Source organism: Sphingomonas pollutisoli, assembly GCF_029167165.1.
Classification (GTDB): Bacteria; Pseudomonadota; Alphaproteobacteria; order Sphingomonadales; family Sphingomonadaceae; genus Sphingomonas; species Sphingomonas pollutisoli.
Genome location: NZ_JARFNJ010000011.1, coordinates 57,672 through 110,950, shown reverse-complemented (window position 1 = coordinate 110,950; position 53,279 = coordinate 57,672). Strand labels below are relative to the sequence as shown.

General features: G+C 62.7%; 64 protein-coding genes and 4 riboswitches (2 of these 68 cut by a window edge). Of the genes, 28 read left to right on the top strand and 36 right to left on the bottom strand.

What is annotated here, in order from left to right; translation table 11 throughout:
• The 5 genes from PX554_RS20975 to PX554_RS20955 all read left to right on the top strand — a co-directional run.
• A protein-coding gene (locus PX554_RS20975; protein ID WP_275504430.1) for a DUF7673 family protein crosses the window boundary here: on the top strand, positions 1–25 show its final stretch. 296 nt of this gene lie to the left of the window's left edge; only the last 25 of its 321 coding nucleotides appear in the window; the start codon falls outside the window, past its left edge; it ends in the stop codon at positions 23–25.
• Positions 26–192: 167 nt separating this feature from the next.
• Positions 193–714, top strand: a complete 522-nt coding sequence (locus tag PX554_RS20970) for a DUF736 domain-containing protein (protein ID WP_275504429.1) — start codon at positions 193–195, stop codon at positions 712–714.
• Between the two features lie 194 nt (positions 715–908).
• Positions 909–1,169 (top strand): type II toxin-antitoxin system prevent-host-death family antitoxin, encoded by a 261-nt coding sequence (locus PX554_RS20965; protein WP_275504428.1) that lies wholly within the window; start codon positions 909–911, stop codon positions 1,167–1,169.
• Between the two features lie 3 nt (positions 1,170–1,172).
• A complete protein-coding gene (locus PX554_RS20960) occupies positions 1,173–1,376 on the top strand; it encodes a hypothetical protein (protein ID WP_275504427.1) in 204 nt (67 codons plus the stop codon).
• A gap of 317 nt (positions 1,377–1,693) precedes the next feature.
• Positions 1,694–2,014, top strand: coding sequence for a single-stranded DNA-binding protein (locus tag PX554_RS20955; RefSeq protein ID WP_275504426.1), 321 nt, complete (start codon positions 1,694–1,696; stop codon positions 2,012–2,014).
• 40 nt (positions 2,015–2,054) lie between these two features.
• On the opposite strand, the gene PX554_RS20950 is transcribed toward PX554_RS20955, so the two are convergent.
• A complete protein-coding gene (locus tag PX554_RS20950) occupies positions 2,055–2,219 on the bottom strand; it encodes a hypothetical protein (RefSeq protein WP_275504425.1) in 165 nt (54 codons plus the stop codon).
• 457 nt (positions 2,220–2,676) lie between these two features.
• Between PX554_RS20950 and PX554_RS20945 the strand changes: the two genes are divergently transcribed.
• The gene (locus PX554_RS20945) at positions 2,677–3,651 is read left to right on the top strand and encodes a DUF2493 domain-containing protein (RefSeq protein WP_275504424.1); all 975 of its coding nucleotides are present in this window, start codon (positions 2,677–2,679) and stop codon (positions 3,649–3,651) included.
• A 206-nt stretch (positions 3,652–3,857) separates the two neighbouring features.
• Entirely contained in the window at positions 3,858–4,424 is a 567-nt protein-coding gene (locus tag PX554_RS20940) for a hypothetical protein (protein WP_275504423.1), read from the top strand.
• A 73-nt stretch (positions 4,425–4,497) separates the two neighbouring features.
• On the opposite strand, the gene PX554_RS20935 is transcribed toward PX554_RS20940, so the two are convergent.
• On the bottom strand, positions 4,498–4,635 hold the full coding sequence (locus tag PX554_RS20935) for a hypothetical protein (RefSeq protein WP_275504422.1): 138 nt from the start codon (positions 4,633–4,635) through the stop codon (positions 4,498–4,500).
• A gap of 726 nt (positions 4,636–5,361) precedes the next feature.
• Between PX554_RS20935 and PX554_RS20930 the strand changes: the two genes are divergently transcribed.
• Positions 5,362–5,850, top strand: a complete 489-nt coding sequence (locus PX554_RS20930) for a hypothetical protein (protein ID WP_275504421.1) — start codon at positions 5,362–5,364, stop codon at positions 5,848–5,850.
• 421 nt (positions 5,851–6,271) lie between these two features.
• Complete coding sequence (locus PX554_RS20925; protein ID WP_275504420.1) at positions 6,272–6,496, top strand: hypothetical protein; 225 nt, start codon at positions 6,272–6,274, stop codon at positions 6,494–6,496.
• 121 nt (positions 6,497–6,617) lie between these two features.
• Here PX554_RS20925 and PX554_RS20920 read toward each other — a convergent pair whose 3' ends face one another.
• Positions 6,618–6,836 carry a hypothetical protein gene (locus PX554_RS20920; protein WP_275504419.1) on the bottom strand — a complete coding sequence of 73 codons (219 nt, stop codon included), beginning with the start codon at positions 6,834–6,836 and terminating at the stop codon, positions 6,618–6,620.
• 706 nt (positions 6,837–7,542) lie between these two features.
• Between PX554_RS20920 and PX554_RS20915 the strand changes: the two genes are divergently transcribed.
• The 6 genes from PX554_RS20915 to PX554_RS20890 are packed head-to-tail and all read left to right on the top strand — an operon-like array spanning position 7,543 to position 14,695.
• On the top strand, positions 7,543–7,833 hold the full coding sequence (locus tag PX554_RS20915; protein ID WP_275504418.1) for a hypothetical protein: 291 nt from the start codon (positions 7,543–7,545) through the stop codon (positions 7,831–7,833).
• On the top strand, positions 7,823–10,123 hold the full coding sequence (locus PX554_RS20910; protein WP_275504417.1) for a type IV secretion system DNA-binding domain-containing protein: 2,301 nt from the start codon (positions 7,823–7,825) through the stop codon (positions 10,121–10,123). Before PX554_RS20915 ends, PX554_RS20910 begins: the two co-directional genes overlap by 11 nt.
• A gap of 3 nt (positions 10,124–10,126) precedes the next feature.
• Positions 10,127–13,201, top strand: coding sequence for a MobF family relaxase (gene mobF, locus PX554_RS20905; RefSeq protein ID WP_275504416.1), 3,075 nt, complete (start codon positions 10,127–10,129; stop codon positions 13,199–13,201).
• A 45-nt stretch (positions 13,202–13,246) separates the two neighbouring features.
• On the top strand, positions 13,247–13,447 hold the full coding sequence (locus tag PX554_RS20900) for a hypothetical protein (RefSeq protein ID WP_275504415.1): 201 nt from the start codon (positions 13,247–13,249) through the stop codon (positions 13,445–13,447).
• A 56-nt stretch (positions 13,448–13,503) separates the two neighbouring features.
• Entirely contained in the window at positions 13,504–14,109 is a 606-nt protein-coding gene (locus tag PX554_RS20895) for a DUF2726 domain-containing protein (RefSeq protein ID WP_275504414.1), read from the top strand.
• On the top strand, positions 14,096–14,695 hold the full coding sequence (locus tag PX554_RS20890; RefSeq protein WP_275504413.1) for a hypothetical protein: 600 nt from the start codon (positions 14,096–14,098) through the stop codon (positions 14,693–14,695). The genes PX554_RS20895 and PX554_RS20890 overlap by 14 nt, the downstream gene beginning before the upstream one ends.
• 63 nt (positions 14,696–14,758) lie before the next feature.
• Here the strand turns inward: PX554_RS20890 and PX554_RS20885 are convergent, their stop codons facing one another.
• On the bottom strand, positions 14,759–15,229 hold the full coding sequence (locus PX554_RS20885; protein WP_275504412.1) for a GIY-YIG nuclease family protein: 471 nt from the start codon (positions 15,227–15,229) through the stop codon (positions 14,759–14,761).
• 124 nt (positions 15,230–15,353) lie between these two features.
• Complete coding sequence (locus PX554_RS20880; protein ID WP_275504411.1) at positions 15,354–16,013, bottom strand: hypothetical protein; 660 nt, start codon at positions 16,011–16,013, stop codon at positions 15,354–15,356.
• A gap of 272 nt (positions 16,014–16,285) precedes the next feature.
• On the opposite strand from PX554_RS20880, the gene PX554_RS20875 reads away from it, so the two are divergent.
• Complete coding sequence (locus PX554_RS20875) at positions 16,286–16,819, top strand: hypothetical protein (protein WP_275504410.1); 534 nt, start codon at positions 16,286–16,288, stop codon at positions 16,817–16,819.
• 116 nt (positions 16,820–16,935) lie between these two features.
• Here PX554_RS20875 and PX554_RS20870 read toward each other — a convergent pair whose 3' ends face one another.
• From PX554_RS20870 to PX554_RS20855, 4 genes are read right to left on the bottom strand one after another with little or no spacing between them, the layout of a single operon-like run.
• On the bottom strand, positions 16,936–17,691 hold the full coding sequence (locus PX554_RS20870) for a hypothetical protein (RefSeq protein ID WP_275504409.1): 756 nt from the start codon (positions 17,689–17,691) through the stop codon (positions 16,936–16,938).
• Positions 17,685–18,713 carry a hypothetical protein gene (locus PX554_RS20865; RefSeq protein ID WP_275504408.1) on the bottom strand — a complete coding sequence of 343 codons (1,029 nt, stop codon included), beginning with the start codon at positions 18,711–18,713 and terminating at the stop codon, positions 17,685–17,687. Before PX554_RS20865 ends, PX554_RS20870 begins: the two co-directional genes overlap by 7 nt.
• A gap of 23 nt (positions 18,714–18,736) precedes the next feature.
• Positions 18,737–18,895, bottom strand: a complete 159-nt coding sequence (locus tag PX554_RS20860; protein ID WP_275504407.1) for a hypothetical protein — start codon at positions 18,893–18,895, stop codon at positions 18,737–18,739.
• A 9-nt stretch (positions 18,896–18,904) separates the two neighbouring features.
• Positions 18,905–19,405: a Ros/MucR family transcriptional regulator gene (locus PX554_RS20855; protein WP_275504406.1), complete on the bottom strand. Its 501-nt coding sequence runs from the start codon at positions 19,403–19,405 to the stop codon at positions 18,905–18,907.
• 441 nt (positions 19,406–19,846) lie between these two features.
• Between PX554_RS20855 and PX554_RS20850 the strand changes: the two genes are divergently transcribed.
• A complete protein-coding gene (locus tag PX554_RS20850) occupies positions 19,847–20,848 on the top strand; it encodes a site-specific integrase (RefSeq protein ID WP_275504405.1) in 1,002 nt (333 codons plus the stop codon).
• A gap of 41 nt (positions 20,849–20,889) precedes the next feature.
• Positions 20,890–21,531 (top strand): Fic family protein, encoded by a 642-nt coding sequence (locus tag PX554_RS20845; protein ID WP_275504404.1) that lies wholly within the window; start codon positions 20,890–20,892, stop codon positions 21,529–21,531.
• A 15-nt stretch (positions 21,532–21,546) separates the two neighbouring features.
• Here the strand turns inward: PX554_RS20845 and PX554_RS20840 are convergent, their stop codons facing one another.
• Positions 21,547–22,116 (bottom strand): RES family NAD+ phosphorylase, encoded by a 570-nt coding sequence (locus PX554_RS20840; protein WP_275504441.1) that lies wholly within the window; start codon positions 22,114–22,116, stop codon positions 21,547–21,549.
• 23 nt (positions 22,117–22,139) lie between these two features.
• Positions 22,140–22,721: a hypothetical protein gene (locus PX554_RS20835; protein WP_275504403.1), complete on the bottom strand. Its 582-nt coding sequence runs from the start codon at positions 22,719–22,721 to the stop codon at positions 22,140–22,142.
• 303 nt (positions 22,722–23,024) lie between these two features.
• Here PX554_RS20835 and PX554_RS20830 point away from each other — a divergent pair, with 303 nt between their 5' ends.
• Positions 23,025–23,237, top strand: coding sequence for a hypothetical protein (locus PX554_RS20830; RefSeq protein WP_275504402.1), 213 nt, complete (start codon positions 23,025–23,027; stop codon positions 23,235–23,237).
• A 9-nt stretch (positions 23,238–23,246) separates the two neighbouring features.
• Here the strand turns inward: PX554_RS20830 and PX554_RS20825 are convergent, their stop codons facing one another.
• The 20 genes from PX554_RS20825 to PX554_RS20730 form a co-directional block, all read right to left on the bottom strand.
• Positions 23,247–26,060 carry a conjugal transfer protein TraG N-terminal domain-containing protein gene (locus PX554_RS20825; protein WP_275504401.1) on the bottom strand — a complete coding sequence of 938 codons (2,814 nt, stop codon included), beginning with the start codon at positions 26,058–26,060 and terminating at the stop codon, positions 23,247–23,249.
• 18 nt (positions 26,061–26,078) lie between these two features.
• A complete protein-coding gene (locus PX554_RS20820; protein ID WP_275504440.1) occupies positions 26,079–27,479 on the bottom strand; it encodes a conjugal transfer protein TraH in 1,401 nt (466 codons plus the stop codon).
• Between the two features lie 65 nt (positions 27,480–27,544).
• Positions 27,545–28,372 (bottom strand): conjugal transfer protein TraF, encoded by an 828-nt coding sequence (locus tag PX554_RS20815; protein ID WP_275504400.1) that lies wholly within the window; start codon positions 28,370–28,372, stop codon positions 27,545–27,547.
• A 197-nt stretch (positions 28,373–28,569) separates the two neighbouring features.
• Positions 28,570–28,908, bottom strand: coding sequence for a hypothetical protein (locus PX554_RS20810; RefSeq protein WP_275504399.1), 339 nt, complete (start codon positions 28,906–28,908; stop codon positions 28,570–28,572).
• A gap of 40 nt (positions 28,909–28,948) precedes the next feature.
• Positions 28,949–30,784, bottom strand: coding sequence for a conjugal transfer protein TraN (locus PX554_RS20805; protein ID WP_275504398.1), 1,836 nt, complete (start codon positions 30,782–30,784; stop codon positions 28,949–28,951).
• Positions 30,781–31,524 carry a type-F conjugative transfer system pilin assembly protein TrbC gene (gene trbC / locus PX554_RS20800; RefSeq protein WP_275504397.1) on the bottom strand — a complete coding sequence of 248 codons (744 nt, stop codon included), beginning with the start codon at positions 31,522–31,524 and terminating at the stop codon, positions 30,781–30,783. Before trbC ends, PX554_RS20805 begins: the two co-directional genes overlap by 4 nt.
• A gap of 10 nt (positions 31,525–31,534) precedes the next feature.
• On the bottom strand, positions 31,535–32,557 hold the full coding sequence (gene traU, locus PX554_RS20795; RefSeq protein WP_275504396.1) for a conjugal transfer pilus assembly protein TraU: 1,023 nt from the start codon (positions 32,555–32,557) through the stop codon (positions 31,535–31,537).
• Positions 32,554–32,823 carry a hypothetical protein gene (locus PX554_RS20790; RefSeq protein WP_275504395.1) on the bottom strand — a complete coding sequence of 90 codons (270 nt, stop codon included), beginning with the start codon at positions 32,821–32,823 and terminating at the stop codon, positions 32,554–32,556. The genes traU and PX554_RS20790 overlap by 4 nt, the downstream gene beginning before the upstream one ends.
• Positions 32,823–33,479, bottom strand: coding sequence for a type-F conjugative transfer system protein TraW (traW, locus tag PX554_RS20785; RefSeq protein WP_275504394.1), 657 nt, complete (start codon positions 33,477–33,479; stop codon positions 32,823–32,825). The genes PX554_RS20790 and traW overlap by 1 nt, the downstream gene beginning before the upstream one ends.
• Positions 33,476–34,012, bottom strand: a complete 537-nt coding sequence (locus PX554_RS20780) for a S26 family signal peptidase (RefSeq protein ID WP_275504393.1) — start codon at positions 34,010–34,012, stop codon at positions 33,476–33,478. Before PX554_RS20780 ends, traW begins: the two co-directional genes overlap by 4 nt.
• On the bottom strand, positions 33,993–34,682 hold the full coding sequence (locus PX554_RS20775) for a TrbI F-type domain-containing protein (RefSeq protein WP_275504392.1): 690 nt from the start codon (positions 34,680–34,682) through the stop codon (positions 33,993–33,995). Before PX554_RS20775 ends, PX554_RS20780 begins: the two co-directional genes overlap by 20 nt.
• Complete coding sequence (locus PX554_RS20770; protein ID WP_275504391.1) at positions 34,675–35,040, bottom strand: hypothetical protein; 366 nt, start codon at positions 35,038–35,040, stop codon at positions 34,675–34,677. The genes PX554_RS20775 and PX554_RS20770 overlap by 8 nt, the downstream gene beginning before the upstream one ends.
• 4 nt (positions 35,041–35,044) lie before the next feature.
• Complete coding sequence (gene traC, locus PX554_RS20765) at positions 35,045–37,636, bottom strand: type IV secretion system protein TraC (RefSeq protein ID WP_275504390.1); 2,592 nt, start codon at positions 37,634–37,636, stop codon at positions 35,045–35,047.
• A 1-nt stretch (position 37,637) separates the two neighbouring features.
• On the bottom strand, positions 37,638–38,534 hold the full coding sequence (locus tag PX554_RS20760) for a TraV family lipoprotein (RefSeq protein ID WP_275504389.1): 897 nt from the start codon (positions 38,532–38,534) through the stop codon (positions 37,638–37,640).
• Positions 38,531–39,415: a DsbC family protein gene (locus tag PX554_RS20755; RefSeq protein ID WP_275504439.1), complete on the bottom strand. Its 885-nt coding sequence runs from the start codon at positions 39,413–39,415 to the stop codon at positions 38,531–38,533. Before PX554_RS20755 ends, PX554_RS20760 begins: the two co-directional genes overlap by 4 nt.
• Positions 39,402–40,730, bottom strand: a complete 1,329-nt coding sequence (locus PX554_RS20750) for a TraB/VirB10 family protein (protein WP_275504388.1) — start codon at positions 40,728–40,730, stop codon at positions 39,402–39,404. The genes PX554_RS20755 and PX554_RS20750 overlap by 14 nt, the downstream gene beginning before the upstream one ends.
• 1 nt (position 40,731) lies before the next feature.
• Positions 40,732–41,535 carry a type-F conjugative transfer system secretin TraK gene (locus PX554_RS20745; RefSeq protein ID WP_420833475.1) on the bottom strand — a complete coding sequence of 268 codons (804 nt, stop codon included), beginning with the start codon at positions 41,533–41,535 and terminating at the stop codon, positions 40,732–40,734.
• Positions 41,535–42,101 carry a type IV conjugative transfer system protein TraE gene (locus PX554_RS20740; RefSeq protein ID WP_275504386.1) on the bottom strand — a complete coding sequence of 189 codons (567 nt, stop codon included), beginning with the start codon at positions 42,099–42,101 and terminating at the stop codon, positions 41,535–41,537. The genes PX554_RS20745 and PX554_RS20740 overlap by 1 nt, the downstream gene beginning before the upstream one ends.
• A 1-nt stretch (position 42,102) precedes the next feature.
• Positions 42,103–42,393 carry a type IV conjugative transfer system protein TraL gene (gene traL, locus PX554_RS20735; protein WP_137788430.1) on the bottom strand — a complete coding sequence of 97 codons (291 nt, stop codon included), beginning with the start codon at positions 42,391–42,393 and terminating at the stop codon, positions 42,103–42,105.
• A 58-nt stretch (positions 42,394–42,451) separates the two neighbouring features.
• Positions 42,452–42,772 (bottom strand): TrbC/VirB2 family protein, encoded by a 321-nt coding sequence (locus PX554_RS20730; protein WP_100284635.1) that lies wholly within the window; start codon positions 42,770–42,772, stop codon positions 42,452–42,454.
• Positions 42,773–43,151: 379 nt separating this feature from the next.
• On the opposite strand from PX554_RS20730, the gene PX554_RS20725 reads away from it, so the two are divergent.
• Together PX554_RS20725 and PX554_RS20720 are read left to right on the top strand one after the other, a co-directional pair.
• Positions 43,152–43,616, top strand: a complete 465-nt coding sequence (locus tag PX554_RS20725; RefSeq protein ID WP_275504385.1) for a hypothetical protein — start codon at positions 43,152–43,154, stop codon at positions 43,614–43,616.
• A 102-nt stretch (positions 43,617–43,718) separates the two neighbouring features.
• Positions 43,719–44,297, top strand: coding sequence for an XRE family transcriptional regulator (locus tag PX554_RS20720; protein ID WP_275504384.1), 579 nt, complete (start codon positions 43,719–43,721; stop codon positions 44,295–44,297).
• Here the strand turns inward: PX554_RS20720 and PX554_RS20715 are convergent.
• The gene (locus PX554_RS20715; RefSeq protein ID WP_275504383.1) at positions 44,294–45,280 is read right to left on the bottom strand and encodes a lytic transglycosylase domain-containing protein; all 987 of its coding nucleotides are present in this window, start codon (positions 45,278–45,280) and stop codon (positions 44,294–44,296) included. The two genes, PX554_RS20720 and PX554_RS20715, sit on opposite strands and share 4 nt — an antisense overlap.
• A gap of 110 nt (positions 45,281–45,390) precedes the next feature.
• Between PX554_RS20715 and PX554_RS20710 the strand changes: the two genes are divergently transcribed.
• Positions 45,391–46,689: a hypothetical protein gene (locus tag PX554_RS20710; protein ID WP_275504382.1), complete on the top strand. Its 1,299-nt coding sequence runs from the start codon at positions 45,391–45,393 to the stop codon at positions 46,687–46,689.
• 18 nt (positions 46,690–46,707) lie between these two features.
• Here PX554_RS20710 and PX554_RS20705 read toward each other — a convergent pair whose 3' ends face one another.
• Entirely contained in the window at positions 46,708–46,977 is a 270-nt protein-coding gene (locus PX554_RS20705) for a hypothetical protein (protein WP_275504381.1), read from the bottom strand.
• A gap of 267 nt (positions 46,978–47,244) precedes the next feature.
• Here PX554_RS20705 and PX554_RS20700 point away from each other — a divergent pair, with 267 nt between their 5' ends.
• Together PX554_RS20700 and PX554_RS20695 are read left to right on the top strand one after the other, a co-directional pair.
• Complete coding sequence (locus PX554_RS20700) at positions 47,245–47,508, top strand: hypothetical protein (protein ID WP_275504380.1); 264 nt, start codon at positions 47,245–47,247, stop codon at positions 47,506–47,508.
• Between the two features lie 102 nt (positions 47,509–47,610).
• Complete coding sequence (locus tag PX554_RS20695; protein WP_275504379.1) at positions 47,611–48,021, top strand: hypothetical protein; 411 nt, start codon at positions 47,611–47,613, stop codon at positions 48,019–48,021.
• Between the two features lie 86 nt (positions 48,022–48,107).
• Here the strand turns inward: PX554_RS20695 and PX554_RS20690 are convergent, their stop codons facing one another.
• The 3 genes from PX554_RS20690 to PX554_RS20680 all read right to left on the bottom strand — a co-directional run bounded on the left by PX554_RS20690 (position 48,108) and on the right by PX554_RS20680 (position 49,626).
• Positions 48,108–48,443 (bottom strand): winged helix-turn-helix transcriptional regulator, encoded by a 336-nt coding sequence (locus PX554_RS20690; RefSeq protein ID WP_275504378.1) that lies wholly within the window; start codon positions 48,441–48,443, stop codon positions 48,108–48,110.
• A 53-nt stretch (positions 48,444–48,496) separates the two neighbouring features.
• Positions 48,497–48,682, bottom strand: coding sequence for a hypothetical protein (locus tag PX554_RS20685; RefSeq protein ID WP_275504377.1), 186 nt, complete (start codon positions 48,680–48,682; stop codon positions 48,497–48,499).
• Positions 48,654–48,730, bottom strand: a riboswitch (Fluoride riboswitch). It overlaps the preceding gene by 29 nt.
• 236 nt (positions 48,731–48,966) lie before the next feature.
• Positions 48,967–49,626, bottom strand: coding sequence for an RNA pyrophosphohydrolase (locus PX554_RS20680; RefSeq protein WP_338061617.1), 660 nt, complete (start codon positions 49,624–49,626; stop codon positions 48,967–48,969).
• 21 nt (positions 49,627–49,647) lie between these two features.
• A riboswitch (Fluoride riboswitch) is annotated at positions 49,648–49,711 on the bottom strand.
• Positions 49,712–49,840: 129 nt separating this feature from the next.
• Positions 49,841–49,902: riboswitch (Fluoride riboswitch) on the top strand.
• A 54-nt stretch (positions 49,903–49,956) separates the two neighbouring features.
• On the opposite strand from PX554_RS20680, the gene PX554_RS20675 reads away from it, so the two are divergent.
• The 4 genes from PX554_RS20675 to PX554_RS20660 all read left to right on the top strand — a co-directional run.
• On the top strand, positions 49,957–50,784 hold the full coding sequence (locus tag PX554_RS20675; RefSeq protein WP_275504376.1) for a universal stress protein: 828 nt from the start codon (positions 49,957–49,959) through the stop codon (positions 50,782–50,784).
• A gap of 140 nt (positions 50,785–50,924) precedes the next feature.
• Positions 50,925–50,984, top strand: a riboswitch (Fluoride riboswitch).
• A 158-nt stretch (positions 50,985–51,142) separates the two neighbouring features.
• Complete coding sequence (locus PX554_RS20670) at positions 51,143–52,084, top strand: respiratory chain complex I subunit 1 family protein (RefSeq protein ID WP_275504375.1); 942 nt, start codon at positions 51,143–51,145, stop codon at positions 52,082–52,084.
• 3 nt (positions 52,085–52,087) lie between these two features.
• Positions 52,088–52,768 (top strand): hypothetical protein, encoded by a 681-nt coding sequence (locus PX554_RS20665; RefSeq protein ID WP_275504374.1) that lies wholly within the window; start codon positions 52,088–52,090, stop codon positions 52,766–52,768.
• A protein-coding gene (locus PX554_RS20660) for a proton-conducting transporter transmembrane domain-containing protein (RefSeq protein WP_275504373.1) crosses the window boundary here: on the top strand, positions 52,768–53,279 show its 5' portion. The gene runs 964 nt beyond the window's last position; 512 of the gene's 1,476 nt are visible here — the first part of the coding sequence; its start codon is at positions 52,768–52,770; its stop codon lies beyond the right edge, outside the window. Before PX554_RS20665 ends, PX554_RS20660 begins: the two co-directional genes overlap by 1 nt.

The window sequence follows — 53,279 nt, the reverse complement described above, 5'->3', positions numbered from 1 at the left end:
GTCGGCAACGCCGCCCCCCGCCTGACGCCCATTACAACCCCGGGACGATCTTGAACGACCCCGACGCCGCCGAAGTGGCGCTCGTCGGAGCGGCGCTGGCGCGCCTTACTCGGCCGAACGGCCGAGGAGCTGAGTGGGTGAGAGAGAGTGTTCGGACAAGGGGTTCGAGCAGCACAACTCAGGAGACTTCCCATGAACATCGGCACCATCCAGCAGAACGCCAGCGGCACCTACACCGGCAAGATTTCGACGCTCACCGTCGCGATCGTCATCGCGCTGCGGACCGTCCAGTCGACGAACCCGCGCGCACCCAAGTTCGAAATCCTCGCGCTCTCGGCCGCCCGCCAGTGGGTCCAGGTCGGCGCGCTGTTCGAACTTTCGTCCAACTCGACCGGCGAGACGTTCCTCAACGGCAAGATCGAGGATCCTAGCCTCGACAAGCCGCTCTACCTCTCGGCGTTCCGCCAGGAGGACGGCTCGTACAACATCGTCTGGTCGCGCCCGACCCGCCGTCGTGATGCGCCCACCGACACGGTTGCGTCCGATGACGGCCTGCCGCCGCTGCCGGGTGCGGACGAACCTGCCAAGCCCGCTGGCGGCGACGGTCTGGGCGAATCCTCGGCCGATGGCGCATTCGGGGGCGAGCCCGGCCAGACCGGCGGCGAGCCTGCGCAGGCCGGCCGGCGGCGCCGCACTCCCGAGATGGCCGACTGACGGCTTCGATCCCCCCGGCCGCGCGCTCCCCCCGGTGCGCGGCTAACTCGCAGGGCTCGCTTCGCCACCATGGCAAGCGGGCCCTGTTCCTGTTCTCCCACGCGCTCGTGCTACATCCGCTTCAGGGAAGTGCTCTGGGATCGGTCTTGTAATTTCTCCCGGAAACTCCGTATTTTCCGGATAGGAGAATCGCCATGCGCCAGTCCGTCAGTTCCGTCGAAGCCTCGAAAGCCTTTGGCCGTATCAGCCGTCAGGCACTGGTCGCGCCTCTTACCATCACCCATCACGGCCGTGACAGCCTGGTGCTCATGTCTGCTGCGGAATACGAACGACTCAAGAGCCGCAACCGTCAGGTCTATACTCTGGATGATGTCCCCGACGAGATCGTGAACGCGGTCCGGACAGCGCGAGCGCCCGTCGAAGCCGCTGCTTTCGACCATGAGGTCGAGTCCTGATTCGTGCAAATTCCCGAGCCGGTTCCTGGCCTCGTCATCCGCTACGCCTATCTCTGGAGCCATGAGGCAAAGGTCGGCCACGAAGAGGGGAGCGAGGATCGCCCATGCGCCGTCCTGCTCCCGGCGAGCCTGTACGAGACGATCCGGCAACGCTGGCTAGCTGCTTACGACGCCGGCAGGATCGCCCAGGTCAAGCGCGCCTCCTGATCGTGCACACGGCGGCAGCGAAAGACTGAATCCTCCTCGCTCGACCGGATCGCTCCGACCTACCGGCGATCGATCTCGTTGAAGCAGCACCAGACCTCGCGGCCCCAGCGCCGTTCCTTCGCCTGTTCCTGACACCTGCGGCGAGATGCGCTCTGCCCGCAACCCCTTCCAGTCGCCCGTGTTGCCGCTCACGCGGCTGCCCGCGCCAGCTCCCTGCAGGAGTTCCCCTCCGCTTCGCTCCGGTGCGGACCGATCCCACGCGCCACTCTTCGGTGTCACCGGCGGGAAGGCCGCTGGACCCAACAAGGAGCACTGCCATGAACAACGTCAATCTCGCCGGCCGGGTCGCCAAGGATCCTGAGAACCGCGGCCAGGTCACCACGCTCATCGTCGCCACCGACCGCGTGAAGCTCAAGGACGGCAAGACCTATATCGACGAGGCTACCGGCTACACCGCCAAGGAGACCGAGTTCCACAAGGTCACCTGCTTCAACGGCCTCGGCAAGTCAGCCGCATCGCGCAAGAAGGGCGACGTCGTCGCCATCACCGGACGCCTCCACTATTCGAGCTGGGAGGACCGCGATGGCGTCACCCGCTATGGCTGCGAGATCATCGCCGACAAGATCGATTTCTTCTGAGCTGCCCGGAGGGACGGCGCCGCGGCGTCGTCCCTTCTCGCTACTCGCTTTCCTCGGGAAGCGCCTGCGCCAGCGGCTCAAGCGCCGTCTGATAGACCCACGCTCGGGCCAGCTGGTTCGACAGCGGATCACGGAACACCACAAGGCGCCAGCGACCCTGCGCTTTCACAATAGCGACGACCTCGCCCTCGCTTGCTTTCAGCACGGCCTCTCCGGCGCGCTCCGGCTTACGCCGTAAAATCACGTCGCGGCTCCCGGAGCCCCGCGAGCGGGTCTCCGCCCGCTGGGTTACGATCACCTTGCGAGGGATTGGCGCGGCTCTTCTAGCTTGGGAAGGCTAGAGCGATTTGCTGTTAACCCGACCGCTGGCGCGGCCGGGGCAAATCATTCTCTCTCTAACATCTCGGTATCAGACAAGCTTCATCGCCATAGTGTGATGGCCCTCTAGGCCTTTCTCAAGGATGCGCGGTGCCCCCAATTTTCCCGGGCCCGACACTCTCGCTTCGCTCCGCTTACGGACCCAAGAAAATCGGCTCCCCCACGCCCCGCTTCGCGGCGCGGGGACAAGCCCCGCGTCCCTGACAAAGTCCCGCCGGCCCATCCGATGAGATTTCATCTTTCATCCAATCCCGGATGAGAGATCGACTTGTTCGGAGGCTTTTATGACTTCTTTCAACAACTTCGCCGATCTTGCCAGCTTCATCGCCGCATCGCGCGAGAACGAGGATCTGACCCAGACCTACGAGGGTGCGTTCATCGAGCATAGCGAGATGGCGAAGCTCAGCGTCGTCGAGGCGCCCGAAGCACTCGACATGCCCGATCCCGAGCAGGTGCGGGCCGCCGTCGAGATGATGTTGCAGACGATGTTCGACGTCCTGCGCGACACCCGCATGGAGCCCTTCGCGAACGATCTCGCATGGGGTTTCGCCAACAGCTTCCACGTCGTGGCGAAGCGGATCGAAGGCCGCGAGGACGACGCCGCCAAGAAGCTCGGCGATCTCGCACGCAGCTACGACCCCTCGGAGATCTACGCGACCGAACTGGAGGACACCCAGCTTCTCTGCCAGACGCTACAGGGGTGCCGCGAGGCGATGGAATGCATGCGCGACCACGCCGCCGAGGTCTATCGCGTCGAGACGGGGAAGCCCTTCTCGCCGGTCCGGGGAAGCCGGGTGTCGAGCGCCCTCAACGCATCGATGATCGACGCCCGCGACTATCTCGCATCGAAAGCCCGCGAGCGCCGCGAGCAGTTCGCTCCCGAGGGTCCGGTGGTTGCCTTCTCGGGCGGTCAGGTCTGGGAGGACGCAGACCTTCTCTGGAACGGTCTCGACCGCATCAAGGCCCGCATTCCGGAGATGATCCTCGCGACCACGGCGCAGGCGAAGGGCTGTGATGCCGTCGCACATGCTTGGGCGGCATCGCGCGGCGTCAAGGTCATCCAGTTCCGCCTCGATCGGAGCCAAGGGAACCGCGCCGCCTTCGTCCGCAACGACCGCATCCTCAACCTCAAGCCCGTCGAAGCCGTCATCTGCGAGGGCTCGGGCATCCAGCAGAATCTCGCGCAGAAGCTCCGGCAGGCAGGCGTTCCGCTCCATATCGTGCGGCTCGCCCATCAGCGCGCGCAGCGCAGCGCGTGAGCGCTCCGGAAGAGGCTCCGGCTCCGGGCCGGAGCCTCTTCCCTTTTCTTGCGTCGGAGGGCGGCGCTCAGGGGCATCGAGCCCCTTCGCGCCGCGGGGACTGAGCGCCTGCGCGCTCGCTTCCAATTCCTCAAGCCTCTGCTTCAACCCGCTCTGCGGCCAAAGGGGAGGGGGAGAGGAATAGCGGTTCAACAGGGGAGGACAAGATGTCCATCACGTTCCGCATCGCTACCGCCGCCGACGATCAGCCCCGTCCCACGGCCGCCATCAACGCGCGCCAGCTCGCCGCTTTCCGAACGCTTCTGCGCGAGCAGGGCGAACGGCTCGGGACGGCTCTACTCGATCCCGACGACTTCCTCTCCTATCGCTTCGAGGCGCGCGTCTGCCCGCTGGCGCTCGCCGCGGTCGCACGCGTCTTCGATTTCCAGACCGACGTTATCGCCGTCCTTGAAGAGGCGCAGTTCCGATGCCGCCGGGTCAGCATCTACCGCCGCGACGAGCCGGGCTCGATCGCGATGGCCGTGGCGTTCACATCGGATCTCGGCCTCGAACTCAACCTTGCGAACGGCAATGCCTATGCGCTGCTCGAAGGACTTGGGTTGCGACCCGACAGCGTGGGCGAAATTCCGATCGATACCGCTCGTGCCCGGATCGCCAATCCGGCCGTCCGCCGACAAGCGGCCGAGCACGGCGTATCGCATTATCTCGATCGTCTCGACCGCCTCCTGGCGACTGCCGATACCGATGACACTTCCCGACTGGAATGGGCATAGCCTCCGCCTGTTCCGGTTCGCGAAGGAGGGCGCGTCGCCTCGAGCGGCGCGCCCTTTTTTTGACTGCTTGGGCTCATGCCGGTGGCACGGTTCTGGGCTTCAGGAGCACATCGACGGCGCGCTGAAGATGTCTCGAAGCGTCCTCCTCTTTGATCGCCGCAAGATATTCGAGAGCCTGACGCGTCAGCGCCAAGGCCAGTGCCTGCGTCACCGCAGGCTCCTTCTCGTAAAGGTCCATATCGCCACCCGGAGCGCGGCCATTCAGGGAGCATGCTGGAGCGCTCTTCGCCAATCAGCTCCCGCGCCAGGGCGCGGGAGCCGGGGCTGGTAACACGTCGAGACATGCGCCTACGCTTTTAGTGCCGAGGCACCTGGACATATGCGCAGGCACCCCGGCGTGAAACCACACCGAGTTGCCTTCTCGACGGGATTACCAGTCCCGGCGCCACGGCATTCGCGGCGCAATCCGCCGCCTATCACAGACGTGCCGCGACACCAAGGCGCAGTCGTCGGACAGACCTATTGGATGCTTCTGCCGTCTCGAAAACGGCAATTCATTTCGCATGGTTGCGTCGGCTCTTTCGGCGCTGTGGAAGCGTCTCGTAACCTTCGCTCGAGGCGGCAAAAAGCGCTTTGCCGTTAACCCCGAACGCCCTTCCGGGGTTCGGCGGCAAAGCCCCCGGCGCTCTCACATCTCGGCATCAGACGAGGCTTCATCGCCAAAGCATGACGCTGGGTGTTCCTCGGCCGTCAAGGATCAGCGGCCCCCCCAATTTTGCCGCCGTTCCGCTGCGCTCCACGACCACAAAATCGGCTCCCCCGCTTCCCGCTATGCGGCGGCTCCGCCGTCCCTGACTGCCTCAACACCGCGTCCCGATGCGACCATCCTCATCGGAACGAGATGGGGATCGCAAACCAACGATCGATGGAGGCTCAAATGCACGATTTCAGCGAATCTCTCCGCAGGCTGTTCGACGGACCCATCTGCCCGCACTGCGCGACTGCCTACGATCCCAAACACTATGACTTCGTCGAGGATCGCGCGGTCTGCTCGAACTGCGGAACCCTCTTTCAGGTCCGTGCCGATCATGTGCCGAACATTCCGGATGAAGATCTCGACATCGATCAAGGCGACGAAGACGAGCCCGCCGCACTCAGGCAGTTCCGGGCCGACGCCGAACGGCTCGCCGGCGACACGGCCAGAGCGACTGGCGGAGCATCCTACGAACTCTATGCCCGTCGGTTCTCCGAAGCCTGCGATGCTCTCCTCGACGCCCTCGATCCGGCCACCCGCGATCAGGCCATCACCATCGCAAAATACCATGGCTACTTCGAGGACCATGAGACGGAGGCGGGCTTCGGGCCGGGCTACTGTTTCCTGACCGGCATCGAAGAACATTGCTGCCACTGCGGCAAACATCCCTGACCGCCAGAAGGGACCGGGCCTCGCGCTCGGTCCCAATGGGCGACGCACTGATCTGGCGGCCGTTCCGCGAGACTGGTCCGCAGGTCGCGCTTTCTCTCCACATGACATTGACCGGCTCGCTCGCGTGCCGCGCAGACCCTTCGGTCCGCACGCCGCTACGCCTTGCCGCAGGTCTCCCGACGAGAGGGAAAATCTCTCACAGTCTTCCTATTCTGTCAGCCGGTCGAGGCCGCCTCAAGGACGGCGGGGCCCCACCATTTTCTTCGGCGGGTCGAGCATCGCGCTTCATCCTCGACGTCCGGCGGCCGCCGAAGAAAATCGTGACCCCCACCGCCGCTTCGCGGTCGCTTCGCGATCCTTGACCCGGCCTCGCCCGCCCGACGCGCCTTCCCCTGTCATTCAAGACAGACAGGAGCACATCATGCAGATCATCACGAACGCCATCACGGCCGACAATGCCGCCTACTTTGCAGCGGTCACAAACGCCGAACGCCGGGCGCTTCAAAGCTACTTCGACCAGCACGTCATCGAGGACCCCGAGCTTGGCTATCTGACCATCGACGAAGGGGATTATGGCGCGCTGAACCCGCCGATGATCGACCGGATCGTCTACACGGCACCGGGCGGGATACTCGACGAGTTCTGAGGACAATGCCGGGGGGAGGGGCGCGCGCCGCCTCTCCCTTTTTTTTGCTGGGAGGAATACGGGCATAGGGGGCATCGAACCCCCTATGCCCGTGCCGCGGCGGTGCCGCGGCAGGATGGGTTCAGGCCCTCAGCCGCTTCTCGACTTCATCGATTCCGAGCGATTTGACCCGCTCGGCGAGCCCTGCCAGCCGCTTGATCCCAAGCCTCAGCAGGCCTGCTTTTTCCAGCGCGGATATGGCCTGCTCACGCTCGCGCTCTTCGAGCTTTCTGCGCCGTTCTTCCAACCGCTTTGCATCCTCTTCGAACGCCGCTCGCTCCTGTTCCAGTGTCTTTGCCATAGGTGCCTCTTTTGAAGGCTAATCGGGCTATGAACGCGGTGAGTATAGCCACCTGGCTGATTAGCCGGAAGAAGAAGTTTTCGCGGTTTGGGCGCATCGGGCTCCCGCCCGATGACGGCTCTATTCGCTAGAGATCCCGCCGCCCTGGACGGACGCCGGGATCAAAGCTCACGGAGCCAAGGCATGCGCCTTGTCTCCGCCCGTTCGGGTCACGATCCTCGCCTGGCCAATGGGGCCGGAGGCCCCAATTGAAGCTCGCTTCGGGACCATGTCCCGGCGCGCAGGGGGAGGGCATCGCTTCGCTTGCCTATCCCCGATCGCGTGGCGTGGCCGCTTCGCAGCTCACGCTTGCCGCTTTTCCGCCTGTCGGCGGAGCGGTGCCCAGCCGGACCCCGTAACGGGACCTCAGAAGACATCACCAGACAGCCCCGGGACCTGGAATCGGTCTCTTAGGATATGCACACCCTACGCACCGAGTGGTGCAGGGTTTCCGTTGTTGCACAACGGTTTAGCGCGGAAGGGAAGGCGACTACATTGTAGTACGGCTTTTGCGGAGAGCGGAAAGCGCAGAAATCCGGCGTTTTGGCGTAGTACGAGAGACTACGGCACTCAGGCGCTCGACGATCAACTTGCCCGGCCTTGTGCTCTACGCTATAAGTGGAGCCATTCTTCAGTCCCCACCAGCCTCCCTGCTAGGAGGTTGGTTTTGGCTACCAGTTACCGGCACTATAATGTGCGCCTGGAGCGGTCCCAATGGGATCGCCTGAGTGTGATCGCGAGCGAGCGGAAACTCAGCGTCGCCGACATCATCCGGTCGGCCCTCGACGTCTTCCTGTCCTCGTCCGATCTCCTGACCGCCAGCCACCGCCGCATCGCCCGGATCAGCGAGTTCCAGCAGCTCGCCCTGGATGTCATCATCCGCGAGCAATATCCCGAACTCCGCGATCGGCTCGTCGCCGAAACCGACAAGCGCCTGGTCCAATATCATGGCGCGTGAGGACATCCGCTCGAACGGGAAAAACATCCCGCTGACCCATCATTCGGCACGCGGCCGGGTCCAACGAAACTCAGGCAATTTCACGCGCGGCAGCCAGCTTCTCACCCATGAGATGCTGATGTGGTTCTCGGGCGCGAAACTGCCCATCATCGCCTGGTTCTTCGCCTTCCTCGCCGCCTGGTTCATCATCCTCTCGCTGCGCCTCGACGAGCATGGATTCCAGCTTGTCTGCATGAAACTCTATTCGGCGCTCTGGAACTGGGTCGACCTCAACCCGAACAAGCGTGTCAACGTCACCCTGCCGAACGGCGAGATCCTCAAAACCATCATGCCGGCGGTCCCCTATATCCCGGCCGTGCAGAAGGCGTGGGACACGACAATCCATGCGCTCATCGGCTCGCTTCTCGTCTCGCTATTCGTCATCGCGCCCATCGCGATCTGGTTCGTCGATATCTCCCGCAGGCGCGGCAAGACCATCCTCCAGGAGCGCCACGAACGCGGCGCGATGCTCGTCGACCGTGATGTCCTCTTCGCCGAAATCGCCCAGCATAATGCCGCCAAATTCGAGGAGGACGCGCGGCAGTTCTTTCCCCGGCTGAGCCCCTCGGCGGTGCTCAGATTGCCTTTCGCGGAGCGGAAGGCAGGCGGCATTCACCATCCCTACTCGCTCGCCGGCGTGCCCTATCCGCACCGCATGGAGCAGTCGCACACCATGCTCATCGGCACGACCGGATCGGGCAAGACGACCGAGCTTCGCAGCCTCGTCGCGCAGATGCGCGAGCGCCAGGACAATGCGGTCATCTTCGACCTGACCGGCGCCTATGTCGAAGCCTTCTACGATCTCGATCGTGACACGATCCTGAATCCAATGGACCAGCGCTGCCCGGCCTGGTCGATCTTCAACGACTGCCGCACGCATAGCGAGTTCACCGCCGCCGCGGCCGCCCTGATCCCATCGGACGGCGGATCTTCCGAACCCTTCTGGGCGCTCGCGGCGCGCACGCTCTTCATCGAGATGTGCATCCGCCTTCAGGAACGCGGCCAGACCACCAATCTCGCGCTGTCCGAGAACCTGATGACGGCGGATCTGAAGCGGGTCCACCGCTTCCTCGCCAACACCATCGCCGACCCGCTAACCGCGCCGGAAGCCGCGCGCATGGCGGAATCGATCCGCGCCGTCTTCAACACCAACGCGCAGGTCCTGCGCTTCCTTCCCGACGAGGGCGAGCAGTTCTCGATCCGCGACTGGATCACCGGCGAGAAGAAGCCCGGCGCGATCCTCTTCATCACTTCCAACTATGTCGATCTGCCGATGAACCGGGCGCTCCTCACGCTCTGGATGGACCTGTGCATCAACCGCCTCATGACCATGCCGCGCACGCGATCCTTGCGCACCTGGTTCATGTTCGACGAGCTCGGGGCACTCCACAAATTGCCGGCGATCGAGAACGGCCTTCAGACCGCGCGTGCATTCGGCGGCGCGATGATCCTTGGCATCCACAGCTTTGAAAAACTGGTCGAGGTTTATGGTGAGCAGGGAGCCCGTAATCTTGCTTCGCTCGCCCGCTCCAAGCTTATCCTGGCGACCGCGGACCTCGACACCGCCGAGCAATGCGCGCGGTATATCGGCAACCGTGAAGTGCGCCAGATGGATGAGGCGTACAGCTACGGCTACAACAACACGCGCGACGCCTCGACCCTCACACCGCGTAAGCAGGTCGAGCCGCTCGTCATCGCCGATGACATCACCAATCTACCCTCGATGCACGGTTTCGTGAAGTTCCCCGATGGCTTCCCGGCGGCCCGCATTCTGCTCGAATGGAAAGACTATCCCCAGGTCGCCCAGGGCTTCATCGCGCGGCCCACGATGCAGCCCGTACGGTCTAGGCGCGGAGAAGAAGTCTTTGCGGAGGAAGGCGGGGAAGCAGGCGGGCGGGATGGTGCGGTCCAGATCGTTGAGGAGGTCGTCGAGGCCACCAACCTCGCCAAGGATATGGCGGCGCGGATCCTCTCCGCTCCGACCGAAGAAGAGAATGCCGAAACCGTGCGCTCCACCCAGCGGAGCGATGATCGCAGCGAGCAAACGACACCCGCGACCCATGCTGCCGACAAGGCCCAGGCGGGGCGCGAGAAGACCGAGGAACAGGTTGCCGGCACCCGCGCCGCCGACGAGCGCCGCGACGGCCGAGACGCCCAGCCACGCGGCGCCCAAGTGGAGGATCAGACTCTCATTGAACTGAGGGATGGGTTCGCGGCCGGCAGGGACGACAGCATGGACATGGGGATTTAGCCGATGCTCTCGGTCGCCTCGGTCCGCTCCGCCTCGGGTGCCGCGAACTATTTCGCGAAGGACGATTTCAAGGACAATTATTACACCGCCGACGGCTCCTCCGAGGTCAGCGCCTGGGCCGGGGAGGGGGCCGAAGCGCTCGGTCTCGAAGGCGAGGTCGAAAGGGACGCTTTCGAGAAGACCTTAAGCGGAATCCTGCCGAGTGGGGAGGGGGTCGCCCAGGTCGAGAACCGCCGCAACGGCGTCGATCTCACCTTTTCGGTACCTAAGTCCGTATCGGTCATGGCCTATGTCGCCGGCGACAAGCGCGTGCTCGCGGCCAACATGGCGGCCGTCCAGAAAACCATGGCCTGGGTCGAGAAGAATCTCGCCGAAGGCCGCAAGGATATCGAAGGCCGCAAGGTGCCGGTGCGGACCGGCAATCTCGTCTATGCGCTATTCCAGCACGACACGAGCCGGGCGCTCGATCCGCAGGCCCATATCCACGCAGTCGTCGCCAATCTGACCCGTATGGCCGACGGGAAATGGCAGGCACTTCACGCCGACAAGATCTGGTCAAACAACGCCACGATCGGCGCCATCTACCATGCCTATCTGCGCGCCGGCCTCGAGAAGCTCGGCTATCAGGTGGAACTCAAAGGTAAGCACGGCACGTTCGAGATATCCGGCGTTCCCAAGGCAATCATCGAGGCGTTCAGTCAGCGCCGCGAAGCCATCCTCGAAAAGGCCGCCGAGCTCGGCATCGTCTCCGCAAAGGGCCGCGACGGGATCACCACCAACACGCGCGACCCCAAGCTCAATGTCGATGATCGCGACGGCCTGCTGAAAGGCTGGATCGATAAGGCGGCCGCACTCGGCTTCGACGGCAAAGGCCTGCTTGCGTCGGCCGAGGCTCGCTCGGGTCAGAGCGCTGCGGACAGTCGGCTCGAGCGCGGTTTTCGTGCGGTCAGCGAAGCGATTGCGGGCGCACGCGACCTGGTCGGCGGGTTCCTCCGGCCCAGCGATCCGCTGGTCGATTCAGGGCTCGCGCGTGTCACCCAGTCTCCCGTCACGGCGCGCTCGCAGCTCGCGGTCGCCTCGGCCGTTCGGATCCTCTCCGAACGCGAGGCGGCGTTCAACGTCCATCTGCTGGCGAAGACCGCGCTCGACCTGGGTCTCAAGGGCGTGACGATCGACACGGTCGAGCGCCGCATCGGTCAACTGATCGAGAATCGCCAGCTCATCCCCGGCGTCGCGCGCATCGGTGACAAGGGCGTGAGCATGGTCACCACACAGGAAGCGCTGCGCACTGAAGAAACCATCCTGAAGGCGGTTGAGGCGGGCGCGGGGAGGGCGGTGCCGGTCATTCCCGCTAGCGATGCTCCGGCGCGCCTTCAGTCGGCCGCCGATCGCCCCCTCAATGCCGGTCAGCTTGCCGCCGCCACGCTGATCCTTTCCTCGGAAGATCGCACCGTCACGGTCCAGGGCGTCGCCGGCGCCGGCAAGTCGACGATGCTTCAGGCGGTCGCGCGCGTCGCGACTAGTGAAGGTCGCGAGATTCTCGGCCTCGCCTTCCAGAATAAGATGGTGGCGGACCTCGCGACAAGCGCCGGCATCAAGAGCCAGACGATCGCGTCCTTCGTCCTCGCCAATGAGCGGTTCGTGACCGAGCGCGACACGCCCAGGTTCGAGGCTGCGCAGGCGAAACTTTCAGACGCCATGCTGGTGGTCGACGAGACCTCGATGGTCTCGAGCGACGATATGCTGACGCTTCACCGCATCACGGAGGCGCTCGGTATCGATAAGCTCGTGCTGGTCGGCGATCGCCAGCAGCTCTCCTCGATCGACGCCGGCAAGTCGTTCGCGATGATCCAGGCGGGCGGCGGAACCATGGCGCGGATGGACGAGAATATTCGCCAGCGCACGGACACGCTGCGAACGGTCGCTGCGCTCGCCAATGTGGGCCGCGCGGGCGAAGCGATGAAAGTCCTGGGCGATAACGTCCATGAAAGCGATAGCCCCCCTGAAACCGCCGCGGAAATGTGGCTCGCGCTCTCGGCGGGGGATCGCGAGGCGACTGCGGTGTTCGCCTCAGGTCGCGAGTCTCGCGCGATCATCAATCAGCGTATCCAGGATGGGCTCGCCGCCGAAGGCGCGGTGCGAGGGGAGGGCATCCACCTCACCGTCTACGAGCGGGTCAATCTCACCCGCGAGGAGCTGCGCTATGCTTCCTCGTACAGGCAAGGCATGACGCTCGACGTCGGCCGCGGCGGCGCGCAGGATGTAGGGCTCGGCCGGGGCCGCTATGATGTCACGAAGGTCCTGCCGAACGGCAAGATCGAGCTCAGCGACGGGCGCCGGAAGAGCCGGTTCGATCCGCAGAAGCTATCGCCTACCGAGAAGCGCGACCGGCTTGAGCTCACCCAGAAAAAGGATCTCCACGTCCGCGAGGGCGACCGCATCCGCTGGACCTCCAACGATAAGCCGCGCGATCTCCACAATGCGGCGCTGGCGCACGTGCTGGCGGTCGATGCCAGCGGCGTGACCGTCGAGACCGCGAACCAGCAGCGGCTGACCCTCGATCTCGGCGATCCGATGCTGTCGCGGCTCGACCTTGCCTACGCGCTCAACATGCACATGGCGCAGGGCATCACCACAGACAGGGCGATCACGGTCATGGACAGCCATGAGCGCAACCTGTCCAACCAGCGCCTTTTCAATGTCGGCGTGACGCGCGTCCGCGACGAGCTCGTCATGGTGGTCGACAATCGGGAAAAGCTGGAGCGCCAGCTCGATCTCAACCCCGGGAACAAGACTTCAGCGCTGGAGACGGTCGGTCGTCTCGACATCGACGGCAAGAAGGGATCGGCGCAGCCGGTGAAGTTCGATCCGGGTCCGATCGACGGAATCAACCTGGCTGATCGCCCCGACATTCTCGCCGACCTGCCGCCGCTCCCGGACGGACCTGTCGCTCCGGCCGCTGCCGCGGCCAAGGCCGGCGACCTCGCGGCCCCGCCCGACCTCAAACCAGACCCGAGTTTGAAGGGCGGCGACCTGCTGCCGCCGCTGCCTGAGCGCAGCCTCGGGCTCGATTTGTGAGTGCAAAACGCCGGCGCAGTGCCGGCCCAACCAAGGAGACCAAGCATGGCATGGGATTTTGACGAGGGCGGCAAGTTCGGCAGCGAAAAAGCGGCTGCGGATTATGCGCGCCGCAATGGCCTCAAAGACGCCGATTTCCGCACGCGTCGCAAGGGCGACCAGGTCGAGCAGGAGATCCGCCGGTCGGCGATCGACGGCCGCAACCTGCGCGACAGCAACGAGCGTCGTCGCGACGGCTGGAACTGAAAGGCGCGGTGCCGGCATGGGGCGTGAGCCTCATGCCCAATATCGGGAGAGGCTCAATGTCACATTATTTCGACCAACTTGGCCGGCTGCCGATTGGCAGCCTGCTGCTCGCCACGGGCGCGCTCATGGTGATCGGTTTGGCGATATGGATCGCACCGCGCATCCGCCAAGGGATCAAGGATCGTGCCGCACCTGTGCCGGCGGCGAAGCCCTTCCTTACCAATCGGAAGCACGCGATGCTCGCCGCGCTCGAGCGCGTCCTGCCGATGTACCGAATCCATGCCCAAGTCTCGATGGGCGCGCTCCTCATGCCGGGTGTTAGCTCGGGTCGCCGGCCACGAGCGTCCGACAGCGACGCGTTCGGTCAGAGGATCGTCGACTTCGTTATCGTCGATCCTACCTCGAGTTCAGTCGTGGCCCTGATCGAAATGGACGAGCGCTTTAGCGATCCCAGCGAGGAACGCGGACGCGACGCTATTGCGGCGCGGGCGGGGTATCAGACGATCCGCATTTCGGCGTCGGACCGGGCGACGGTTGCCACGGCCCAGGCTGCGGTCGGGCACCTGCGGGATGCCGCGCTTGCTGCAGCGCCCACGGTGGCAAGACTGCCGGTCCAGGCGCACGTCTGGCCGCTCGAAGGCCGCTTCAATGGGGCTCGCTGACCGCGACTATATGCGTGAGCGCCGGCGCGCCGAAAGCAAGGCTGCTCGGGCTGCCGGCGGGGGCTGGTATCGCCCCTCTCCGCGCATTGTGTCGCATCCGTGGCAGAAGTGGGTTTTCCTGCTCTCGGCTGTGTCGATTCTGATCCCGATGTACGGGGAGGCTCAGCGCAAGGGCTGGCTGCCCGATTTTACTGTATCTCTGCCCTTTCCAGAGACCGGATCGGTGACCGTAGCGCGGACAATAGAGCGCTCGAGCATCAAGAGCACGCTGACGGTGGATGCCAGTGCGGCAAACGCAGTCGTGCAGCTGTTCGACCCAGCGACCAACCGGCATATCTTCTCGGTCTACGTGGCCGGCAACAATCGGATCACCGTCCCGGCACCGACGGGCACATTTCGGATGCGGCTGATCGAAGGAAAGAAGTGGCATGGCACCACGCGCTATTTCGGCCCAAACACCTCCTACGAAACTGTCGCGGAATTGATGACCTTCGAGCCGCGCAGCGGCCATATCATCGACCTGCATCGAAAGCCCGACGGCAACCTCAAGACACGGCTCATGTTGAGCCAGCCCGAAAAGCTTTAGCCTCTCGCCCGGCCTGGCGCGGGCGAACGTGGCATCTGACTCTCGCCCAGGGGGTTGGCGTCGTCAGTGGGTGTCGAAATCGTTGTAAGGCGTTTCGAGCGCGATCGCGCAATATGCCTCGAGGAGCGCTTGGCGCGTCTGGTCCGTCTCCTCGACATGGCGATAGGCCATCTGCTGGATACGAATTTTTGCGGCCGTGAATGCCTCGACAAACGAGCTGGTCGCTGCGAGCCCGGTCCGGGTTTGCGGGCCTGCCACATAGGATCCGCCCTTTATGCCCAGACCCTCGCGCGCGAGCTTGTAGGCGAACGACGCCTGGTTCTGACGCGAGCCGGGCCGGCAGTGTAGAAAGTAGCGGTCCCTCAACCGATTCGAACGTCCGATGTAAAGGTGTCTCTCATTTTCGGTGAAAAGGTAGACCCCGGCACGCGGCATGGTGGTCGGCAGTTGTCCGAATGCGAGCGGCTTGGACGCCAGGAGCTCGTTCAATTTGTCGTCCAGTGATGAGGTGATGGCCAGGAACCTCGGGTGCATGTCATTTTCTCTCGTGTTGCGTCACGTCAGTGACTGCTCGGCAAACCGCATATCCCCTGATGCGTTGGCGGGTCGCCAACACAGCATCAACAGCTTGATACAGTTGCCTGCCACCAATGACACTTTACCTGGAAACGCTCGGTAAAGTGTCATTGATGACAATTACTTGGGCCTGCGCTTCCTCAATATGACCGCGATAGGCGAACTCGATGAGGTCGCGGACCAGCTCGATAAGGCCGCTGGTCGGAAGCCCGTCAAAAGGATCACCATGCGCCAGCGCATTGCGCCGATCCGCCAGCGTAGGCTTCGTCGTTCCGATCAGCTGGCCTACGGCCGTCCCACCGCATCGCACGATCATCGGTATCTCCGTGTCGGTGAGACCGTCGCCGTCGACCATATGCTTGAGCAGTGCTGCGAATGATCGCTGTGGCGGTGCATCGCCGAGCCCGGGGGCTTGCCCGGGCTTGAGCTTCTTCCTTGGCCTGCCTGGTACCTGCCTCCCGTACCGGTCGTTGAGTGCCAGTTCGAGCGCAGTGAGCGCTACCAGTTCGCCCGCCTTGATCAAATCGCCGTCGATCCACGCCAGATAGTAGAGCTTGAGCGCGCGTTGGAATTTGAGCCGCACCACGTCCGGCACCAGCGGATTGAGCGACATCGCATCGACGAAGCTGTGCCAGTTCTCGATCGTGTCGAATTGGAGCTGCGCCAGCGGGGTGTTCTTCGCAGGCCAGAAGAGGACCAGCGGCTCGGATCGGACTGCGAACTTGAGATCGGGGAATTCCATGGTCACCCCGTTACCATGGCGTCACGGTCTCACGCTCGTCGAAAGACGTGACTTCGTCGGAGAGCTGCTCACGCCACAACGCGAAGGAGAATTGGCCCATGGCAGTTGAGAGACTTGGTGGGGAATGTTTCGTTCCCGATTTGTTGCTTCGACGCAGGAAGAGTCAAGCTGGCCCTGTCGAAGCGGGTCGTTACCTGTAGAATGCACCAAAAAAATGCATGCGAGCCACGCAGGGGATTCACATTCGTCCCGAAGCCACGTAGATTCATGCTATGTTCCATCAGGCAGACCTCTTCGAACCTGGGGCAAGTCCCAGCAAAAGCATGGGTACACCAGCGCTCCTGGCGGTTATCGCGGCCGCATCGCCGCGCCCGAAGTTCAGCTACATGCTGCTCCAGCTGATCGCAGAGATTGCGGATGAGCGGGGAAGTGCGGGCCCGAACGTCACCATCGATGGCAGCGCCGTGCCAGTCAGAGACTGGCTGTGCGATGCGCTCGTCCCGATGGCGCAACGCGCCGCGCGCCGCCGCTCGACGGTGGAGGCGGTTCGCGCAGAGCTCGACGAAGCCAGGGCGCTTCCTGCCGATCGCGACGAGGCGGATCGTGTCATCGAGGACAAGGTTCGTGAGCGCGTGCGTCGCTCCGGGCGCTGCAATGTCAGCCGGGCAGTCTCGGATCTGTGCAAGATCGGACTGCTGCGGCGACATTATCAGGGTTTTCGCGTCGATCATCAAAACCGCGGGGCACAGCGCGAGGCGGTCTATACTGTCATGCCCGAAGCTTTGGCGGTGTTGCGGCGGGGGTGAACAAAGGGCCCCGACGGCCGCGCAGGTCCGTCGCGCGGCCGATCTTCATCGCCCGTCGGCGTCGGTTTCCTCAAGGATGAAGTAGACCGGCACGATTGGTTCCTGCTGCGGCTACGTTAGAGGCGGTAGGCGGCTCGCAGACGCTCCACGACGACATCACGCGTCATGCTCACGTCGAACTGTCTCGGATCGAAGTCCTCCTGGACTGCCACGGCTTGGACAAAGGCGCCCATGTCTTCCTGCACAGTCGAGGGCAGCGCATAGCTTGCGTCGGCAGCCAGCAGCTGCAGCATCCGAGCGACATCGTTGCGATGCTTGCGGACGTCCTTTTCGTCAATCTTCTCGCCTTCGTCACGGCGCCGGCTCAGATCCAGCCAGGCACGTGCCTTGAACGGAATGATGGCTGCCTCATCGAGAACAGGGATGCCGCCCAGCGTGCGCACCATCGACTTGAGGAACTGGTAATAGGCGCCGTCGAGCAGGATCGCTGACAGGCTAGCAGCTTCCTCGTCAATCGGAAGAGGCGTGAGACGGCTATCATCGGCGAGCGAGATCCCCTCTGGCTGTCTCGAAAACAGTTCGAGCATCGCAGGGAATTCCTTGTTCGCAGGCTTTTGAAACCGGTAGAGGACGCGCTTTCCCTCGCTTTGCTGCCTGATTTCATAGCCACCTTCCTCGACGAAGGCCCAAAATCGGTCGGAGAAGGCCGCGTCGAGAGCCTCGACAATCAGGACGATGTCCAAATCCTTGGTCGCCCGAAAGTCGAGGCCGACCTCATCCATAAGCAGCTCACAGGCCGCGCCGCCGATCAGCACATACTGGCTGTCATGCCCTTCGAAATGCGCGCGGAAGCGATCGACGCCAGTTACCATCCAAAAGGCTCCAAGAGTTGCTGCGCTGCCTGGGCCACGCGTTCGTCGGGATCATTGCGCAGGCTCAGATGCAGCGAGAGCCGATCCACGACCGCATCGCGCGCCAGCGCGCGCGGATCATAGCTCCATGTCTCGAGTTCGGCGCGATCGTCATCGTCGAACGCAAATCCGGTCCTGAGCTCAAGCGTCTGTTGCAAGTGCTTCCACCGCGCCGCGGGAATGGCACGGTGAGGGAAGCGCGGTTCCGACAGCATCGTATAGTGGGCGAGCGCGCTCTCGCCCGCGAGGGGTGCGACATGGTCAGGCAAAGTTCCCCTCACGGTTCGGACCTTCCGCACAGGCGACCGCAAGCGGTCTTCCACCGCCTGCCAAAGCTCCCGATCGTGCACGACGAGCTGAAGATGGCGCTGACGCCCGACATGGTGCGGCTTGGCGAGCCGCAGCGCCTCCAGCTCATCAAGGGTGCGACTCATGCTCATGATCGCCACCTGGAACCGTTCCGCCAGCTTGGTCAGGTTCGCCCCATTGAGATCCTCGCCAAGGAGGCTCGCGAGGATCAGGACCTGGCTCGTCGGACCAAATTGCTCGTTGGCGGCACGTAGCCTGGTCGGCGCTCGCTCGCGCAGGTCAAGCAATGCTTCGGGAACGTAGAGTTGTGCGCCCGGAGCCAGGAACCCTATCTGACGCTCGACCATCTGACGGCGAGCGGCGGCCGGCACGCTCTCGAGAAGCAGGAGGACCAGACGAATGCCGAGGTGTCGGCGGAGAAGTTCGCGGTGCTTGATGAACTCGGTGGCAGCGCTTTGTCCCTGCGAACGTGCTGCCACGAGCAGCACCGGTTCGCTGTTCAGCTGCCCTTCCCAAAGGCGATAGCGATCCAACAGAAAGTGCGGCAGCCCCGCGTCGGTGAAAGACGTCAGCCCCATACGCAAGCCAAAGGCATGATGCACATAGGCTTCGGCCGCCTCGCCCAAGGCGTCCAATCTGGTGTCGGGTCGGTTGTCTAACATCGCAAGGACCATTTAACATTGATACTGTTAAAAAGCTACCTCCTGTTAGACAGGGCCATGAGTAGGGTATTGGCTATCCCAAACGCGGCGTCGGCACGTGTGTCGATCGGCTGGTCAGCGTGAGCACCGCCGGCAGGGTGGATGCCGTTGAGGCGGTCCTTGATCGCTTTGGCGAGGGCGAAGGTCAGCCCCATCTTGTCGACTCATTCAGTCACAGGCGAGATTGACAGCTTTTTGCGGGGGCCACGGCGCTTGGGTGCTGCGTTTCCTTCTACCGGCGGAGCCGCAACAGGCTTTAGCACGGCTTTGCGGCCGAGTCCGATCTTGTGGGCGAGGGCGCGCCGGGTTTCGGCATAGTTCGGAGCAACCATCGGATAATCGGCGGGGAGGTGCCACTTCGCTCGATAGTCCGCCGGCGTCATCTGATAGTGGGTCATCAAGTGCCGTTTGAGCATCTTGAGCTTCTTGCCGTCTTCAAGACATACAATGTAATCCGGCTTGACCGACGAGCGGATCGCGACTGCTGGCTGAGCAGGCGCTTCAGCCAGCACCGGCACAGTGCCCAAACCGGCCAGTGCTGCGTGGACATTTCCAATGAGCGTGGGCAGGTCCGAAACCGATATGCTGTTATTGGCGACGTGCGCTGAAACGATATCGGCGGTCAATGTGATCAATCTGCTCGATTTATCGGCGGAGTCGGTCATTCGGGGGTTCCTGATAACTGAGATCCATCATAGGGGCGCAATCGCTCAAGATGCCTATCGATTATCCAGGTCAGAGGAAAGCTCACTGATCAAATGCGCGGGTGTTGCCGCCAATTGCGTCCTCGCCGAAGCAGGCGCTGCTCATCACCTGCGGATAGTAGGCGGTTCCTCGCAAAGGCGCTTCGCTTCAACGCAGAAGCCCGTGCGATCCGAGGTCCAGCCGACTACAGGGTCTGTGCGAGGGTGCCCTCTGGACAGCCTTGACCACTCCTGGCGGCAAGGCCCCCCTTAAGCATTGCCGCCAGGAGACCACGGCCATCTTCCTGCTGTACAAACTGCGTCAGCCGATCCTCGCGATATCTCTGCACACTTATGTCCGATAAGCGTGATTCTCGGACATAAGATTTGGCTTTGAGAGGGGGCTCCGTTACGCTGCACGCGATGGCCCGCGACCTGCTTCCGATCTCGACCAATCTTCCAGCCGACCTTCTCGCGGAGATCGAAGGCGCGCGCGAAACGCTGGCCGCATCCAAGGCCGGATCGACCCAGAAAGCCTACGTCTCGGACTGGGAACGCTTCTGCGACTTCTGCGACGCGCGCAACGTCGAGGCGCTGCCGGCGCACCCTGACATCGTCGCGCTGTTCGCCCATGTCGAGGCCGAGGCAGGCATCGCGCCAGTCACGATCGGCCGTAGGGTCGCGGCGATCAACCATCACCATAAGGACGCGGGTCTCGCCTCGCCGAGCGCGCGGGACGCCGCGGGCGTCATCGCGCAGATGATGGCGGGCGTGCGCCGCAAATATGCGCGCAAAAAAGACCAGAAGGCGCCGGCCGCCGCGGATGTGCTCACCGCCATGCTCGCGACGATCACGGGCACGGGTCTGCGCGCCAAGCGTGATCGCGCTATCCTGGCGGTCGGCATGGCGGGCGCGTTCCGCCGCTCCGAAATTGCCGCCATGCAGTTGCCTGATCTCGCCTTCGAGGCGTCCGGCGTGCGGATCGCGATCCCACGCTCGAAAGGCGATCAGGACGCCGAAGGCCAGGAGATCGCGATTCCCGAGGGCCGGCATATCCGGCCGGTGAGCCTCCTCAATGACTGGCTTGAGGCCGCCGATCTTATCAGCCCGGATCCTGTGACCGGCAAGCCCCGGACAGGTGCGGTATTTCGGCGGCTAACGCGGGGGGACGAGCTGACCCTCGATCCGATCACCGACAAGACCGTAGCCCGCCTGGTCAAGGCCTGCGCGTCAGCGGCAGGGCTCGACCCCGCCCTGTTCTCCGGGCATTCGCTGCGGGCGGGGTTTTTGACCGAAGCGGCCGCCAAGCGTGCGAACCTGTTCAAGATGAAGGACCACTCTCGGCACAGGTCGCTCGATACGGTCGCCGGCTATGTCCGCGACGCTGCGATGTTCGACGACCATGCCGGTGAGGACTTCCTGTGATGCCAGCTAATGGCGCAGCGCCAGAATGGCAGGCCTATACCATGCCGAATTACGATGCGGCGATGACGCAGGCATGCACGGATCTCCAGCGGCGCATCCTTGTCGACGCCGCCTATCGGTCTGCCATACTGACCGATCCCCGAGACCTTCACCGCAGCTTGTTCGCCGAGTTCACCCCGCTTGGTTACCCCGAATATGCCGGTACCTACAGGGGCACGGCCGGGACTTCGCTCGCGCACCGCCGCATGGGCGCCGCGCAAATCGTCAGCCCGCAAAAGAGCTTCTCCTTCGAAAAGCCGGAGAGGGTCGCCGCGGCACTCGATTTCTTGCTGTCCGAGGTCCGCCGTGAGCTGGTGCCGGCCAGGTCGGCTGCGCCTTTCGTGCAGCTGCTGACGTTGACCCATCTATTTTGCTGGTTCGGCAAGATTCACCCGTTTCTCGATGGCAATGGCCACGTCCAGCGCGCCTTGTTCGCCGCTGCGGCGACCGAGCTGGCAATCCCGCTTGGCACCCGCTTCGCCATCCATCCGCGCCCGTTCGACAGCCTGCTTGCCTGGCCGCTTGAGATGTTCACCCGCGCCGCGCCCGAGCAGCGTGAGCGCTTTCTCGCGATGGTGGCCGAATATCTTAGTTCGTGGTTGGCCGGCCCCTTCGATCTGCCCGCGAGCGGCATTGCGCCGTAAGCAGTCCGGCCCGCTTCAGAGTTCGATCAGCGTGTAGCCACGATCGGCAAGCAATTTCCGGGTCCAGTCCTTGGGAATAGACACACCCTCCGCGGTCAATGAGAGCGCTGTGTCGGCCCGATCGAACAGCGCGACGCAAAGCTCATCGCTATCGAACCGCGATCGGTACTGGATGCCGTCGAGGTTCGTGCTCTTGTAAATGTCCGCGGCAATCTGCTGCGGCACCGAATAGGCGCCCGGATTGTTGACCGGGTCGAAGTCGGCGGAGACGCCGGCAGTCGTGGTCTTGAACCAGCCGAGGCCCGGTCCATGGACTTTGGCCAGGCGGACAGGCCGTGTCGTGGTGAAGTTTGCGGCGCGTCTCCTGGAGACCTGATCCCAAAGGACGTCGCGGTCCTTCGGTGTTCGTAGCAATGCTTCCGCAAAGGGGCCGACGAGCGTCTTTCCCAGATAGAGCACCCCAAACTTGCCTTCCGGATCGTCCCACCGCCAGGTCGCGTCCCTGCGGCCATACCATCTGGCAGCCACCGTTGCGCCGTGAACCCGATGCAGCAACCTGCCGGTGGCGATCGTCGCCACGGGCATCCCACCTTTCGCCGCCACAGGCGTCAGTCTTCGAGCGTACGGGCGAACCGCACAACGCGCTCGACCTCTGCGTCGCTGCCCTTGAGAAGCGCGATCGGGCTCATTCCATCAAGACCTTGATCACCGCTGACGAGGAACTGCAGGACGGCCCATCCAGACGTTTGGGGAGCGGCACTGAGGACTTTCGCAATTCCCGGAAGGATCGCGTTCCCGTCGAACTGAAACACCGGGAACAGCTTCGTCCCATTGTCCTCGACCATCAGCAGTCGGCGATCTTTCACCGCCTTATAGACCGCCTGAATCGTCTTGTGTCCAAGCAGAGTGCGCACCTTCTCCGCAGTCAGCGCTCCTCCCGCCGCGTCGATCAACCGTCGCTTGAAAGCGATGGCCTTCGTGATCCGCTCCGCGGCCTCCGGGTTATCCGTTTCGACCGCCGGGATGCCAAGAGCGAGATGAAAGACCAGGCTGGGGACGTCGACGCTGCTGATGGCGGCCGCCTTTGCCGCCGCCGGCATCATTTTGATGATGCGATCGGTGCTTGCCACTATGCGGTCGTGAAGGACACGATCCGCATCAACGAAACCCATATTTGCCGGCCGAACCATTCGATCATTCCTGTTGAGTCAGTTCCATATATGCTGAAACCAACACGTTTTCAACCAGGGGCTTTGCCAGTTGGTCTTGGCGGGCGCGGATCGCCGCCTCGGAATGCGTTGGCCGCATCTCTTCGATGCACCCTCGAGCTGCAAGAAGGAGCGGCAGAAATACCCAGCCCGAGGGGCTTCATTCGAGCATTCGTAGGGACATAAGCACGTTCTGTCGTGCCTCGATAAACCCGATAGCTGGCAAAAGGCCATTGCGAACAAACTTCGAACACCGTATAAAATCGATTGTTCGGAGCTTTCGACATGTACGACCTGAGAACCTACCTCGCAACGAAGGACCTCCCTGGCGGTCCGGTCTACATCGAAGAGCAGTTCACGGCAGAATATCAGCTGATGAACCCTCAGATCACTGATCCAAGCGACGATGGACCGCTGAAACCTGGCAGAGCAATCGGAGGCCTCATCTCGTTGGTGTTGCTTGTAGGAACTGGCGTCTATCTGTTCTTAGCTTGGTGATTTGCGCATTCATTTCCTAAGATTAGGATCAGTGAAAAATCCGCGGTTCTGATCGCGGTTTACTTCCGACTGCAAATCAACGGTTGCGCCAGCCCGATTGGATCGAGCGGCCTCCGCCGCAGCTCTGTCGTCGTTCAGCCTGGCCCGACCCTCATCGATAATTCTTGCAGCGGCATTGGGATCGCCGCCCGGGCTGCCGCTACCAAGCCGATCAACCCCGTGCGGGCGATAAGACGCTCGGACATCCCCAGGCCCTCCTACATCCGTGCGGCGCACGTCCACCAAATTTGGCTCGGAGATGCTGCCCTGGATTTCATTCCAAAGTGCGTCGCGTTTTTCCTGCGACCATTGCTGGATCATCTGCGACCTGACAGCACGTTGCTGATCGGTCAGGTTCGTCGCCCATAGTTCTGGCGCGTCCAGATTCGGGTGCAGCAGCTGTTGCTGCCGGTACCACTGCGCGAGGTCCTGGCTCAGATTTTCGCTGAGTTGCATCCCGTGCGTTTCGGCGAAGCTGGCGTCGCGCGAGAGCGACTCCGACAGCTCTTCCATCTTGCGTGCCGCTTCCGTGTAGGAGCGCGCCCGAGCCAGGGCATCTTCGGTGCTTTGCGAGGAAGAGGAGGTTGCGGAAGACCGGCTGAACACACCCGACCGTTCGTAAGTGCCGTCGGAGGTGGATGCTCCGGTCCCGCTCGAGCGTTCATCGCGCACGCCGCTCGACGAGGAGCTAGAAGAGTCAGTAGATTTGCTCGAATCCGTCCCGTACCGCAGATTGTCCGTTTGAGTTCCAGTCTTGTTGACACTGACAGTGCCGCTGACGTTTGGCAGCAGGCTGCCCAATCGGCCCTTTCCACCAGTAGCTCCCCGCCCGGCACCACCAAGCGCCCCTCCAAGCGAGCCGGCGACTTGATCTGTCGTCCCAGCTTGCCGATCGTGACCTTCGGAGATCCGCTGGCTCTGGCCGGTCGATGTGCGCTCTTCCATCCCCTGCGAGCTTGAGCCGGTCGACCGATCAAACTTCTCGACGTTGGTATTTGCGGAACTACCTGCACCAGATTCGAAGCCCGAAGAGCGCTCTGTCGAGGTTCCAAAGGCGCTGCGGTTGGTATGCGTGCTGGTGAGGATCTCCTGTGCGGCATTCTCGAACGCCTGCGCCTGGCGATGCGCTTCGCTCGCCATCTCCCGCCACTCCGCCACCGTTCCGGAGTTCATCGTCGGCGTGAACCCTAGCCGCGAGATAGCGCCACTTGTGTCGAACACCTCCTGACCATTGCCGAAGCCAGACACAACCGCGCCGTTATCCTGCCGCCAACCGACGCTGGTCGCGCCGCCCATGTAACTCGGCGCCGTCGTCCACTGATCGCTCTGGCGCATGTTAGAAGTTGAATTTGCCCAGCTCACATTCCCGTAGGAATAATTGCCCGTCGTCTGTTCGACTGCGGCCGCCTCCGCGGCGTTCTGTGCGGGCGCGAGCATTGACGTCGCCTGCCCTGCAACCGACATAGCTCCCCTCGCCAAGCCGGCAGCGAGGAATGGGATACTCATCAGCATGAACCCGGCGATCGTCGCTGTCTCGCCGTTCACCGCGCCGATGCCGGCATAGGTGCCGAGCGTCACGCCGCCACCGGCAACACCGGCCGCGGCCGCCTCCGCCCTCGTCATGCAGATCATGTGGAGAATAACGTACAGCGGCCCCCACGCGGCGAGGTAGAAGAACCCCATCGCGTAACCCTTCAGCGTCGCCAGCCCCGTTTGGGGCATGAGGAACAGCGGGAAGATCACCGGGAACATCGCGAAGAAGACAACCGTCAGCACGATGTTCAAGATAGGCACCCAGGCCATCGCCTGCTGAGCGATCGAATTGTAGGTGTTGCGCGCCTGTATGTCCGCGCGCGTCTGCGCGAAGGTATCGATCGTCGCCGCACCTGACCCGCCCGCCATGCTGTTTCGTGCCTGCATGAAGGCGTTGATGGCCGTGTTCTGTCGCATGGATTCAGAGTAATTGCTGGCCGATCCAGTGAAAGCTGCGTTCGCGATCGGTAGATCGTGTTTGAGCTTGTCGGCCGCGAGCGTGTTACTCAGCTTGGGATAGAGTTCCTTGCCCCAAAGCGGCGTGTTCGCCTCTATCATCGGCGTCCATTGGGCGTTGAGCATATCGTAGGCCTGCCGGCAGGTGACGATCGCGCTGTTCACCGTGCCGCCGCCCTGCCGTTCAAGCCACTCCTGCGAACGAGCCTCCGATCCGGGGCCGATATCCGTCCATAGGTCCTTCGACTGCGCAAGGACGGTGAGCGATTTGCGGTAAAGCATCACATCGCCGAAGAGGCATTTTTTGAAGTGCTCTTCCAGGTTCGTCGAAAACTCGGCGTCGCGGATGACGAAGTTGCGGGTCGCATCGTACAGGCGCGCGCCGTAGATCATGCCATTGCTCGAGTAATTGAGCTCGCCCGGCATGACGAAGACGGTCTCGGCAGTTCGTGTCAGCCAATCGCCAATTTGGGTGGTGAAACTCGCGAGCACCCCCAGTCCGAGCGGCACGTTCGCGACCGTCGCCGGTGCCAGCGACGGATTGATCCGGTCGGTCACCTTCACATCGATCGTCGGCACCATCAGGCAAAGATAGATCAGCGTCGATTGCAGGAACCAGTTCAGCCAGACTCGAAAATTGAGCGTGAACGCGACGACAAGCAGCGAGTAGATCAGGCCCATCACCATCACGACGCGGAGCAAGGAGCGATAGCCCCCACCCCCCGACCAGGCAGCGACGGCGTTGAAGGTGTTGACGAGATACTCGCCACCCCCAACCGTGAAGACCTCCACCATCGCCGCAGCTCCCCTGCCCTAGTTCAGCCCTTGTGCGTTGAGTCCGCGCGAGAAATTGAGCGCGGAGGACATCCCCGGCGTCATCGAATTCTGGAGAGTGGACTCGAGCATGATGCTGCGATCGATGATCTGCATGGTGACCTGTAGCTTGTTCGAGAGCTTCACATCCCGCTGGGCGAACTTCTGGCGCGTCGCTGCAATCTGCTGCTTCCACTGATTGGCGGTCGCCTGGTCAAACGTCTGATAATGCGTCTGAGCCTGTTCAACGCGGTCGAGCATGTTGTCCAGCATGGCAGCCAGCAGATCGACGGCCACGATCTCGGAAAGGGTCTCGATCTCGCCGTCGGTCAGCGCGTAGTGCGCGTATGCCTGGACCGCGAGAATCTTGTAGATCGGGACCGTCGCGATGTTCAGAAGCTGCTTCTCGGCCGCATCGAGCGCGGTATCCGTGCGGATCTTGCTGCTCATCGATTTGATCATGCCCGCGATTCGCGGCCGGAGCGCGGACGATGCCGGCACGGTCAGGGTCTGCTCGCCGACATCATAGCAATCGGTGTCATTGCACTTGAGCATCTTGACCGCCGGCGCGTTGGCCGTGCCGTCCAGCAGCGCCGTCACCACCGCTTCCTCCGCCGGACCGAACATCACAACCTTGCCACCCACGGATGGGTCGGTGGAAGGCTGTGTGACGACCGTGCCGACCAGCGTCATGATGTATTCGGAGAAGGACTGATCGAAGGCGCCGAACTTGGCTGACTTCTTCAACGCCTCCCAGGTGTAGTTGTGGGGTTCACCGACAAGCTGATCTTTCATGTTGGCGTCGGTGTTGCCGGCGATCGTGGCGTCCCGTTTGTTGCCGTTGTTGCAGCCCTGGCGGGACGCGGCCCAATCCGAAAAAACGCCCTGGCTGTTGCCGACCGCTTCGCAGATCGTCGAGCGGGTCGAGTCCATTTGCGGCCAGATACCGCCGACCAGCGCCTGTGCGGTTTCGCAGCTCGAGATGTTCATCTGATTGAGCAGCTGGGCCTTCTGGCTGAACTCATCCATGACCTTTCCGATTTCCGGCGACACGGAATCGATGGCGAGCTTGAAGGCAAAACCGAGCGCATTGTTCGCGGTCGCCTTCAGCATCGCGACGATTTCGGAGGCGTTGATGAAGGAGAAGCTGCCGCTGAAGAGATCGATGCCGCCGCAGCCGGCGCGCGCGCTGGGGAGCTGCAGATTGAAGGGCGACACGCTCTTCTGGGGAAAGCGCGTCCAGACGTTGCCGAGCGAATAATAGCCGGCCGATTGCCCCTGGAAAGCCGTTGGTCCGGTGACATTGGCGGCACCGCCGGCGTCGTTGAAGAAGCCGTTCATCTCCGAGGCGACGTCCGCACGGGCCACGCCGATGAAAGCGAAATGCGACGCGGCAACCATCGCCAGGCACGCCGCTATTCTTCTGCCGAGCGGGCGCTGCCGGCCCATTTCTGGTGTCTGCTCCATCAATAGTCGCTCCCCACCTTGGTGTTGGTTAGCATGAAGATGCGATCCATGATCTCGTCGGCGCTGAGCACGCCGTATCCGACCGGAATCGTCCGCTTCGTCTGGGTGTCGAACAGCACAAGCGCTGGCGTCTCGTTGCCGGGCACGCCCATCCGGGCTCGTTGGCCGGAATCGACCACATAGTTGGGGAATTCCCTGTTCGGGCCGCCGTCCATCGAGACGGCCATCACCGTCATCCTGTGGCTGTCGGTGACCGAGCGCAGGATTGGCGCGAACACCTCGCAGGCGCCGCAGCTCTGTGCGTAGAAATAGAACAAGCCATACCGCTGGCCGAGGTTCGTCAGGACCGCATCCCGGTCCGCCTTGCGGTTGTCGAGCCAGAGGCGTTTGCCGACCGTCGAGACCGGCCGCTGCAGTGTGTAGTCGAGATCGGGGTTCTGCCAGAGCGCCCGCTGCCAGGTGTCCGAGAATGTCGATGCGCGGTCGAGCTGCTCACGCTGGAAACGAACATAGGCAATGACGTTGGCCTCGGTCGGCTCGAGGATCGCGCGCGCCTTCAGTTCGTCGAGCTGCTTGCTGATCGCCGCGATCCGATCGGCCGCGCTCATCTGTGGCTCTGGCGTCGTGCTGGACGGGGCGTCGGCCGGCTTGGACCTCACGCAGTAGAACCACTGGCCGAGCTTGCGCTCCCCACAATAGAATTCGTCGGGCACGTCCTGTTCGATCGCATCGCGGGCGCCCGCAGTCTCTTGCGCCCTGAGCGGCACCGCCACGCCGATCGGCGACCCGGCCAGCAGCAGAATCGAAAGCCTAGCGAGTCTTTTCATCGCTGGACGTCCCTTCGTCGAATGGAGCAGATTGCGCGGATGAGGAAGGATGCTGCGGGTGGGCCGCTTGGCCATCCCAGGCTGTGAGGTGGATGCAGCAGTCGAAGTCGCTGGGGGTGGCAGCGGCTCTGCAGCTGTGGGCTGTCACTGGCGCCGCTGGCGGTGAAGCTGCCAGCAACGCGATCAGCGCCGGCAGCTCAAATATGAAGATTGCCATGTTCCAACTCCTCTCTGGTGAGTCTCAGCACGGCCAGCATCAGCGCGACGTCGATCAGCCGCGTTCCCTGATCGAGCAGCTGAATGATGCCCCTGACGAGGAGGCACGCCGCCCGCCTTCCTGCTTCGGCCGGCAAGAGTTTGTCGCCATCAGCGACGAGCCAGCCCCTGGCCCCCATCTTTAAAATGGCCCTGCTCAGGACCTTCCTTGGGACGGCGCATTCGAACCAGGCGCTTAGGGTCTCCAGCACGCCCTCGAACCGCGGTGGATGCTTCGCGCGGTAGGCCGCAAGGAAGATCGCGAGCTCGAGCACCGTCATGTCCCACTCGCAGGTGAGGTCCGCAGTCGAGACGGAGGGGTCATTTGCCGTGAAGGTCATAGTAGGCCTGAATCTTGTCCTGAATGTCGGACATCGTCTGGACCTCATCGGGCAGCTTCGCCGCGTCCATGAAGTCCGAGTAAACGTCGGTGAAATCCATCACCGACAGATCGAGCCTCGCGAATTCATCCACCGTGAAGCCCTGACACTGCTCCTTTTTCGCGCTACCCCATGGCTTGCCGAGCTGTGGGCGCCCCTGCTCTTGCAGGACGCGCGAAAGCTTGCTCTCGAAGCAGCAATAGGCAGTGCGTTTGGTCGAGCAGATCCCGAGGAAGCTCGACGAGCAATAGCTGCCGAGGTTGTGGCAAAGGCCCATCCGGTCCTTGATATCGAGTTTCATCTCGTCCTGACTGCAAGCAAACAGGACGAGAAACGGCGTGGCGAAGGCGGCGATCGCCGCCGGCCCGCCCGCGAGCGCAGCAGCACCGGCACCCAGCGGCACGAGGCCCGACACCTTTCCCGCGCAACAGTTGATCAGGCCGAAAACAGGCTTGTGGCACGTTTCGCGTTTGCCGGTGAAGACCTTGAAGTCGGCCTCGTTGAACTCTTTGCCAGCTTGATCGAGCGCATGAAGCCCGACGAGCGCGTCCCTGAATTCGGTCGACGCCTCGCGGACGATCGGCTCGCAATCGCCGTTGACGCAGTAGACATCATCCCCGCAAATATACTGCTTGTCGCCCCCGACGGGGCTCGACGGGGTCGGGCAGCGGTAGACTTTCTCCGCGACCTTGCAGGGTCCACTCTGCGGGTCATCCAGGCAATCTTCACGGAGGAAGGTGCAGGACCGATTGCCCTCCAAATCCCCGCAATCGTTGCCCGTCGACATGACGTTGCAGGTGAAGCTGCGTTTCCACGCCCAGCACGATTGCGTGACAGGGACGCCATCGATGATCCGGGTCTCGGGGCCTTCTGTGCAGACTTCCCCGGCCGGATCAGCCGTGCACATCGTATCGCCGGCCATGGTTCCGCAACCATCAACCCTTTTGGTCGTCACCTGGGTTTCGGTCGTCTTGGCGTGCCAGCCTTGACCCGTGATCGGGCTTGGAAGGAGGGAGAGATCGGTCAGATTCTCAGAACAGACATATTCGGTCGCGTAATAGTCGTCGCAGAACTTGTTGGTCGAAACGCCGTAAATCCTGTGGGCCTGACAAGCCTGCATCGCGACGCCCGTTGGTCGGCAGACACCTGAAGCCAGATGCGGCGCCATCGCGTCATATCGAGCAAAGGGCGTGCCGTACGCTCCGTTCGGTACGACGAAAAACTTGTACGCGTCGACTGTCGTGGTCTCGGGCACCATGGTGATCGGGCATGATCGCGGCTCCTGCTCGATCTTGGTTCCTTGGTTGCATGTGGCTTCATAATATCCGCTCGTTCCCGAACCCGGGGGGAGGGGCGTGCAGCTTCCGCTGGTGCTGTTGTACGCCTCGCCCGCGAGATAGGCCGACGGGTCGTTTTCGACGGTCGTTGCGCGATTCGTCGTCGCCAGGATCTCGGCGTTGCTGAATGTCGGGCGGGTGCGATCGGCGTCTGTCGTGACGCGGTAACTTTGGTCTGAAGACTTCTGCGCCTGGGCATCCGCGACGAGCTTGTCCGGATCATCATAATAGGTCGTCTGTGGCTGGCTGGTGCCTGTATATCCCGGAACAGCCGCAGCCTGCGCGTCGCTGGACGGAACCAACGAGGAATCGTTCCGCTTCTCCTGCGCCATCGCCCTGCCCTCGGCGCGGGCCTGGTCGACCGTCATGTCTTGCGCGGCGACCGGCTCGGTCATGAGCAGCAGGGCGTACAGTCCGCCCAGGAGGCGTCGGGCGATCATTGCCGGTCGCGCTTCATGTTGGAGAGAGCCACCGCCGCTACGCGGGCGCCTGGGCCGCTGCCGTCCGCGAAGGTCGAGAGCGCATATTCAACCGTCACGTTACCGATCATGCGATCATAGGGCGGCACCTTGGTCTGACAGGCGAAGCCGGCGCACAGATCGAAGTCCGACGAGACCGTGATGTAGGTCGGAACGGCCTGTACATCGAACGCACGAAAAAGTCGGGGATCGATGCCGATGCTGGCGAACTGCCCCTTGTCGACGACCTTGCCGAGCCGTGCGACGAACTCCTTTGCCGAATTGTTCGGAAAGCCTCTGAACACAACTACGCCGCCGGCGCTCGAGGTATCGTGCACGAGCTGCTTCAATGTCGCGTCCGGCATCGACAGGCTGGCGAAGACGATGAACTGCGGCGCCTCCCCGCCCTTCGCGCTCGCATTCTGGGACGCGCCCTTGACGATCTCATCGAAATCGACCGGCCCTGCCGGACCCTTCGGAAGCTCGATCGTCGCAACCTTGCGCATATTTTCGGTGCCGCCGTCGCGCACCTGCGCGGCTTCCTCCCGGAACTGGTCGCCTCGATCCTTGACCTGATCAACGAACGCTTGCGCCTCCGCGGCCAGATCGGCCGAGCGCTTCTTGACCGCCTGGACGTCGACGCCGTCGACGGTCTGGGCGAGCAGCGCGGACACACCGGCGGTGCCCAGGACTGCGAGGATGCCGATGGTGAGATAGCGCATCGTCAGACCCCTAGAGCACGCAGCAATTGCGCTTGCGCCAGACGAGGTAGCCCATGTCCTCGCCGCCGGCGGGATAGGCACGACCGGCGTCGGGCGGCATGGTGGAAGCGCCGATTGCGGAGCAGGCGAAACGCCCGCTCACGGTCGGGATCGGATTGACCATTTGGAAGCGGTACTGCTGCTTCCGCATGATCGGCATGAGGTACTTCTTGCAGAGCCCGGCCGAGCCCATCGTCCCCCAGGCGAGGGCTTCACGGTGCATCTTGAAAGCGAACCGCGAAAGCGCGAGCCGTGAGGATTGGACGTGCCCAATCGAGGAAGGGATGTTGCCGTTGAGCGGATACATCGAGCCCTGACAGCCGGCGCACCAGAATAGCGGATCGAGCGGCAGATGGACGGTGCCGGCGATACAGTCGCCAGCGCAGGCGGCCTGGGCGATTGGGTTGGCGAAGACGATGGCCTCGGGATTGATGAGCGCTGCCAGCGAGTCATCCTGCCAAAGCGGATCGACCTCGGTCATGTAGGCGATGTCGAACGACGCCTGTTCGAAACAGGCGAAGTCGGTGAGGATCTCCATCCAGTAGAGCAGCGGATAAACGTACCAATGGACATGCCATTTGGCCGTGCTCTGCGACCGTCCGCCCACCATCGATGGCCCGGTCAGATAGCCCTGCCCGATGTCGAACCCCGGCGCGATCCGGATGCCGCCGAGGTTGGGGAAGCACCACGGCTTCATCGTCACGTCTGCAAGGCGCGCCGGTTCCCAGAAGCCGACCGATATGCCGATGCGCGGGAGCGGGTCGGCGCAGGCGCAGATCGGAGACGCGGGATTGCTGGGATCGGGGCGGCTGCTCGGCCAGATCTTCAAGGCACCGACAGACAGCGGAAAGAGGCAGGACCAGCAGACATCGGTGATCGGATTGACGAACTTGCCATTGCAGGTCGGCCCGGCCGCAGTTGCCGGCGACGACAGCGCGACCATGGCGAGCAAGAATGCGAAGAGGCCGACGATGCGGCGAAGCCACCGGGTCATTCGACGCCTCCGAGGTCATCGAGGAAAGCTCGGTCGGCGCGCTGCTTTCGGAACAGGTAAAGGCATGTATAAGCGGCGGTCGCGAGCAGGATGAGGGCTGCGCCGATTGGCGCCGCGCGGCCGACCGCGTGGCGCAGCGGCGAGAAGAGACCGGCGACGAGGGCGCAGGTGACGCATAGCGCCTGCCAGGTGAGCCGCATGCGGCGAAGCTTTGGGGTCTCCGGCGCAGCCATCGGTGTGCAAAGCAGATCGAGCCAAAGCGGCATCAGCCGGCCCTCCCCTTCTTCAGCACCTGCTCGGAGACGCGCATCACGCGGCCGTTCTGCTGCACGACAGCGGGCGTGTGCTCTATGCCGAAACGGGAGGTGAGCTTGCCTTCCTGATCGAAGTAGAACCGGCGCTTCCGGTTCGTCATCTCCTCGATCGGCGATCCGCTGACGAAAATGATCTTGGCATTGAGATCGGTGTACCGGCTCGTGGCCCAGGCAATCTGGTCCGCATCGTCGCCATCGACGAACACGAGTGCCTGCTTGATTGCCACGAAGTCGAGCGGATTGATCCGTTGTCCAGCGCGGCCGATGAGATTGCCCTTCTGGTCACGAATATCGTGCTCGAGCTGGACTGTCGGATCATAAGTCCAGTCCCTGGTCTCGGTTGCTAGCGAGAGCCCAGCTACAGGGGTTGGTCGCCGAACTTTCGCTTCGACGCGCTTGGCGAACATCTCGTTGGTGCGCGCGAGTTCGCCGGTCGCTTCGGCGCGCTTCAACCGCGCTTCGATCGTCGAAAGCAGATCCGGCTCGATGACCGGGAAGGCCTGGCCTGTTTGCCCATAGTCACGCGCCTCGATGCGCGCAGGGCTCATGACAAAGGCGGCGATTCCGAGGAGCGCGGCCCCTCCGCCAGCGGCAAGCAGCCGATTCACAGCACAGGCTCCCCGACACCGATAATCTGGCGGCCACAGACGAACCCGATCTCGGCGTAACGGCTGTCGAATCCGTCGCGATGGGGAGACCCAGCATAATAGCAGCCTGACGGGATCACACCGTCCGCGCCCGCCGTCAGCGGCTCGCCGAAGCGCGTGAGCGGCTTCATCCGCCCGACAGGCTTGTCGTTGATCGTCACGACCATTCCGCGGTGCTCGACGACATCGCCTGGCACACCATAGACGATCTTGCCGAACATCTGCGGCTTCGCCCCGAAATGACGGCGCAGAAGCGCGCTCTGCGGCGGGTCGAAAAACAAATAGTCGCCCCGGACCGGCACTTGGTGCCGGCGTATGAGGAAAGCCCAGTTAGGGAGGGAATAGCTCGCGTTGATGAGAAAGACGTGATTATCGCGCCACGCGCTGATCGCGCTCACTGCGCCCGTTCCAACGATGGCGACCCCGAGCAGCGCCCAGAGCCGCTTGCGCGGTCGCCAGCGAGTGATGGGATGCTCATTGGCCGCCGTTGCCATCGGGGCCTCCGAAGGTTGAGACGGACGGTCCTGGAATCTGCCCCTGCACAGTTTGCGGCACCGGCTGCGGTAGCCGCACAGCAGCGGATGGGTCTTGCGGCGAGAGCGCCTGCGCGCCGGCCATTGGGTCAATCTGGCCCGGTATCGCCAGCGCTGCTTGCCGAGAGGCGGCGAGAGCCGATTGCGCGGCCTGCAATTCCTGCATGCGCTGCAATTGCTCGACCGACACACGCTTTGGCTCAGGCGCGCCGGATGCGAACACCGCCTTCTTCAGACTCTCGGTGATATCCGGCACGTTCTTGGTGAGGACTGCCTCGCCTACCAAGACCACCTGGCCGTCCGCGCTCCGGCGCTGCAATTCCTTGTCGAGCGAAGACATGAACGCCCGCATCTCGGCTTGGACCCGATCGGGCGGTGACCCCGAGAATCGTTGAGCCTCGACGTAGTCGCCCACCAGCGCTGACAGCCTGGCCGAGACGATGTGATCTTGCTTCGGCGCAGTGAGCGCGCGCGTGACCCACATGCACCAGATGAACAGCGCCAACACGATCAGGCCGATGATGATCTGCTGCCGGGTGAAGCCTCCGAAGCCGATCCTGCGCGCTCCGCGCGCGGTCTGAGGCGCGGGAGTGGGTGCGGGCGGGAGGTCGAGTTCGGGTTGCTCAGCCATGATCGCGGACCCCTTCCTGCATGCGGTCGGGCAGGATGCGATCCCGGCGGAAGGTGATGACCGCCGCCGAGAGGATCATGTGCGCAATCGCGAAAATGTTGAGAAATGCGCCGGTCCGGGCCTGATCGGCCGCGACATAGCGGGTGGTGAAATTGTTGAGCTGGTGGATGAAGCCGTCGAAGGAAAAACCGCCGATCGCGAGGAAGAACAGGAAGAACAGCCCCCAGGTGATCAACAGCGTGCTGCCCAGGAATCCAAACCCATGGAGCGTGAAGTAGAGGACGGACCGCCATTCGGCCGCCGTCAACCAGACTTTCCGCGCACCGGAGATCGTCACATCGTCAGCGTTCGTCGCCATGATCCTACTCCGCAGCGACCGCGATCTCGTCCGCGTCGACGAGATTGCTCACCCATTTTTCGGGATTGTCGGGAAAGGCGATCCGCTCGATCGCCTCGTCCATGCTCATGCCTTCCGCGATCAGCGCGTCGATCGCAGCGAACGTCCTCGGGCTCGAGGAGAAGAGCGTGGCTGAATAGGGGTCGAGCACGAGGCGGCCGACCGCGAGCGTGTCGGGGCCTTTGATCATGATGTCCGAATATTCGAAGCCATTGCGCTTCAGCGATCGCAGAAGGGCGTCGGTGTAATCGTCCATCTCAAAGCGATCGTGCTTCTTGAAGTCCGCGATCGTCTCCGGCTTTTGCTGCAGGATGACGAACCAGTCCGAGTTCTCGAGCGCGGCGATCGAGCCGGCCGACTTGTAATAATCGTTGAGCGACTGGGTCGCGGTGACCAGAGATGCACCGTATTTTCGGCAAGTGCGAGCATAAGTCTCGATGAAGTCGGCCATCGCGCCGCCACGGAGCATCTGCCAGGCCTCGTCGAGCAGAAGCGCTTTGGGGATTGAGCGATCGAGCTTGCGCATCATCTGTTGCGACATGAACATGATCGCGGTCAGCACGACGCTGCGCAGTTCCTCGCGCGCCGAGAGGTCGGACAGCTCGAACACGGTGAGTTGAGCTTGCAGCTCGAACGAGACTTCACCCTGGAAGAAGCGCCCGTACGTGCCGCCTGACGCGAAGGGCCGCATGGCGATGCCGAGATTGGATGCGAGTGGGTTGCCGGTCGCATCCAGAGCCGCGATCACCAGATCGATCGAACCCTTGCTGCCATGCTCCTCCCAAACCTGGTTGACCGCGCCGTCGATCAGGCCCCGCTCGGTGTCATCGAGCACGTTGATGTGCCGTGACATCTGATTGATGATCGCCTTGAGCATCGCCATGCAGTCGAGGAGGTAGTCTTCGTCCTCTGCCGCTTGGAGTTCGTCGATCATCGAGAAGGGATTGAGGCAGAAGCCCGAGCTCATCGTGAATTCGACGAAGGCGCCACCCTGCAGCTTTGCCGAATGCTCAAACGAGCGGCCGTCGTCGATCACCACCACTTTCGCACCGGCGCCGCAGAGCGAGCCGCACAGCTCCTGGAGCGCGACCGATTTTCCTGAACCCGACTTGCCGAAGACCGCAACATTGTGGTTGCCGGCGGCATTCTCGAACGGGCTCCAGAAGAAAGGTTGGCCGCGCCGGCCGATCAACAGCAAGTGAGGCACATGGCCGCCCAGATATTCGCCCTGAATCGGCGCCAGATTGGCCGCCGTCGTGGTGAGCAGCGTCCGCATCCGCTTCATGCGTTCGAGGTCCTTCGACAGACCGTTGGCCATCGTCATCGGCATCGCGCAGAGCAGCCCCATCACCTGCAGGTAGCGGTCGTCGAGCAGGTCCCAGCCTGCAGCCCGGTAGACCGACTTGAGCACGCGCTCGTTGCTGTCGCCTTTGCCCTTGGGCGAAAAGGCAGTGACGCTGAAGAACACCCGGACGAGCTTGCGACCCTGCCGGATCTCCTCGTTGACGAAGCGCCACTCCTGCGACTGATCGCGCAGCTGCGGCAGGAACTTGGACGACTTGGAATCGGCCAGGCTAGTCGTTCGCATAAACTTGAAGCTGGCCTTGTTGGTCGAGGCCTGGGCGTCGGGAAAATCGATGCACAGATTCGTCGCAACCGGGCACGGCATGCGGAGCTTGTCGGTGAACATGTCGCCGATCAGACGTGCCACATCCCACGGCGCCCAGCGCGTCGGCAAGTTGCGCACGGAGAACGACCGGACATCGAACACGTCGGGATAGATTTCGCCGATCTCCGGGGCACCCTGGACCGTCTTGCCGGTCGGGCGGAAGCGCTCTGTCCGCAGCAACATCCGATCCGGCTCGACCTGCAACTCGATGTCGCGGCGGATCGCCTGGTCCGCGATCGGATCGAGCGGATTGTAACTGACCGCGTCATCGCCGGCGGCGGTGGTCGGCGAGGTGATGTCGTCGATCCATCCGATCAGCGCTACCGGGTCCATCGCGCGCGCCGCGACGTTGATCGACCCAAGCGACGAAATGATCCCCTCCATCACCGAGACGATCTGCTCAACCGACACGCTAGATGATTCCGGGGTCGAGTAGGAAATCGCGACGCGGTGGTTACGGAGGCAGAACGGAGCGTCGGCCGACAGCGACTCCCACACACCGTCCGTCAGGAAGTCGACGCGGTGCTTGGCCATCCGTTCATAGACACCGCGGGCCGAATAGCGCGGAAGATACCATTTCGAGAGCCGCTCGCCGATGCGCGGTGACATCCACTGATGAAACTGGAGACAGCCCGGCGCCGGGACGCCCTCCGACAGGAACTGCGCCAGGATCTCGCCGGTGCGCTCGTCGGCTCCAACCAGTGGCGCCGTCTCGATCACGAACCCGCGCGAAGCGCTGTTGTAGAATATGCCCGTCTTCGGATCGTAGCTGCGATAAGGCAGCCAGTGCGCGAGCATCGGGACCGCGAGATCCGGCTGCTGGGCGTCGGGACGCTTGCTGTCGCCGAAGACGCCGGCGAGGAGATCGTCGAAAAAGCGCCGCGCCATCTCAATTATCCTGCGGCACGGACGCAGGAAAACCTGCGGCGCGGACGACGGGCTTAGCATCTGGCTTGGCTGCGGGCAGCGCCGTCACGCTGGCCGGGCTGGCGCTCGTCGTTTTGGACGTGGCCGACGCTGCGCCTGGGTTACCCGTTTGGCCTACGGACTTCGGCGCTGGTGTGGGTGCATTCGTCGGCTGCGCCCGGCCTCTTTCCGCGGACGGTACGGAGGCTGGGGCGTTGCGGCCCGCCTTGGGGGCTAGGCGAGCCGCAACGTCGGACTTGATCGCTGCTAGCGGATCGGCACTGCGCGCCCGCGCAGCGGCTACCACCGCAGGATCAGGAAGATCTGGATCGATCGCCGCGACATCGACGATCGCAGGGTCGGCGCGATCGACGGCCTCGGCAAGCGATTCCGGCATTGTGCGCATTGAGGATACATTGCGATCAGGAATAAGCGTTGCGGATGCGAGCGACTGTTGCTGCCATTCGCCGCTCTGCACGACCGCGTGGACCGCGCTCATCTCGTGCAATCGCCCGCGCTCATCGATGTAGGGCTGGAAGACGATCCGAAGCACCCGTTCCTGGGTACGCCGCGCATCGCCGAGCTCAACAGGCACGATCTGCCTGGTCGCAGCGGTCCGCGACGCCCGCGCCTTCGGGCGGGTTTCCATATAGGGCCCGGCGGGCACCGCGTCGCCGCCACTCTGACCTGCGATCATCGCCAGCGCGCGATCATCAATCGATGAGGAGGGCGCGCAGATGCCATCGGGGGCGGCGCATGAGAAGCTGCCTCGCACGTTGCTCCCGAACGTCGCGCACCCACTGAGCACCGTCAGCGCTGCCAGACCGGCCGATCCGAGTACGATCGGCGCTCGGCGGGATCGATCCAGACGCCGGCTCACGACTTCGCCCCCTTGAGCCAGGCTTCGAGAAACTCCTTCGGCCGATAGCCTTCGAGGATTGCGCCGTCGCTGCGAACGATGACCGGCGTCGCGTTCAGGCCATTTTTCTGGGCGAATTTCTCATTGGCATCGAGGCCCTTGGTGTCGCACGCAGTTGGCGCCTTGAACGGCTCACCCGCATAAGCGGCGTGAAGCGCCTGTTCCTGGTTTTTGGAACAGTAGACGCGATCGGCAATGTCTCGGCTGCCGAGGACCGAGATCGGCCGCTCGACCACCTTTACGTCCATGCCGCGCAAGACATTGGTGAGCGCGCGGCAATAGCCGCAGCGGAAATCCGTGAAGATGGTGACGGTCTGTTTGGCCGCCTTATTGCCCCAAACGATCGCGCCCTCGCTCGGCAAGCCGGTCAGGTTGAGCATGGCCGGGCGCGCGGGGAGCGTAGTCCGCCCGCTGCCGCCCGCTGCCGCCGTGACCTCGCCCCCGCCCTCCTCACCGCCGGAGGCCGCCGCGGCATTTGCCTTCGCAGCCCCGCCGACCAGCATGTCGGGGTTGATCTCGAGAAGCCGTGCCGCTGTGAGATCCTGGCGCGTCTCCATGTCGTAGACGCGGCCGATGATGAGATAGCGGGCACCGTGGTTGACGTAGAAGAGGTTCGCGCCCGCGGTCACCTCGCAGAGCCCTTCGATCTTCTCGCAGTTGACCTTGGAGACTTCCGTCTTCGGAAGGCGCGCCTTCAGGAGGCCCGTAACCTTCACCTCGTCTGGACCCGCCACATCAGCCGCCAGTGCGATGCTGGCCACGCCGATCGCGCCAATCGCCGCCAGGACGGGAGCGCGCCGCGTGAAAAGGCGCAGCTTACGCAGTCGATCAATTGCGGACATACACACCCTCCAGGAAGACGATTTCGACATCGATGCCGGTCGGCATCTCGATCACAGGCTGATATTGCTCGGCGCGCTCGATCAGATATTTCGAGACGTCCTTGCCGGACTCCGCAGCACCGCCGCCGAGCGCGCGCAGGCCGACGCTGCCAAAATTGGGCGTGCGGTTGATGCTGCCCTCGCCGTCATTGGCGATGGTCGCCAAGGGCTGGTTGAAGGCGGTGTTGAGTGCGTTGCCGCCGCCACTGACCAAGCCTGCCAGGAACGCCTGCATCGCGAGGGATCCCTCGCGGCTGACGACGCGCCCACGCACGCCGGTCTTGCCGCCGAAGGCGATGAACCCCTTCACCTCGGACACCGCGTAACGACCACCAGGTTGTGGGCAGGTCATCTTCTGAAGCTTGACGTAGACCTTCTCGCTCGAAAGATCGCCGCGCGCCGCGCCATTGATGAGGCACCCCTCGATCTTCGTCGTGAGGAGCTTGCCGTTCTGGTAGACCGAGCGTGCTGGCCCTGTGACGCGAAGCACCACGGGCAACGGGTCGGTCTGGCTGTTGACCCCAGCGCTGGCGTCAACGCCGACGATCACCCTGGCGCTCGCAAAGCTGTTCGGCGGCAGATAATTGATACTATCGCTATAGGTCGTGGTGCCCTTCGCGACGCGCGTGGCCGTGCCGGTGTCTGCCGTCTGAAAGCTGACCATCTTAACCTCGGCGCCGCTGCTGATGGGCATCGGTCGCCCAGCGGGGCCGGCGTCGGGGCGTTGGTAATTCTGGACGCCATTCGGGCCGTACATGGCAGAAGGACCGGGTGGCGGCGGGGGCGGCGCGGTCTTGGAAGCGACCTGCCGCCTCAGCTGATCATTCTCCGCCTGATAGGCAGAAAGCACCCGCGCGCCGTCGGCGCGCATCGCCTGATTCTCGCCTTTCAGCAGCTCGAGTTGCTGGGCGAGCTGGTCGACCCGTTGCTGCTGCCCGTTGACCGACTTCAGCTGGTTTTCGACCGACTGCATCTGGTTTTCCGAGAGCGCCATCCACTCTTGCTGGTTGAGGTTCTTGTTGACCATGTCCTTGGTCGAGACTTCGACCTTGGCTGCATCGCTGTCGGTGGACGCAGATTTTCCGCCGTCATCGCCGAAGATCCAAAACGAGGAGGCGACGAGCCCGACGCCGGCGACGCCCGCGAGCAACAATCGCTGCCTTTTGCGAACGCTCTCGTTCGCGGTCAGATCGCTAGAGACGGGAGAGACGCCCTCCTCTTCTGGTCCTCCATCGAGGGGCGCGCGCTTGCGCCGGAAGATGTCGGCCAAAGCCATGTCACTGCCTCCCGTTTTGCGAGACGAGATAGGCCGTCGTGACCTTCCCCGGATCGAGCTTCGGCTCCGCGATCGACACCGCCAGCGCGCTCGACGGTGCCACGGTCGCTTCCGTCAGCGTGACCGGCGCCGGTCCCTTGTTCTCGATGCGAAGGACGCGGCCGGTCAGATCGGAGCCGCGATATTCGGCGATCATCTGGACCTTCAGCGTGCCGACATAGACCGGCCGGAGCGCCCGCTGCCGCATCTCGTAGCCGTCGACGACGCTGTTCGAATACATCGCCTGCACGAGCTCGACGGCCGTCTCTTGCGGATTAGCCGCTACCACTTGTGGCGGCGCGTCGGCGGCCTTGTCCTTCGCGATCGCCGGGTTCGAGATGAACACCTGGACCGCCTGCTCGCCCGCGATGCGACAGACGAACTTGTAGACGTAGCCCCGCTTGCTGGTGGCGAAGAAAGAGAGCGCCTGCCGGCCGAACCCCTCGGGCACCGAGAGGTAGATGTCGCCACGCACCGGCTCGTTCACGACCGAGAAATCGTCGGAGGGATTGCCCGTCGAGATCTTCGAGACCGAGGCGAATTCATCTTCGACGAGGCTGATCCTGGTAAGGTCTTTGGCCGAAGCGGCGCAGTCGACCTGGCTGCCGTCGGACGCCATCACCGTCTGGTCGGCCCAAGCCGGCTCCGCGATGAGGAAGAAGGATAACGCTACGAGCGAGGCACCGATGATGCGGCTCAGATAGCAGCAATAGCGGGAGAGGAAGACGGCGCCGGTCGCGGCGCTGCCAATGGCGTAGACCGACATCACTGATCCTTTTCCTTGCCGGTCTGCATCATTCCAAAGCCAACAAGCTTCAGGGACAGTCCGGAATATTGCCAATCGAAGCGGAAGGTCCGGCGCTCGTTGGAGACGACCTTGTTCCCGACGATCGTGTGCAGATCCCCGGTCACGGTGGACCACAGGTTCTTCGGGTCGATTTCCATCGTCTGGATCGTGAAGAACTGCGCGATCGAGGAGCCGCGCTGCTCGTTGACGATCTTCATGAGGTCGCCGCGGATCTTCCCTTGCGCGCTCGGCGCAGTGATCTCGAGGACCGACTTCATCCAATATTCGAGGTTGGAAGGGCTGCGATCGAGGGTCAGCACCGCTGTGTCACGAGTGATCAGCTCGAGATACTCGCGGGAGACTCCTGCGCTGTTGACCGCCAATGGCCGCGTCAGGATTGGTTGCAGGACGACTTCGCGGTCGCGTGTCGCAGTGACCAAGAGCAAGATGCCGGAGAGGACGCCCAGGATCACCGATACGATCACGAGGAGATTACGCTGCCTAAGGACGCGTTGGCTGTGGGCGTGGGTGTAGGTGATCTCCATCTTACCCGGCCATCAGTCGGAGATAAGAGGGTGGCGTGGCCTTCATGCCGGTGAACCCGGCCGGAAGATGCCAGTAGGCCAGATGGAGGAGCCAAGACGTCGCCCGCCCTGCCTTAGCCTTCTTCAGTCCCCACCAGCCCGCACCCGAAAGCACGACGCCAATGAGAATGTGCTGAGACAGGATTCCCCAGACGAACGGGATAACCATCGCCAGGAATTCATCTATCGTCCACAGCCCGATTAGCTCAGGATCGTCTAGATGAGACGGTATGACGTACTTGTCCGCGGCCATTGCACCACCCTCCCCAAAAGCCGGCCGGATCTGCTATTCCGACCGACCGTCGGATCCTTCAGATCGTTGCCGTGACGGTGGAGGTGACGATCGGAATGCCGGTGCCGGCGCCGACACCGACGCCCACCGGGATCGCGATCTGGCCCATCGAAAAGCGACCCGAGGCCAGCGCCACGATGCCGCCGGCAAGCGAAAGGACTGTGATGATCTTCCCGCCCGAGCCTTCGAGGAAATCGGTGAACTTCGTCAGCGCGGTGTCGAAAGTGGTATCGGCGCCGGCGAATGCCGGACCGGCGAACATGAACAGAGCGAGCGCGAGTGCGATGAGGGCGAGGACCGCCAGCTCCGCACGACCGCTGTACTTGAGGACAGACTGCATGAGAGTTTCCCTTCAAACGGAACGCGACTGATCCGCGCCCAATCGAAGGGTGATCTCGGCAAGTGACGGGCCGCAACGAAGTTCCCGACGGCGCTATGTTCGAGTCGAACATTATTTGAGTCTGATCGGGTCTTGCCCCGGACGACGGGGCGACCTGCCCCAGGGAGCGGGGCGGGTCGCCCTGCATATTGGGGCAGGCCGCCCTATTTTCCGGGGCACTGCACTTTTCGATTCGGCACACGTCCCGAAAATTGCGATTAACGATTTTGAAGGTTAGATTCGCTAACCGGAGTCGCGGGAAAGCCGTCAGCCGGGCTCAATCGGGATTACGATAGGGAACATCAGCGACGCCGATAAAGGATTGCCTGGTGCAGGTCCGATGACACGAGATCAATGCATCCTCGCGCTCGATATTTCGGAGCATCTTTTCAAGCTGTCGACGGAGTGCCTGCGTCTGCGCTCGAACGAAACGAGGCGCTATCAGACGCTCGAAAGCCTTCTCGCGGACAGGATGGGCCTGCCGTGCGTGCTGGAAGACCACGCACCGGAGACGATACGCGAACATCTGTCGGCGATCCCTACAACCGGCGATATCCGCATCGATCTCACAATTACCAGATCAAGTGCCGATTGCCTCGACGCAGTGAAGCAGCTCCTATCCGACGGCTTGGGGTCCGAAATCACTCTGAGCGATACGCTTTCGGTCATGCTGTTTCATTATGTCGTGGGGCAAAAAACGGCGCGCATTCTTCAGCGGATAGGCCTTGAATGCTCGCATGACAGTACTGGAATAGCGGCGGACAGCAAAGATGCGCCCGCCGATAACGTAGTTCCGCTCAGATAGTTACACCCTGGTTTTGCTGCTGGTGCACAAAGATACAGTGGCTTGCTAAGTTGCCGCCTCTGTGTTTCGTTTTCAGCGTTGCGTGCAAAAGGGGGCTGTGACTTGTCATCCCTTGCTCAGTTCGAGGCGTCAGACGATGACTGCAATCCGGTCAGCGTCGAGCAGCGGGATTTCATTCCGCTGATTCTGGAAGCCATGTCCGAGCAAAACGTCGGACAGCGCAAACTCGCACTCAAGACCGGCATCAGCAAAACCCGCTTGGGGCTTCTGCTCCACAGCGATCCCGCCAAGCGGGCGGCGATGTATTTGAGCGAATTTCAGCAGATTCTGGGTGCTCTCGACATCAACATCGCTCAGGCCATGATAGCCGTAGAGACCTACCGCGATCCAAAGCTGTTCCTCGACGAGCGGTTCCAAACCTCGATCGCGATGCTCACCGAACTTTTCAAAGGGCTCCCGTCGATGCTCGTGGCGGCGCTCGATGAAATCGAAGGCATGGACGGCACCGAAGTCCGCAAGGAGTGGGCCGGTCCGCTACGACAGGCCGTGATTGAGAAGCTGGTTAAAGAGGTCGGCGCCGTCATGGCGCGAAGAGCCCACCTCGCTCAGATTTCGACCCTAAGTCTGCTATTATGGTTTTCGACATTGGCCACAAACCTGTTCGAGCCGCTCCTGACCTAATATGAAGTAACTGTTACCGAGCGGCCGATCACCGGCGGCCGCGTTGCAGGCACCCCCGTTATGTTTTGCACCCTTATGCGCGGCGAAAGCCCGGCTAAGCGTTGCCAGTTTAGCAGGACATTTTCGACATATGCGTGTGTCTCTACGATGCGTGGCAGCATCCCATCTCTGATGCGTCCTGGCCCAGCATTATAGGCCGCGAGCGCCAGATGGACTTGTCCGAACCGGTCGAGCTGCTGACGCAGGTAGCGAGCGCCGCCTCGCAGATTTTGCTCGACGTCGTAGCGATCTACGCCGAGCCCGGCAGCCGTGCCAGGCATGAGCTGCGTAAGACCGAACGCGTTCTTTGCGGAGTAAATTCCGGCATCGTAGCCGCTCTCCCGAATGATCATCGCATCGAACAATCCAACCGGAATCCCGTACTCGCACGCGATGCTGCTCATCATGCCATAATAGCCGAACCGTCTGGATTCGGTGCGCGCATCCAGAAAGCCCGCGGGCCGATATCCTCTGGGAGAACAGCCGGGCGCGAAGCTCGTTGGGACGCTCGAAAAAGGCACGCCCTCTCGCATCCATCGCGGGATGGCGATGGATGACGGCAAGGGAACCGCCGCGTTCATCGGCGCAGGGTCAAGAGGCGCCACTCCGACATGGGCAAATGGATCCGGATCGCCGCTGTCAGCCTGACCGGTGGCGGCAGCGCTGAAGCTGTTCGCCATCTCAAAGGCAACCCAGCGTCGGCTCAAGTCATGGGTCCGAAATCCGGCAGGGATCGGTTTCGGGGCCGGTGTTCGACCATCATCCGCGTCAGCAAGGGCGGTCGGCATTTGAGGCGGCTCGCCCGGAGGCGTGCCAGTTGCCGACCCTGCCCCCATCACGATGACCTGCACCGTCCTTAGGGCCTTGGTGCGCTGGCCGGCGCCCGCCTCCGAAGCACAAAGCCCAACGGACAGGGCCACGCACGTCAACAAAATCGATCTCATTTGAGACCTCCCAACCGACATCAGCGATAGTGGAGGTCAGGGCGAATATTGTTGTCAATCCCGCGAGCCTCGGGAAGCATCGCTGAAAATCCGTTCTGACAGGTTTGCTTATGTGGTTGATCGGTCGCCATAGCGACGGGCTCGGCACCGCCCGCATCCACCTCCCCCTCCCGCTTCGGGCGGCCTTGGTACGCTGGTACATAGGCGAGGGCTCCCGTCACGACGAGGACGCCGGCATCACCTTGGTGCAGCAGGCGCGCATCGGCGGGAAGTGGATCGCGTGCGACTGCCTCGGCACCGACCGCGCGCCTCCCATTCTGACACCAGCGTTCCTATCCGAGGCGGAAACCTATTATTTGCGTCGGCTCACCAGCACGAAACGGCCCGAGCATCACGCGGATTGTCCGTTCTTTCGGGATCAGGTCACGAACCGCATCACCGAGACCCGCGGCGCTCAGACGCCTGCGGACCCTCCCGTCGGCTATTTCGAAGTTCTGCGTCCTGCGCCAGAGAAGCTGGCTCAACGCCCTGACAATGACGCAAGCGACGATCGCACGCGAGGCGCATCCGTACCGCGCCTGGCTCGCCTGCTCTGGCGCCTGCTGAGCAACGCCGGTCTCAACATAGCCGTCCCCTATCATGAGGAGCCGCTCGAGCGGACGATCGCAGAAGAGTTCAAAGCACTCGCCGCCGCGGCCGCTAAGATCGAGGTCGCGCCGGGCATCGAGCTCGGTCGCGTGCTTTGGACCCACGGGGACGCGCTTCACAGCAGGCGCGCCTATGCCGGCATTCGAGAGCTCGCGCGCCGCTGGCCCCGAGGCCATGCCCCACAAGGCTTTCTCACGGTCTTTGCCAACGAGTTCAAAGGCTCGACGATCTTCCCGGCGGGATCAGAGCCCATAACGGTCGCAAATCGCGTCCAGTCACCATCGGTACGGGCGAACCCGATCAAGGGACCGTATCTGGTGATCATCGTGATGGGCGAATATCCCGAGGCGCACGGCTACGCGCCGCTGCGCGCCTATGCGCAGCCGATCTGGTCGGGCACTCGCTTCATGCCAGTCGAGAGCGATTTCGAACGGAGCGTGCTGCGGGCGATCCTTGGCTCCAGACACGAATTCGCACGCCGCGGCGTGGACATCGCGTTCGAGAAGCCGGTCTTCGACAGGCTGACGCCTCTCGGTCCATGTCGGCCGGATTTCGTGATAGAAGCGCGCTCGCGATCGACCGGGGAGATCCGGCAGCTCATCGTCGAAGCGATGGGCGGGCCGAGCGCCGACTATCTGGCTCAAAAGGCGGCAGGACATCGAAATCTGGAGCAGATCGCGCCCGTGCTTGTCATTACGCCCGCCGACGTCGACGATGGGAGGGTCAGCCGGCTTTTGTCCGAGGCATTGATTTATGCGTGAATTGGGCCTGGAGGTTCTTCAGCTCCACGAGAGGGTCGCCGCGAACGAGCCGACGATTGCGAGCGTGACCGGGGTCGAGAGCAGGTAAAGCTTCTGCCACCGCCACCAGGTTCTGGGGATTAAGAGGATCGCGCTACGGAACGTCTTGAGATTTCCCCAGGCTTCCTCGCGGTAAAGCTCGACGAAGACGGTCGCGATCGAGAGAACCACGGCAAACACGCAACACAGACCTGCCGCTGCGTAAAGCGCTATCCAGTTCTGTATCTCCAAGTCCGACAGATGTGCCATCAGCGTCACCGGCCCTTCTGATCCGCAAGTCTAGGAAATACTCCTAAACAACGATCGTTTCCTGAGCGCCCTTTGCGCGCCGCCCTTCAAGAATACCGCCTTGATCGTTAATGCCAGCTCAACTGGCAGCTCTGCGCTGCAACATAGCACCATAACGGACACGATTGTTAGGGAACTGATTGCCCGTCTCCCTAACAATAGGTGGACTCCGTCGGATTGCAGTGGCGCCGGCTGGGCGGCCAATATGCTTCCAGTGGGTGAGTTGTTATGCGTGTCTCGGTCCTTGTCATTCTTCATCGCGGCAAAGACCATATCACAATCCACGAAGACGACGATCGAGCCTGGTCTGAACTTCTGGACTTCGTCGATAGCTGGTGGAGCGTCGACCCTGCGACAGCAGACACGCCTCGGCCAATCTCGGAAGATGAACAGGTGCTGCTATTCTTCGCGGCGTCTGATGCCTCATACATCCTGGCCAACGCGGATGTGTCCGAGCTTGAAGCGCATGTCGGCGCCGCTATTAGCGGCTAGCCCCACGCCTTTCGCGTCCCGCACCGACGGATAGATAGAAGCCCTTCAGGTTGCGCTGCTCGCAAAAACGAGAATAGCTTAGGCCCCGGGGAGGGTAGCTCCATGTTCGAATGCCTCATCCTTGGCGACAGCATCGGCGTTGGCATAGCGAAAGAGATCAACGCCCGCTACGCACGACAATGCGACGTGACAGCGGTAGAACGCGCGACAACCGACCAGATATTGGCCTGGCGGAAACCTCGCAAAGTCTATGGAGCCTGCATATTTGCAATCGGCTCGAACGATGAACCCGGTGCGGCAACGGCAGCCAAGCTCAGCGGTGTGCGCCAGAGCATTACCACCCGGAGGGTCATTTGGCTCCTTCCCTACTCAAGGGAGCGCGCATATCTCGTCAACTCAGTCGCCATCCGGTTCGGTGACGAAACGCTGGATCTGATGCGCTTTCGCTCGAAGGACCATGTCCATCCGATCAGCTACAGCGACGTTGCAGAAGCGCTCCTGGGGCGACCCTGATGGCCATCTCCCCCGGTCGCTGATCATTGTTGGGGAGCAGCCACCGACCAGCACTACTGTTCGTCGTCACGCGAAGTGCTTCAATCTTATTCGGATAGCTGCATTTTCCATCGTTCGAGATGATCGAGCGCAGGTCGCAGTTCCTGGGCAAGTGGCCCGAGTTCGTAAACTTGATAGGCGGTTGGCGGGGGTAGATTGGTTCGCGTTATCAGACGAGCCGTCTCCAGCTCTCTTAGACGGGCAGTTAAAACATTGGCGCTCACCTTCGGTATCGCCCGCCGAAGACAAGTGAAACGCATTTGTCCTCTATTCAGAGCCATGAGGATCTGAAGAACCCAGCGTCCGGTCAGATGCAGGAAAATTTCATCTACCTCAGCTTGACGCAATGGGACATCGCCGATCGGATTTGCTTGGACACACATAGTAGGCACTCATGAAACTCCAGGAGCGACGACTACGTGCCAATCGCCTTCGGTTAGACGAAGACGGCGAGCGCCATCGGCGAGAGGATGAGCACCCAGCGCAGGAATGCCAGGACATGCGTGCCGCACACCCGGACGAAACCGCCCAGGCCATTATCATTGTTGAGGACACGAAAACGCCGCGCACAGTTCCCCCTTGTTGCGTCATCGCAAAAGGTAGGAATCATCAGCCCGGACATGGGCGGTTCGGCAGCTAGGCCAGGCAGAAATCCATTGCCTGGCGGGGCCGATAGTGCAGTGCAGCATATTCGGTCAAGCCGGAAAGACGTTCGCCATAATAAAAATTATGCAGAGGCTTACCTTAGCTGCGTGCCATCATCCAGCGCAGCGCCGCGGGCGGTCAGTCCGCGACACATCGCCTTAGGTCAGGAAGGCGTGATCCGCTTCCAGTTCGGTCAACGTCTCGCGGGCCAGAGCTCAGCTTCCTCTTCCTGTTCCGATTGTCTCGTGTCGAAATGCGGGATCATGGGCCGGGCGCCGATAGATCCTCGTGCGGAACGGCGAAACGCGCGAAGCGTGTCGCGATCTCCTCGTAGACATGGCGCTTGAACGGCGCGGCCAGAGCGGGAACGTCGCCCAGGTCCGCCCAATACCAATCGCTGAACTCGGGATGTGCCGTCTCGATATCGATGTCGGCATCCTCGCCCAGATAGCGCATCGCGATCCAGCGCTGTTCCTGCCCGCGCCAATTGCCGCCCCAGGTGCGCCCCAGCAGTTCCTCGGGCAAGTCGTAGCGCAGCCAATCCTCATGTTCCGCCAGCAGCTCGGCGTCAGCAAGCCCAAGCTCCTCGTGCAGTTCCCGATAGGCTGCCTCGACGGGGCTTTCGTCCGGATCGATCGCGCCCTGGGGAAGCTGCCATGCCGGCTCGGCCAGATCGCGGCGGCGGCCGACCCAGATACTCCCGTGGCGATTGAAGAGTGCGATACCGACGCTGCGCCGGTAGCCGTGGGGCAATCGCGGATAGGGAGGCGGAATATCATATTGTGCCAGTGAGGCACGCGCCAACAGGATCTTGGCGTCGTGGAACTCGATGCCGTCTGCCTTCATGGCGATTTCGGTCATGGGATCGTTGAGCAATTGCTCGACGAATGCGTGAACTTTGGCGTGTGAACGGTCGCCCATGGTCCTACCTCCGAAAAAATCGGCCTGGTAGGAGTCATCATCCTGCTGGCAGGCGGTTATGGGGGACTCCATCCCCATCCGCGCCGCTTAACAGAAGTCTCGGCAACGATCTACAAGCTCGTTGGTTTATTCGTTTTGGGCCATGTCCCCTTTCTACATCAGAAGCTTAGGAGGTTCTGATCAAATGATTGCGAAGAAGGTAGAAATTTCCTAGTCTGATGATGGGGATGGAGTCCCCCTTAAACCGCCGAAAAGGCTGATGACTCCTACCATGCGCATAATGGGCGCGGGTAGGACGCGAGTGCCCGCTCCCGACATAGGAGAGGGCCGATGACGGTCAAAATACTCGCTGTTGTGGCGGAGTCCGCGACGGCAGCGGCTTGTCTCGATGCCGCCGAGGCAGCAGCGCATGCCATCCACGACGCGACCGTCGAGGCTTTGCATGTGGTTGTCGATCCTGACTATCTGATCGTCGCGTCGGAGGAGATCGCGTTCCAACAGCTTCGCGAACGCCACGAGGGCACCGCGAAGGAACGAGAAGCGGCGACCCTTGCGGCCTATGAGGAGTGGGTGGCGTCCCATCCCGATGCGGATATTCCGCTCACCTGGAAAGAGCGGATCGGCGCCGAAGAGGAGAATGTCGAGCAGGAGGCGCGCGCCTTCGACGTGCTGGTGCTGGCTCGTCCCACCAATATGGACGGCGGCGACGCCTTGCATGCCGCCATCCATCGGGCGCACCACCCGCTCTTCCTCGTGCCGGCCAAATGGTCGCTGAAGCCGGGCGACACTTTCGCAGACCACATCGTGGTCGCCTGGAACAACACGGCCTGCTGCCGCAAAGCGCTGGAAGGCGCTCTTCCCTGGCTCAAGGTCGCGGTTGAGGTGACACTGCTGCTGATCGCCGAAGAGCCCGAATTGGCGGATCCAGCGCGGGAGCTGCTGGACGCCCACGGCATCAGCTACCAGGTCCATCAATCCCAGCGCGACACGGAGACGCTCGGAGACCAGATCGTCACCGAGGCCCATAATCTGGACGCCGATCTTCTCGTGATGGGCGCCTATCGTCATAATCAGCTTCTCGAATGGCTATTGGGCGGCACGACACGGCATGTGTTGGCCCATTGCGATCTTCCGTTGTTCTTGGCCCATTGCGCCTGAGTATGGGCGCCCAATTCAGCGCCCTCGCACTTGGTCGCATCATAGGCGGCCGATTTACGAAAGTTCGATTGGTTTGCTGGTGGAACGATCTCGTCTTGAGGCGGTTGTTCTGCGAGGCTAAGCATGGTGCGCCTGATACATTGCTGGATGGGGATGGAGTCCCCCACAACCGCCGAACGGCTGATGACCCCTACCGCGTTGAACGCGGCGGGTGTGTGTCTCCGCCGCACGGGCTGAAAGCCAGACCGCCCGGTCCCGACACATGCCTGCTCTTCGGAGCGAGAAGTGGGAGTCGGTGCGCCATGGCTGGACTGGGAACGGGTAGTCCATTCGCGTCATCGACCGCGAGGCGTCGCTGATGCGCGACCTCGTGCTCCAGTTCTTCCAGGTCCTTGGGGTTCTGCTGCTGGCACCGCTACTGCAGGGGGTGATCCATAATTTCGAGGAGAAGGTGCAGCGGAGCCAGGGGCCAAGCATCTTCCAGCCCTATCGGGACCTGTGGAAGCTCTTCCGCAAGGAGATCGTCATTCCGGAAACGGCTTCCTGGCTGTTCTGGGTGGCGCCGATCATCGCCTTCACCTGCATGCTGACGGTGCCGATCCTGATCCCGGTGCTGACCGACTATCCCCTGCCCTATTCGGACATGGGGGACATATTGGGGGGCGGCCTGATCCTGACCCTCGGCTCCTTCCTGATCCTGTTCGCCGGCCTCGACAGCGGGTCGAGCTATGGCGGCATCGGTTCGAGCCGGGCGACGATGATCGCGATCCTGTCCGAACCGACCCTGATCGTCGTCTTTGTCGGCATCACCCTGCTCGCGCGGTCGATGATCCCTTTTGTCGTCAACCATCTGCTGGTCGCCACGCCCGCGCTCTACTGGAGCCCCAGCCACCTGTTCCTCGTCGCGGCCTTCTTCGTCCTGATCCTCGCTGAGACCGATCGCCTGCCGATCCATTCGAGCACGCATATCGAGGTCTATATGATCGAGGAGGCGCGCATCCTCGAATATTCCGGGCCGCTGCTGGCGCTCCTCAAATGGGCGTCGATGATGAAGCAGTTCATCCTCTACACCATCTTCTGCAACGTGCTGCTGCTGCCCTGGGGCTTGTCGCACCTGGGCACGTCGCTCGGCGCGCTGGGCGCGATCAGCGCGGACCTGCTCAAGTTCCTCGTGGTGCTGCTCGTCGTGGTCGTGGTCGAGACGACGCAGTCGCGCCTTCGCTTCTACCGCTATCAGGAGCCGCTCGCGGCCTCATTCCTGCTCGCGGTCCTCTCCATCATCAGCTCGCAAATGGGATAGCCTATGCCGGTCGAACATCTTGATCCGCTCGCTGCGTCCTTGTTCAGCCTGATGGCGATCCTCAGTCTGCTGCTCGCGTTCGTGATGCTGGGCTCACGCTGGCTGAACAATTATCTCTACGCCTTCGCGGCCGAGTCCTGGGTGATCGCCGGCCTGTCTGCGGTGGTCGGCTTCTACGGCGGCTTTCCCGAGCTATACGCGATCGCGGCGCTGACGGCGCTCTTCCGCGGCCTCATCCTCCCCTATCTGCTGGCGCGGATCATCCGGCGTCTCGACATCAAGCGCGAGATCCATGAGGCCCTGCGCCCCAGCTCCTGCCTAGTGTTGGGTGCGGCGGCGATCGTCTTCGCGCTGGTGGTGTCCGAGCATATCGGCGTGCGGGTCGGCGCCGCCGGGACCGTCGTGGTCCTGGCGCTCACCGTCATGCTGTCGATGAAGATGATCGGCTTTCTCATGCTGGTGGTGCGCCATGAGGCGATCAGCCAGATCCTCGGCCTGCTGGTGCTAGAGAACGGCATCTTCCTCGGCGCCCAGATCCTGGTGCCGGGAATGCCGATCCTGATCGAGCTGGTCATCCTGTTCGATCTGCTGGTAGTGGTCGCCTGCTTCGGCGTGCTGGTCCGCTACCTCACCGTGCATGTCGGCAGCACTTCGAGCCTCGACCTGAAGAGGCTTGTCGGGTGATGACGACGGGCACGCTCATCGCCCTGCTGCTGCTCTGCCCCGCGGTGGCCGTGGTCGGCTCGATCGCCGGCCGAAGCCCGCGCTTCGCCGAAGCGATCAACCTGCTGGCGAGCATCGGCAGCTTCGCGGTCGCGATCGCACTGGTCTGGCGCGCGACGCCAGAGCCGGTGATCTACGGCCGCAGCTATATTGCGCTCGACGCGCTGGGCGCGTGGGTCATCCTCTGCGCCGCGCTCGTCTATCTACTCTCGTCGATCTACGCGATCGGCTACATGCGGATGCTGGACGAGGATGAGCGGCTACCCGGCTTCTATGCCCTGTTCGCCGGCTTCGCGCTCACGATCTTCGTCGGGCCGCTCATGAACAATCCGGGACTCTACTGGATCGCGATCGAGCTGACGACTTTGGTCAGCACTTTCCTGGTCGCCTTCGAGCATGAGGCGTCGAGCATCGAGGCAGCCTGGAAATATATCGTGATCGTCTCGGCGGGCATCAGCCTGGCGTTGCTCGG

What these genes read in the sequence shown, in the direction of transcription:
- PX554_RS20810 (WP_275504399.1), bottom strand. Translation starts at nt 28,908, where the DNA reads ATGACGGTGCTCGAGCTCGCGATCTTCCTTGCGGCCTACCGCGCGAAG.
- traL (WP_137788430.1), bottom strand. Translation starts at nt 42,393, where the DNA reads ATGGCCGCGGACAAGTACGTCATACCGTCTCATCTAGACGATCCTGAG.
- PX554_RS20895 (WP_275504414.1), top strand. Translation starts at nt 13,504, where the DNA reads ATGTCACATTATTTCGACCAACTTGGCCGGCTGCCGATTGGCAGCCTG.
- PX554_RS20970 (WP_275504429.1), top strand. Translation starts at nt 193, where the DNA reads ATGAACATCGGCACCATCCAGCAGAACGCCAGCGGCACCTACACCGGC.
- PX554_RS20780 (WP_275504393.1), bottom strand. Translation starts at nt 34,012, where the DNA reads ATGGCAACGGCGGCCAATGAGCATCCCATCACTCGCTGGCGACCGCGC.
- PX554_RS20820 (WP_275504440.1), bottom strand. Translation starts at nt 27,479, where the DNA reads ATGGTTGCCGCGTCGCATTTCGCTTTCATCGGCGTGGCCCGTGCGGAC.
- mobF (WP_275504416.1), top strand. Translation starts at nt 10,127, where the DNA reads ATGCTCTCGGTCGCCTCGGTCCGCTCCGCCTCGGGTGCCGCGAACTAT.
- PX554_RS20880 (WP_275504411.1), bottom strand. Translation starts at nt 16,013, where the DNA reads ATGGAATTCCCCGATCTCAAGTTCGCAGTCCGATCCGAGCCGCTGGTC.
- PX554_RS20715 (WP_275504383.1), bottom strand. Translation starts at nt 45,280, where the DNA reads ATGAGATCGATTTTGTTGACGTGCGTGGCCCTGTCCGTTGGGCTTTGT.
- PX554_RS20670 (WP_275504375.1), top strand. Translation starts at nt 51,143, where the DNA reads ATGCGCGACCTCGTGCTCCAGTTCTTCCAGGTCCTTGGGGTTCTGCTG.
- PX554_RS20845 (WP_275504404.1), top strand. Translation starts at nt 20,890, where the DNA reads ATGCCGAATTACGATGCGGCGATGACGCAGGCATGCACGGATCTCCAG.
- PX554_RS20665 (WP_275504374.1), top strand. Translation starts at nt 52,088, where the DNA reads ATGCCGGTCGAACATCTTGATCCGCTCGCTGCGTCCTTGTTCAGCCTG.
- PX554_RS20750 (WP_275504388.1), bottom strand. Translation starts at nt 40,730, where the DNA reads ATGGCTTTGGCCGACATCTTCCGGCGCAAGCGCGCGCCCCTCGATGGA.
- PX554_RS20940 (WP_275504423.1), top strand. Translation starts at nt 3,858, where the DNA reads ATGTCCATCACGTTCCGCATCGCTACCGCCGCCGACGATCAGCCCCGT.
- PX554_RS20680 (WP_338061617.1), bottom strand. Translation starts at nt 49,626, where the DNA reads ATGGGCGACCGTTCACACGCCAAAGTTCACGCATTCGTCGAGCAATTG.
- PX554_RS20850 (WP_275504405.1), top strand. Translation starts at nt 19,847, where the DNA reads ATGGCCCGCGACCTGCTTCCGATCTCGACCAATCTTCCAGCCGACCTT.
- PX554_RS20675 (WP_275504376.1), top strand. Translation starts at nt 49,957, where the DNA reads ATGACGGTCAAAATACTCGCTGTTGTGGCGGAGTCCGCGACGGCAGCG.
- PX554_RS20685 (WP_275504377.1), bottom strand. Translation starts at nt 48,682, where the DNA reads ATGTCCGGGCTGATGATTCCTACCTTTTGCGATGACGCAACAAGGGGG.
- PX554_RS20805 (WP_275504398.1), bottom strand. Translation starts at nt 30,784, where the DNA reads ATGATCGCCCGACGCCTCCTGGGCGGACTGTACGCCCTGCTGCTCATG.
- PX554_RS20840 (WP_275504441.1), bottom strand. Translation starts at nt 22,116, where the DNA reads ATGCCCGTGGCGACGATCGCCACCGGCAGGTTGCTGCATCGGGTTCAC.
- PX554_RS20755 (WP_275504439.1), bottom strand. Translation starts at nt 39,415, where the DNA reads ATGTCCGCAATTGATCGACTGCGTAAGCTGCGCCTTTTCACGCGGCGC.
- PX554_RS20775 (WP_275504392.1), bottom strand. Translation starts at nt 34,682, where the DNA reads ATGGCTGAGCAACCCGAACTCGACCTCCCGCCCGCACCCACTCCCGCG.
- PX554_RS20745 (WP_420833475.1), bottom strand. Translation starts at nt 41,535, where the DNA reads ATGTCGGTCTACGCCATTGGCAGCGCCGCGACCGGCGCCGTCTTCCTC.
- PX554_RS20700 (WP_275504380.1), top strand. Translation starts at nt 47,245, where the DNA reads ATGCGTGTCTCGGTCCTTGTCATTCTTCATCGCGGCAAAGACCATATC.
- PX554_RS20825 (WP_275504401.1), bottom strand. Translation starts at nt 26,060, where the DNA reads ATGGTGGAGGTCTTCACGGTTGGGGGTGGCGAGTATCTCGTCAACACC.
- PX554_RS20730 (WP_100284635.1), bottom strand. Translation starts at nt 42,772, where the DNA reads ATGCAGTCTGTCCTCAAGTACAGCGGTCGTGCGGAGCTGGCGGTCCTC.
- PX554_RS20830 (WP_275504402.1), top strand. Translation starts at nt 23,025, where the DNA reads ATGTACGACCTGAGAACCTACCTCGCAACGAAGGACCTCCCTGGCGGT.
- PX554_RS20855 (WP_275504406.1), bottom strand. Translation starts at nt 19,405, where the DNA reads ATGACCGACTCCGCCGATAAATCGAGCAGATTGATCACATTGACCGCC.
- PX554_RS20885 (WP_275504412.1), bottom strand. Translation starts at nt 15,229, where the DNA reads ATGCACCCGAGGTTCCTGGCCATCACCTCATCACTGGACGACAAATTG.
- PX554_RS20965 (WP_275504428.1), top strand. Translation starts at nt 909, where the DNA reads ATGCGCCAGTCCGTCAGTTCCGTCGAAGCCTCGAAAGCCTTTGGCCGT.
- PX554_RS20925 (WP_275504420.1), top strand. Translation starts at nt 6,272, where the DNA reads ATGCAGATCATCACGAACGCCATCACGGCCGACAATGCCGCCTACTTT.
- PX554_RS20705 (WP_275504381.1), bottom strand. Translation starts at nt 46,977, where the DNA reads ATGGCACATCTGTCGGACTTGGAGATACAGAACTGGATAGCGCTTTAC.
- PX554_RS20945 (WP_275504424.1), top strand. Translation starts at nt 2,677, where the DNA reads ATGACTTCTTTCAACAACTTCGCCGATCTTGCCAGCTTCATCGCCGCA.
- PX554_RS20900 (WP_275504415.1), top strand. Translation starts at nt 13,247, where the DNA reads ATGGCATGGGATTTTGACGAGGGCGGCAAGTTCGGCAGCGAAAAAGCG.
- PX554_RS20790 (WP_275504395.1), bottom strand. Translation starts at nt 32,823, where the DNA reads ATGCCGCTTTGGCTCGATCTGCTTTGCACACCGATGGCTGCGCCGGAG.
- PX554_RS20955 (WP_275504426.1), top strand. Translation starts at nt 1,694, where the DNA reads ATGAACAACGTCAATCTCGCCGGCCGGGTCGCCAAGGATCCTGAGAAC.
- PX554_RS20920 (WP_275504419.1), bottom strand. Translation starts at nt 6,836, where the DNA reads ATGGCAAAGACACTGGAACAGGAGCGAGCGGCGTTCGAAGAGGATGCA.
- traC (WP_275504390.1), bottom strand. Translation starts at nt 37,636, where the DNA reads ATGGCGCGGCGCTTTTTCGACGATCTCCTCGCCGGCGTCTTCGGCGAC.
- PX554_RS20710 (WP_275504382.1), top strand. Translation starts at nt 45,391, where the DNA reads ATGTGGTTGATCGGTCGCCATAGCGACGGGCTCGGCACCGCCCGCATC.
- PX554_RS20930 (WP_275504421.1), top strand. Translation starts at nt 5,362, where the DNA reads ATGCACGATTTCAGCGAATCTCTCCGCAGGCTGTTCGACGGACCCATC.
- PX554_RS20770 (WP_275504391.1), bottom strand. Translation starts at nt 35,040, where the DNA reads ATGGCGACGAACGCTGACGATGTGACGATCTCCGGTGCGCGGAAAGTC.
- PX554_RS20870 (WP_275504409.1), bottom strand. Translation starts at nt 17,691, where the DNA reads ATGGTAACTGGCGTCGATCGCTTCCGCGCGCATTTCGAAGGGCATGAC.
- trbC (WP_275504397.1), bottom strand. Translation starts at nt 31,524, where the DNA reads ATGCGCTATCTCACCATCGGCATCCTCGCAGTCCTGGGCACCGCCGGT.
- PX554_RS20890 (WP_275504413.1), top strand. Translation starts at nt 14,096, where the DNA reads ATGGGGCTCGCTGACCGCGACTATATGCGTGAGCGCCGGCGCGCCGAA.
- PX554_RS20860 (WP_275504407.1), bottom strand. Translation starts at nt 18,895, where the DNA reads ATGGGGCTGACCTTCGCCCTCGCCAAAGCGATCAAGGACCGCCTCAAC.
- PX554_RS20865 (WP_275504408.1), bottom strand. Translation starts at nt 18,713, where the DNA reads ATGGTCCTTGCGATGTTAGACAACCGACCCGACACCAGATTGGACGCC.
- traU (WP_275504396.1), bottom strand. Translation starts at nt 32,557, where the DNA reads ATGACCCGGTGGCTTCGCCGCATCGTCGGCCTCTTCGCATTCTTGCTC.
- PX554_RS20910 (WP_275504417.1), top strand. Translation starts at nt 7,823, where the DNA reads ATGGCGCGTGAGGACATCCGCTCGAACGGGAAAAACATCCCGCTGACC.
- PX554_RS20835 (WP_275504403.1), bottom strand. Translation starts at nt 22,721, where the DNA reads ATGGTTCGGCCGGCAAATATGGGTTTCGTTGATGCGGATCGTGTCCTT.
- PX554_RS20875 (WP_275504410.1), top strand. Translation starts at nt 16,286, where the DNA reads ATGTTCCATCAGGCAGACCTCTTCGAACCTGGGGCAAGTCCCAGCAAA.
- PX554_RS20690 (WP_275504378.1), bottom strand. Translation starts at nt 48,443, where the DNA reads ATGTGTGTCCAAGCAAATCCGATCGGCGATGTCCCATTGCGTCAAGCT.
- PX554_RS20815 (WP_275504400.1), bottom strand. Translation starts at nt 28,372, where the DNA reads ATGAAAAGACTCGCTAGGCTTTCGATTCTGCTGCTGGCCGGGTCGCCG.
- PX554_RS20695 (WP_275504379.1), top strand. Translation starts at nt 47,611, where the DNA reads ATGTTCGAATGCCTCATCCTTGGCGACAGCATCGGCGTTGGCATAGCG.
- PX554_RS20725 (WP_275504385.1), top strand. Translation starts at nt 43,152, where the DNA reads ATGACACGAGATCAATGCATCCTCGCGCTCGATATTTCGGAGCATCTT.
- PX554_RS20740 (WP_275504386.1), bottom strand. Translation starts at nt 42,101, where the DNA reads ATGGAGATCACCTACACCCACGCCCACAGCCAACGCGTCCTTAGGCAG.